A 54718-nucleotide genomic window follows, 5' to 3' on the forward strand; every position below is an offset into this window, starting at 1 on the left:
CAGCGCCAGCGCCGACACCACCAGATCGAGCGATCCCGGTGCGAGGCCAAGCGCCTCGTCACCGGAGACATCGAGGTCGACATGCTGGATTGAAGGAAAGCGCCCCGGCGGCAGCGCCGCGCCGGGCGTCCAGACGTCGGCCACGACTTTGAAGTCGCGCAGCACGGCGTGCAGCCGGTCGTCCATCTCCTCGGCGACGCGATCGAGCAAAAAGCTCTCGGGACCGGACGTGCGGGCGCGGGCCTGCCGTTCGGCGAGCAGGCGGCGGTCGAACAGGATCGGAGCGACGTCGGTCATGGCCGGCAATTGGGGATTGGTGTGGCCATCGGCAATGGCCGCCTCAGTTCAGCTTGCCGGCAGCGGCCGGGCTCTGCTGCGAGGCCTCGAACATCTTCAGCACGGCGTCGAGCGCGTTCCGCAAGTGGAGCGCGCCGGCCTGGCTGCAACGTAGCCGCGCGGTGGTGACGAATTTCACCTCGACGCTGCCGTCCGGCAGTGGGTTCAGGGTCCGCGCGGCCAGTTCGATCTCGACATTGTTGGCCATCACGCCGTGCGCCGGCGCGATGTCGAAATACACATGTGGCGCATCCGTCCTGTCGAGGTAGTTGATCGTGTCGCTGGTCTTGTCGTCTGGTTTGGACATTGCGCTCTCCCAAGTGGCGTGGCTGGGCCTTCCTTGTGCGCCATTCGGCGGCCGGACACTACCCGGTTCTTATCCTTGACGCCGGCACGCGCGGCGCTAGCCTCTCGCCATGCGGGCGGATGCGATCCAGGCCTCGGACGGCGGAGCGGACAGCGGCGGCGTTGTCCGGGCGCTCGGCGCGGTGCGCCGGGTGTGGTCCCGCGCCACCCGACTGGCGCTCGACGTCGCGCTACCGACGCTGTGCGTGGCCTGCCGCGAGCCGGTGGCGGGCGAGGGGCTTTGCGCGCAATGCTGGTCGCAGCTGTCGTTCATCGCGCCGCCGTATTGCGACAAGCTCGGCATTCCGTTCGTCTACGACCCCGGCCCCGGCATCCTGTCGATGCAGGCAATCGCCGATCCGCCGGCCTATGCGCGGGCCCGCGCCGCGGTGCGCTACGACGACATCGCCAAGACGCTGGTGCATGCGTTGAAATTCCACGACCGCACCGATCTGGCGCCGACCATGGGACGGTGGATGGCGCATGCCGGCGAACCGTTGCTGCGTGACGCCGATCTGCTGGTTCCGGTGCCGCTGCATTGGCGGCGCAGCTTTTCGCGGCGCTACAACCAGTCCGGCGCGCTGGCGCGGGTGATCGGCAAGCAGACGGGCGTGCCGGTGGCGATCGAGGCGCTGCGGCGGGTGCGGCCGACCGCGCACCAGATCGGTCTGACGCGCTCGGAGCGCGCCGCGAATGTGCAAGGCGCCTTCAAGGTTCCGCCGGACCGCAAAGCCGAGGTCCAGGGCCGGCGGGTGGTGCTGGTCGACGATGTGCTGACCTCAGGCGCCACGGTCGATGCCTGCGCCCGGGCGCTGCTCCGTGCCAAAGCCCGGTCGGTCGACGTCTTGGTCTTTGCCCGGGTTGTGGAGATGCTGAAATCTCCCATATAATCCGTACCTTGCTTTGAAAGCCGTCCTTTCCTCACGACCATGGAGCCGCGATGCCCGCTGCGATCGAGATCTTCACGCGCCCCGGCTGCGGTTATTGCAGCGCCGCCAAGTCGTTGCTGAACCGCAAGAAGGCGGCGTTCACGGAGTACGACGTCGCGGTCGATCCGGCGTATCGCAAGCAGATGGACGAGCGCACCCATCCGGGCTCGACCTATCCGCAGATCTTCATTGGCGGCACTCATGTGGGCGGCTGTGACGATCTCTACGCGCTCGACCGCGAGGGCAAGCTCGACGCGCTGCTGGCCGGCGAGACGGCCGCGTCATGACCGAAGCCGCGCCGTTCAATGCCGCGCTGGTGCAGATGCGCACCGGCCTCGAGCCCGGGCCGAGCCTGGAGCAGGGCACGAAGCTGATCCGCGAGGCGGTGGCGGCCGGCGCCGACTACGTGCTCACCCCCGAGGTGAGCAACATGATGCAGCTCAATCGCGAGAAGCTGTTCGAGAATCTCGCAGACGAAGACAGCGACGCCTCGCTGAAGGCGTATCGCGCGCTGGCGCGTGAGCTGAACATCCATCTGCATATCGGTTCGCTGGCGCTGCTCGGCTCGCCGGATCGCGCCGTCAACCGCTCGTTCCTGATTGCGCCGGACGGCAGCATTCTGGCGAGCTACGACAAGATCCACATGTTCGACATCGATCTCGGCAATGGCGAAAGCTATCGCGAGTCGGCGAACTATCAGCCGGGCGAGACCGCGGTGATCTCCGATCTGCCGTGGGGCCGGATCGGGCTGACGATCTGCTACGACGTCCGCTTCCCGGCGCTGTACCGTGCGCTCGCCGAAGCCGGCGCGTCGTTCATCTCGGTGCCGGCGGCGTTCACCAAGCCGACCGGCGAAGCGCATTGGCACGTGTTGCTGCGCGCCCGCGCGATCGAGAACGGCTGCTACGTGTTCGCCGCCGCGCAGGGCGGGTTGCACGAGAACAAGCGCGAGACTTTTGGTCATTCGTTGATCATCGATCCCTGGGGCAAGGTGCTGGCCGAAGGCGGCATCGACCCGGGCTTCATCATGGCGCGGATCGATCCGGCCGAGGTGACCAAGGCGCGCGGCAAGATCCCGTCGTTGCAGCATGGCCGCCGCTTCACGCTGGCCGATCCCAAGGCCGGCCCGGACTATCTGCATCTGGTCCGGAGCCAGCCATGATCCGCTACAGTCTGCGCTGCGACAGCGGGCACGAGTTCGAGAGCTGGTTTCAGAGCTCCTCGGCCTATGACTCGCAGGTCCGGCGCAAACTGGTGAACTGCCCGGCCTGCGACTCGACCAAGGTCGAGAAGGCCATCATGGCGCCGCGCATCGTCGGCAAGAAGGGCCGTGGCCGCGCGCCGGAGCCGGTCGAGGCGTCTGCGCCGAGCGCTGCGCCCGAGGCGGCGCAGAGCGGCGAGGCTTCGCCGACCCCGCTGCTGCTGGCGCAGGAGCGCGAGCTGCGCGCCAAGCTCAAGGAGCTGCGCGACCACATCGTCAAGACCGCCGACAATGTCGGCGACAGCTTCCCCGAGGAAGCCCGCAAGATGCACTACGGCGACATCGAGCACCGCCCGATCTACGGCGAAGCCTCGCCGACCGAAGCCAAGGCGCTGATCGACGAAGGCATCGAGGTCGCACCGCTGCCCGTGTTGCCGGACGATAGGAATTGACGAGTTTGTCATTCCGGGGCGCGCGAAGCGCGAGCCCGGAATCCATACCCCCTTCGCTCTCGATATCGACGAAGTGATCGCCGCCTTGGTCCTCACCGCTGACGCTGCGGAATATGGATTCGGGGCTCGCGAGCTGGCGCTCGCGCCCCGGAATGACGAACTCTTTGTATCATCGCGTGGCTTAGCGACGAAGGTGGTGTGATGTCCATAGCCGTCTGGCCCTGGCCATTCTGGGCGCTGCTCTCCGCCGTGTTCGCGGCGCTCACCGCGATCTTCGCCAAGGTCGGCGTCGCCGATATCAACTCTGATCTCGCCACCTTCATTCGCACCATCGTGGTGCTGATGTCACTTGCCGTGATCCTGTTCGCGACCGGACAGTTCGCTGCGGCCGGCCCGATCGCGCCTAAGACTTGGCTGTTTCTGGTGCTGTCCGGGCTGTGCACCGGGGCGTCGTGGCTGTGCTACTTCCGGGCGCTGAAGCTTGGGCCGGCGACTTTAGTGGCGCCGATCGACAAGCTCAGCGTGGTGCTGGTGGCGCTGTTTGCGGTCGCGTTTCTTGGCGAGCGGCCGAGCGGGCTGCACTGGCTCGGCATCGCACTGATCGCCGCCGGCGCCGTGATCATCGTGGTGAAGTGATCAGGCGGCGACCAGCAGCGCCACGCCGAGCACGATCAGCGCGGTGCCGCCGAGTTCGCGGGCCGACAGCGGCTGCTTGAACGAGTAGTAAGCCACTGCCTGCGCGAACAGCACCTCGACCAGCGCCAGCGTCCGCACGTTGGCGGCGGCGGTCAGCGCGAAGGCCAGGAACCAGAACTGCGACGCGAACGCGCCGACGAAGCCGGCCAGCATCGATGGCTTCCAAAGCCGCAGGATGTCGCGCAGCACCTGCGGCGCCCGCGCCAGCAGATAGATCGTCAGCACCAGCGTCTGCACCCCGAGCCCGAACACCAGCGTGAAGCTCGCCGCGGTGACGAAGCTGACCCCCGGCACCACGATGATGGCGCCGCGAAACCCGACCGCCGACAGCGCGAAGGCCGCGGCGGCGGCGAGACCGAGCAGCGTCGGCCGCAGGCTGGCGAGGTTGCGGGCATTGCCGGGCCGCAGCGCGGTGATCACCACGCCGACGGTGGCGATCAGGATCGCCACGACCTTCCAGAGATCGAGATGATCGCCGAGGAACACGAAGCCGAAGATCGCGGTCTGGATTGCCTCTGTCTTGAGATACGCGGTGGTGACCACGAAGGAGCGTTCGTTCATCGCCGCCAGCATCAGCCCGGTGGCGAGGATCTGCGACAGCGCGCCGAGCAGCAGCCACGGCCAGAACGCTGCGCCCGGCCATGGGATGGGATCGCCGGTCGCGGCGATCACCAGCACGAAGAACAGGATCGAGAACGGAAAGCCGAACAGGAAGCGGATATTGGTGGCGCCCCAGGTGCCGAGCGGCCCGGTCAGCGAGCGCTGCATCGCATTGCGCGCGACTTGGCCGAGCGCGGCGACGATCGTGAACGGAATCCAAAGCGAGGCGAGGGTGAGCATGCGGTGATCGGGGCTGGAGGGCGCGGCACCGTGGCGACGTCGCCCGCCGCGGTCAACTGGAGCGGGCTCATGCCAGCGTTGCGCGCCCCGGTCGCGCTGGTGCTCGCGGATTTTACCGCTACACTTCGCTCGCCTCGAACGGAGCGACACCGCCATGCTGCGCTGCCTTGCCGTCCTTGCTGCTTTGGTCACGCTGTTTGCCGCGCCGGCGCAGGCCGCGGACGGGTTCCGCGGCAGCGAGTGTCTGGCGATGGCGCAGGGGCCGCGCGTGATGCCGGTCAGCCTGCGACGCACGGCGGCGGCCGAGCAGGTGCTGATCACCTATCGGGGCCATGCCACCTACACGATCGAAAGCCCCGCTGGCGTGATGGTGGCGACCGATTACAGCGGCACCTACGACACCGGGCGCACGCCGGACGTCGTCACCATGAACCGTGCGCACTCGACCCACTATACGCTCGCGCCCGATCCGAAGATCACCCATGTGCTACACGGCTGGGGCGAGGGTGGTCAGCCGGCGAAGATCTACGAGCGGGTCGGCGATGTGCTGATCCGCAACGTCACCACCGACATCCGCCGCTATATGTTCGACGATGGCTCGGGCGGCATGATCAAGGACGGCAATTCGATCTTCATCTTCGAGGTCGCCGGCCTGTGCATCGCCCATCTCGGCCATCTGCACACCACGCTCGACGAGAGCCACTTCGCCGCGATCGGCCGCATCGACATCCTGATGGTGCCGATCGACGGCAGCTACACGATGTCGCTCGCCGGAATCTCGGATATCACCAAGCGGCTGCGCGCCTCGGTGGTGCTGCCGATGCACCGCTTCATGACCCCGCTCGACGACTTCATGCGCCGCATCGGGCAGAACTTCGCGATCGACCAGCGCAGCGACAGTGCGCTCCGCATTTCGCGCGACACGCTGCCGAGTACGCCGACGGTGATTATTTTGCGGGGCGTATAGTTTCGCGCGTCAATGCGAGGAGCACCCGGATCGGCGCTTCGCGCCGTCCGAGCGCAGGCTCCGCGACGAAGCAATCCACCCCAGTGCACAAAGCTGGATTGCTTCGCTTCGCTCGCAATGACGGGGAGAGGGCGCTTGCCGAGTCCCGACGGTCGGTTTTTCGAAGAAGGATGGATTGCCGGGTCAAGCCCGGCAATGACGGCGGGAGATGCGGTCAGGCATTGCTCCAAAATCTTCGGACGCAGATTTGACGCAGGACGTCGCCTCAAAATGACCCGTCATGCGCGGGCTTGACCCGCGCATCCATCCTTTTCGCAATCACGCAATCCGTCGCCGCAGGATGGACGACTACGGAGCGGTCTCGGCCACCACCATGTAGTTGACGTCCATGTCGGGCGAGAGCTTCCAGCGGTCGGCGAGCGGGTTGTAGGTCATGCCGGATTGCTCGGTGACGACCAGCTTCATGCCGTTGAGATGTTGCTCGAGTTCGGCGGGGGTGACGAACTTGTCCCACTGATGCGTGCCGCGCGGCAGCCAGCGCATCACATATTCGGCGCCGACGATCGCCAGCGCGAAGCTCTTCCAGTTGCGGTTGAGGGTGGCGACCACCATGATCCCGGTCGGCTTCATCAGCGCGGCGCAGCGCGACAGGAAGGCGCCGACGTCGGTGACGTGCTCGATCACCTCCATCGCCAGCACGATGTCGAAACGCTCGCGCGGGTCGATCTCCTCGACCATGATGTTGCGGTAGTCGATCGCCAGATGCGACTTGTCGGCGTGCAGCTTGGCGGCCGCGATGTTGGTGGCCGAAGGGTCGATGCCGATCACCTGGGCGCCGAGCCGGGTAAACGGCTCGCACAACAGGCCGGCGCCGCAGCCGATATCCAGCATCCGCAGCCCGGACAGGCAGCTCAGGCTCTTGGCGTTGCGTTCGAATTTCCGGCAAGCGGCGTCGCGGATGAAGCTGATGCGCAGCGGATTGATCCGGTGCAGCGGCGCCATCTTGCCGGTCGGGTCCCACCATTCGGCCGACAGTTTGGAGAATTTGGCGATCTCGGCGGGGTCGACGGTCGACGCCGGCGCGCCGGAGGTCTCGTTTTGCAATGCCATGGCGGTTCGCCGTGCTCCCAGATTCGTGTTCGCGCCGTCGCGGGCACCTCAAGCTGGCCCCTGGTTCCGTCACGGGGCCGTTCGGTTGTTGCCCGAAACCGCGCCGCTGTGTATACGCGCCACGCGGCTGCCGACTGGCGGATTCCGCGCCATCCATACTCGTTGTCTGCAGGGATTGCACTATTCGTCATGGGCCGGCTGGTGATGAAATTCGGCGGCACGTCCGTCGCCAATATCGAGCGCATCCAGAACGTCGCGCGCCATGTCAAACGCGAGGTCGACGCCGGCCATGAGGTCGCCGTGGTGGTGTCGGCGATGGCCGGCAAGACCAACGAGCTGGTCGCCTGGTGCACCGAAGCCTCGCCGATGCACGACGCCCGCGAATACGACGCGGTGGTGGCGTCCGGCGAGCAGGTGACGTCGGGCCTGCTGGCGATCGCCTTGCAGGCGCTGGGTATCCAGGCACGGTCCTGGCAGGGCTGGCAGCTGCCGATCCGCACCAGCGACGCCCATGCGTCGGCCCGCATCGTCGATATCGACGGCAGCGAGATCATCAAACGGTTCGGCGACCGCAAGGAAGTGGCGGTGGTGGCCGGCTTCCAGGGCATCAATCCTGAAACCGGCCGCATCACCACGCTCGGCCGCGGCGGCTCCGACACCTCGGCGGTGGCGATCGCGGCGGCGCTGAAGGCGGACCGCTGCGATATCTACACCGACGTCGACGGCGTCTACACCACCGATCCGCGGGTGGTGCCGAAGGCCAAGCGGCTCGACAAGGTGGCGTTCGAGGAAATGCTGGAGCTGGCCTCGCAGGGCGCCAAGGTGCTGCAGGTCCGCTCGGTCGAGCTCGGCATGGTCTACAACGTGCCGATCTTCGTGCGGTCCTCGTTCGACAAACCCGAAGACATCGATCCGCACGGCACGCCGCCGGGCACGCTGATCTGCAGCGAGGAGAAAATCATGGAGAACCACGTCGTCACCGGCATCGCCTTCTCGAAGGACGAGGCCCAGATCTCGGTCCGCCGGATCGAGGACAAGCCGGGGGTGGCGGCGTCGATCTTCGGACCGCTGGCGGACGCCAACATCAATGTCGACATGATCGTCCAGAACGTCTCGGAAGACGGCAAGACCACCGACCTGACCTTCACGGTCCCGGCGGCGGATTTCGCCCGCGCCAAGCAGACCATCACGTCGGCGCAGGACAAGATCGGCTACGCCCGATTCGACAGCGAGACCGATGTCGCCAAGGTCTCGGTGATCGGCTCGGGGATGCGTAGCCATGCGGGCGTCGCAGCCCAGGCTTTCGCTGCTCTCGCCGCCCGCAACATCAACATTCGGGCGATCACGACCTCGGAAATCAAGTTCTCCGTGCTGATCGACGCGGCCTATACGGAGCTCGCGGTGCGGACGTTGCATACGTTGTATGGATTGGATCAAGTTTAGAACAATTTTGTAGTGATTTAAGACGGCGCGCGGCGCAACGCGCGGCCGCCGATGGCAGGCGTTTTGCTTGGCAAATCAAGCCTCAATTCGCTATACGGCCTGAGGGCGTGCGGCGTCGGCGAGGCGGCTGAAGAGCCGGTTTGTGTTGCGTTGCGAAGGTCGGATCGGGCGGCGTGAAGTGGCCTGCTCCGGCTCGCGTCGAGACCGGCGGACTCGCTGCCGGTCACGTTTGCGGCGAAAGGGATTGTCGCCGGCGCCGTTATCGGCGGCGGTGGGTCATTTCAGGGGAGATGTCGGCACATGCGGAGCACGTCGGGCGGCCCCCGCGTCTTGCTGAGACGGCTCCGTGAAACCATGGCGGAGCAAGTCTCCGCGCAGGAACGGCTGGACAAGATCGTCGTGCTGATCGCCGCCAACATGGTGGCGGAGGTGTGCTCGACCTACGTGCTGCGCGTCGACAACACGCTCGAACTCTACGCCACCGAAGGTCTCAACCGCGAAGCTGTGCACCAAACCGTGCTCAGCGCTCATGAAGGCCTCGTCGGTCTCGTCGCCTCCGAAGCGACCCCGCTGAATCTCTCCGACGCGCAAAGCCATCCGGCGTTCTCGTTCCGCCCGGAGACCGGCGAAGAAATCTATCACTCGTTCCTCGGCGTGCCGATCCTGCGCGCCGGTAATACGCTCGGCGTGCTGGTGGTGCAGAACCGCGCCAAGCGCACCTACGTCGAGGAAGAAGTCGAGGCGCTGCAGACCACCGCGATGGTGCTCGCCGAGATGATCGCCTCGGGCGAACTCTCGGCGCTGGCGCAGCCCGGCGCCGAGCCCGCGGCGCGGCATTCGATCCACAAGACCGGCGCGGTGCTGTCCGACGGCATCGCGCTCGGCCACGTCGTGCTGCACGAGCCGCGCGTGGTGATCACCAACTACATCGCCGAGGATCTGCCGAAGGAAATCAAGCGGCTCGATACGGCGCTCGCCAATCTGCGCTCCGACCTCGATCGCATGCTCGAGCGCGGCGACGTCGCGGACGGCGGCGAGCATCGCGACGTGCTCGAAGCCTATCGGATGTTCGCCAACGACCACGGCTGGTCGCACAAGCTGCACGAGGCGGTCGCGACCGGCCTCACCGCCGAAGCCGCCGTCGAGCGCGTGCAGTCCGATACGCGCGCCCGGATGCTGCGTTCGACCGATCCGTATTTGCGCGAGCGGCTGCATGACCTGGAAGACCTCGGCCACCGGCTGATGCGCCAGCTGGTCGGCCAGAACCACGCGCCGTCGCGCGAGCAGCTGCCCGAGAACGCCATCCTGATCGCGCGCTCGATGGGCCCGGCGGCGCTGCTCGACTACGATCGCAAGCGGCTGCGCGGCCTGGTGCTCGAAGAAGGCACCGCCAATTCGCACGTTGCCATCGTGGCGCGGGCGCTCGGCATCGCCGCGGTCGGCGAAGTGCCGAACGCGCCGGGCATCGCCGATCCGGGCGACGCGATCATCGTTGACGCCACCTCCGGCTCGATCTACGTGCGGCCGTCGTCCGAGATCGAGGCGGCCTACGCCGAGCGGGTGCGCTTCCGCGCGCGGCGGCAGGCGCAATATTCGGCGCTGCGCGACCGGCCATGCGTCACCAAGGACGGCCAGCCGGTCGACCTGATGATCAACGCCGGCCTGGCGATCGACCTGCCGCATATTGAGGACACCGGCTCGTCGGGCATCGGCCTGTTTCGCACCGAACTGCAGTTCATGATCGGCCAGAGCCTGCCGCGGTCGAGCGATCAGCTCGCGCTGTACCGCGCCGTGCTCGACGCTGCCGGCAGCAAGCCGGTGACGTTCCGCACCCTCGACATCGGCGGCGACAAGGCGCTGCCGTATATGGAAACCGTGGTCGAGGAGAATCCGGCGCTCGGCTGGCGGGCGATCCGACTCGGACTCGATCGCCCCGGCCTGCTGCGCAGCCAGATCCGCGCGCTGCTGCGCGCCGGCGGTGGGCGCTATTTGCGCATCATGTTCCCGATGGTGTCCGAAGTCGCGGAGTTCGACGCCGCCAAGTCGATTGTCGAGCGCGAGCTGACCTATCTGCGCCAGCACGGCCACACGCTGCCGGAGCGGGTCGATGTCGGCACCATGGTCGAGGTGCCGGCGCTGCTGTATCAGCTCGACGAACTGCTCAAGAAGGTCGACTTCGTCTCGGTCGGCTCCAACGACCTGTTCCAGTTCCTGTTCGCGGTCGATCGCGGCAATTCCAAAGTGTCGGATCGATTCGACACGCTGTCGGCGCCGATCCTGCGGGCGCTGCGCGACATCGTCCGTAAGGCCAAGGCGGCGAAGCGTTCGGTGTCACTGTGCGGCGAGATGGCGTCGCAGCCGATCGCCGCCTTGGCGCTGATCGCGATCGGTTATCGCTCGCTGTCGGTGTCGGCGCTGTCGCATGGACCGGTCAAGGCGATGATCCTCGAACTCGACGCCGCCAAGGCCGAGGCGGCGATTTCGCCGCTGCTCGATCAGCCGGCAGGCAGTGTCTCGATCCGCGAGAAGCTCGCGGAATTTGCCGAGGCGCACCGGCTCCCCTTGTAGCGATGCTGTCGTGACGACGCCGTCGTCCACCGCTTCGCCGTATCCGCTCTCCGAGACCAACCCATGTCCAACCTGCCCGAAGCCAAGCTCGACGTTCTCCTCGCGCACCACGCCTCGCTCGAAGCCCAACTGGTCAGCGGCGACGTCGGCGCGGCCGACTACGTGCGTATCACCCGCGAGTTGTCCGAACTCAATCCGCTGATCGAGGCCGTGAAGGCCTATCGCGAGGTGCGCGACGAACTCGGCGAGATGGACGAATTGCTCGAAGATCCGGACACCGAGCCGGACATGCGGGCGATGGCCGAGGCCGAGCGCGACGCGCTCGACGCGCACCGCGATGAATTGATCCAGCAGATCCGCGTCGCATTGCTGCCCAAGGATGCGATGGACGATCGCAACGTCATGCTGGAAATCCGCGCCGGCACCGGCGGCGACGAGGCGTCGCTGTTCGCCGGCGACCTGTTCCGGATGTACGAGAAATTCGCGGCGCTGCAGGGCTGGAGCGTCGAGGTGATTTCGGCCAGCGAAGGCACCGTCGGCGGCTTCAAGGAAATCATCGCCGAGGTGAAGGGCCGCGGCGCCTTCGCCAAGCTCAAATTCGAATCCGGCGTGCACCGCGTCCAGCGCGTGCCGGATACCGAGACGCAGGGCCGTATCCACACTTCGGCGGCGACGGTGGCGGTGCTGCCCGAGGTCGAGGAAGTCGACGTCGACATCAAGCCGGACGATCTGAAGATCGAAACGATGCGGGCGCAGGGCGCCGGCGGTCAGCACGTCAACAAGACCGAGTCGGCAATCCGCATCACCCACCTGCCGACCGGCATCGTGGTGATGATGCAGGACAGCCGGTCGCAGCATAAGAACCGCGCGTCGGCGATGAATATCCTGCGCTCGCGGATCTACGACGCCGAGCGCCAGCGCGTCGACGCGGCGCGTTCGGCCGAGCGCAAGGAGAAGGTCGGCTCGGGCGATCGCTCCGAACGGATCCGCACCTACAACTTCCCGCAGGGCCGCGTCACCGATCACCGCATCAATCTGACACTGTACAAGCTGCCGCAAGTGATCGCCGGCGAAGCGCTCGGCGAACTGATCGATGCGCTCACCACCGAACATCAGGCGGCGCAGCTCGCGGCGCAAAGCGACGCGGCGTGAGCAGCGAGGCCGATGCGTCGCGTGATGCGGCCACGGTGACAAAAGCACTGAGCGGTCTGACGCTTGCGGTCGCGCGCCGCGCGGTCGGCAAGCTGTTCAGGGACGCCGGCCTCGATTCGCCCGATCTCGACGCGCGGCTGCTGGTCGGGGAGGCGACGGGGCTCGATCTCACCGGTCTCGTCAGACAGGGCGAACGTGTCGCCACGCCGGAGGAGGCGGAGCGTCTCGCGAGGTTTGCTGTCCGGCGGCTTGCCGGCGAACCGGTGGCGCGCATTCTCGGTCAGCGCGAATTCTGGGGGGTGCCGCTGCGGCTCGGCGCCGACACGCTGGTGCCGCGGCCCGACACGGAAACGGTCGTCGAAGTCGCGTTGGAATTTCTGCGCGCCGAAGCTCGTCCGCATCCGCGTATTCTCGACATCGGCACCGGCTCCGGCGCGATCCTGCTGGCGCTGCTCAGCGAGTGCCGCGACGCGACCGGTATCGCGACCGATATCAGCCTCGGGACCTTACGCATCGCTCGTACCAATGCGGCGGCGCTCGGCCTGTCGGATCGCGCCCACTTTGTCGCCTGCGACTACGCGTCTGCGCTCAGCGGATCGTTCGACCTGATCGTCTCCAACCCGCCCTACATTCCGGCCGGCGACATCGCGGCGCTCGACACCGAGGTCCGCGACCACGATCCGCGCCGCGCGCTCGACGGCGGTGCCGACGGTCTTGATGCCTATCGCCGGATTGCCCCCGAATCGGTTCGGCTGTTGCGGGCCGGCGGCGCGCTGGTGGTGGAGATCGGGCAGGGCCAGGACGACGATGTCGCCGCCCTGATGCGAGCTGCCGGACTGACGGTTTCGGAGCCGCCGCGCGTGGATCTGGGAGGCATTTTGCGAGTTGTCTCGGGGCGCAAATCGACCGCTTAACGTCGGAATAGATTGCAAAAAACGCTTGGAAAATCGGCCGAGAGCGACTACGTTCCGGCCAGGATATCGGTCCAGCCAGACTGGTCCCGCGGGTCTGCGGTCATAGACCAGAAAAGAACAGAGTTCTTATCGAGGACCCCGGTGCCGAGGGGTTCCAAACCAGCGGATCGATTGAGCGCGGGGGCTTTGGATGAGCCGCGCTGCTCGCGACTGCGGAGCGAATGAAAGCCTGATTTTACGCTTGAAGAACTCACGCAAGCGAAGCTGAGCCTGCTATGGCGGGCTCGTGGTTGGGTCCGGCCGGCGCGGCACGGCGCGCTCCGGAGTTGGGGAACGCGTCTTTGTTGAACGCGACACGCGGTGCCGACGATACCGAGCGGGACATTCTGGCGGACGGACCGCCTGCGCCCTGCGGCGGCCGTGGGACGTCCATGCGCCCTGGCGACTGGCCGCGCGACGATGATCAGACTCCAGGGTGAACCGAACTCGGGCTCCACGGCGATCAGAGCCCCTTAGATACTCAGCACAATCGGGACATATCGGACTCGGTAAAAAGGTAAGACATGAGAAACGGGCAGAACAACAAGCGGCTGCGCAATCGGAATAACGGCGGCGGCAATAACAACAACAACAACCGGCGCGGCCAGAATCCGATGACCCGGGTGTTCGAATCCAACGGCCCCGATATCAAGATCCGCGGCACTGCCTCTCACGTCGCCGAGAAATACGTCCAGCTTGCCCGGGATGCGCGCTCGTCCGGTGATCCGGTTGCAGCGGAGAATTATTATCAGCACGCCGAGCATTATTTCCGCCTGATCGCCGCCGCGCAGGAGCAGTTCCGGCAGAACCAGCCGCAGCAGCAACAGCCGCGAATCGACAACGACATGTCGGATGGCGACGACGACGAGGGCGATTACTCGAATTTCGGCGCCGAGCCCGGTCTCGTTCCGGTGCAGCCTCAGCCGCAATACCAGCCGCGCGAGCAGCCGCAGTTCCAGCCTCGCGAGCAGCCGCAGCCGCGTGAGCATCGTCCGCAGCCGCAGTTCACGCCGCGTGCCGAGCAGCCCCAGCCGCAGCCGAGCGTCGATGCCGGCGTAGACCGCCTGCCGTCGTTCATCACTGGCCCGCAGCCGCAGGTCCCACCGGCGGCGTTCGAAGGCACGGGCGGCGGCGAACGCTTCCCGCCGCGTCGCCGCCGTCGTCCGCACACGCCGCGTGGCGAAGCCGCGGCCGCAGCAGCGCCTGCGCCGGCCGAGGATGCTTCGCGCGGCGAGTAAGCCGTCGCGTGCGTCCCGTCGGATATGGAGATCAAGGGTCGCGCTTCGGCGCGGCCCTTGTCGTTTCAGCGCGGTCGCAGCGGCAGGTCGGGGTCGTCCGCCTGCATCGGCGACGGCACCAATGATGGTTCGAGCGACGGGATCAGCCGGACGCGTTCGCGCTTGGCCGGGATCGGCCGGACGACCTGCTTGGTGGCTTCCACTACATGCACGCCGGCCAGAGGCAGTGACGTCGCGCCGCCGATTCGCTCCCAGGCCGGGGCCGAGCGCATCAGCCAGCCTTGCTCCAGCGGCGGCACGAACAGCGCTTCGCTCCAGCCGACCGGGGTGAACCAGGTTCGGCGTAGCAATTCGGAGATCTGCGAACGCGAATACGGCCGGCCATGGCCGAACGGTGTGGCGTCGGTCCGCGCCCAGACACCGCGGCGATTCGGCACCACAGCCAGCAGCCGCCCCGACGGCGCCAGCACGCGCCAGACTTCTCGCAGCAGCGCCTCGGGATCGTCGGACATCTCCAGCGCATGCACCAGCAGGATGCGGTCAACGGCGGCATCGGGCAGCGGCAGCGCGCGTTCCTCGACCAGCGTCGACAGCGTCGCGCGCGCCGTCGGCCATTTCAACACGCCCTGGGCAGCCGGCATGAAGGCGATGCAGCGCTCGCAATTGTCACGAAACAGCCCGAGATACGGGGTCGGATAGCCGAGCCCGAGCACGCGCTGGCCCTTGGCGTCTCGCCATCGTTTCTGGATACCGCGATTGATGAGGCGCCGCGCGACCACGCCGAGCCGGCTGGAGTAGAATTCACGCAGGTTGACCACATCCATCGTCATAAGCAGCTTTTACCATGCCGACGTCGCGTCCGGCAAAGCGGCCTTGTGCAGCGGAGGCCTGCGGGCCTTCCCGCGTTTCATCCGTCATGCCGTCCGTGATAGACTATCGTCGTGTCGACCGGCGACCGCCGCGTGGGTGGCGTCCGGTCCAATCCCGGGAGAATTCATGGCCGCCGACATCCGCATCGTTCCCTGCCTGTCCGACAATTTCGGCTATCTGGTCCACGACCCGGCGACCGGCGCCACGGCGTCGATCGATGCGCCGGAAGCCGCGCCGCTGATCGCGGCGCTGGACAAGGAAGGCTGGAAGCTGACGGATATTCTCGTCACGCATCACCACGGTGACCACGTCGGCGGCATTGCCGAGTTGAAGGCCAAGTATCAGTGCCGCGTGGTCGCGCCGCACGACGCCAATGCCAAGATCGCCGACGTCGACCTGCGGGTCGAGGAAGGCGACGTCGTCAAGGTCGGCGGTCTGTCGGCGCGCGTGCTGGAGACGCCCGGCCATACCCTCGATCACATCTCCTACGTGTTCGACGACGACCGCGCGCTGTTCGCCGCCGATACGCTGTTCTCGATCGGCTGCGGGCGGGTGTTCGAGGGCACCTATCCGATGATGTGGGAGTCGCTGCTCAAGCTGCGCGAGCTGCCCGACGACTTCAAGCTGTATTGCGGCCACGAATACACCGCCTCGAACGTGAAGTTCGCCCTCACCATCGAGCCCGACAACGCCGCGCTGCAGGCGCGCGCCAAGCAGGTCGAGCAGCAGCGCGCCGCCGGTCAGCCGACCATTCCGGTGACGCTCGGCGAAGAGAAGCAGGCCAATGTGTTCCTGCGCGCCGACGTGCCGTCGGTGGCCGCCGCGGTCGGCCTGGCGGGCGAGAGCGCCGCCGATGTGTTCGGCGAGATCCGTGAGCGCAAGAACAACTCGTGATCGAACCGACGCTGACCGCCGCGGAAGTGATTGCGCGGCTCGATCTCAAGCCGCATCCTGAAGGCGGTCATTATCGCGAAACTTTCCGCGACCCGCGCTGCGACCCGACCGGCCGCAGCTTCTCGACCGCGATCTACTTTCTGCTGGCGCGCGGCGAACGCTCGCACTGGCACCGCATCGACGCGGTCGAGATCTGGCACTACTACGCAGGCGCGCCGCTGACGCTGGAAATCGCCGACGATGACGGCGCTCGCACGCTGACGCTCGGGCCAGACGTGGCGGCGGGCCAGTTGCCGCAAGCAATCGTCCCGCCGCACGCCTGGCAGGCGGCGTCGGCGGCCGGTGACTGGACGCTGGTGGGCTGCACGGTGGCGCCGGGCTTCGATTTCGCCAATTTCGAAATGGCACCGCCGGGCTGGGAGCCGCGGCGGACATAGGCCCGTAGAATGGGTTAGCGCGAAGCGCGCAACCCATCGCTGCGAGCGCGTGCGCGAAGTGATGGGTTACGGCGCAATGCGCCCAATCCATCCTACGAGTTCCGTGTTTGCGGGCACTGCCTTGACACACTCACTCCCGTCATGCGCGGGCTTGACCCGCGCATCCATCGCGCGCGCCAGCGCGCTATGACAGCTTTTTTCCGAAGAGGATGGATTGCCGGGTCAAGCCCGGCAATGACGATGGAGGCGGTGAGGGCGAGCGGCCCGAGCGAACGGGTCCGCAGCTGATTACGTCGCCTTGTCGGCCAGAAACGCCTCGACCTCCGCGCGGCTCGGGCACGCGAACGCCCCGCCAGGCCTTGTGCATTTCAGCGCTGCGGCGGCGGAGGCGAAGCGAAGGGCGTTGGGGATGTCCTGGCCTTCGCTGAATGCCACTGCGAAGCCGCCGTGGAAGATGTCGCCGGCGCCGAGGGTGTCGACGACGTGCACCGGGAACGCGGGCGTCTCCTGGAATTGCTGCTGATCGTCGAGCCACAGCGTGCCCTTCGGCCCTCGCGTCACCGCAACGAAAGCGTGGGTCAGCGCCGCGACCTTCTTCAGCGCCGCTTCGTCGTCTTCGACGCCGGCGGTGGCGTGCAGCGCTTCGGCCGAGAAGATCAGATGCGACGAAGCGGTGAGCAGGCCCTGGTTGAGCGACATCGCGCTGTCGATATCGACCACCACCGGAATGCCGCGCTTGCGCGCCTCGGCGCACAGCGGCGTCGCGAAGCCGGCGCAGCGGCTCTCGATCATGATGGCGTCGCAGTCGGCCAAGAGCTCGTCGGCACTTGGTAGCTGGACGTCCCACAGCTTCGGATCGCGGAAGGTGACGATGGTGCGCTCGCCGGTCGGATCGACCAACACGGCGGAGATCGGCGTCACCAGACCGGGCATGTGGATCAGCCCCGAGGTCGCGATGCCTTCCTCGGCGAGCTTGTCGAAGATGAAGCGCGACGCTGCTTCGTCGGCGTCGCCCATCGGCCCGCACATCGTCGCCGTGCCGCCGAGCCGGGCGATGCCGATGCCCGCGTTGAGCGCGTTGCCGCCGCAGATTTCCTGATAGGCGCTGGCCGGCACCTTGTAGCCGCGGCCCGGCACGGCCTCGACCCGGAAGGTGAGGTCGCGCACCGGAATGCCGATGCACAGTACGCGCGGATTGGGCTTGGCGGTATGGGTCATGAGTGTCCTTCCAGCCAGCGGCCGACGAGGTGATGCGCGATCGCGAATGGATGCGGTCCGGCCAGTCCGTCCGGATGCTCGCGCTTCATCATCAGCGTCGCTTCTTCGCGCGAGAACCAGCGGGCGTCTTCGAGCTCGGTGAGATCCACGGTGATGTCCTCACTGGTCGCGGTCGCGGTACAACCGATCATCAGCGAGGATGGGTAAGGCCAGGGCTGCGTCATGTAGTAGCGCACGTCGGTGCAGCGGATACCCGACTCTTCGAGGATCTCGCGGCGCACCGCGTCCTCGATCGTCTCGGCCGCCTCGACGAAGCCGGCGAGGCACGAATACATCCCGGGCGGGAATTGCTTCTGGCGGCCGAGCAGGCATTTGTCGCCCGCCGTCACCAGCATGATCACCACCGGGTCGGTGCGCGGGAAATGCTCGGCCTTGCAGCTCGGGCAATCGCGCTTCCAGCCGCCCTGCGACATCGATGTGCGGGTGCCGCAATTGGCGCAGAAGCCGTGGCGCTGATGCCAGTTGACCAGCGACTTTGCCACCGCGATCGCAGCAAGCTGATCCGGCGGCAGCACGCCCTGCATCGCCATGCCGCGCAACTCGGCGAGACCGGCGTCGGGCCGGCCGATCAGCTTCTCGGCCGCCGGCGCGCCGATGCCCATGCCAAACACCGCAGCGCCATCGCGCAGGCCGAGGAAGATCGTGCCCGCATTGGCGCCGAGCGAAATCGCTTCCTTGATGGTCAGCAGCGCGCGGGTGCCGCCGTCCTCGTGCTTCACCAGCAGCGAATCGCGATGCACCACATAGGCGCGGGTGTCGCTCTTGTCTTCCATCGCCATCAGCTTGGCGTCGTTCATGCGCAGATGCGCGGCGCGGTCGAGGCCATTGCTGACGAAGGCCGGCTGGCCCAGCGGAAACGCACTGCTCATCGGATCACCCCAGCCAAATCTTGCGCCGGAGCGCGCTGATGAATTGTTGCACTTCTTCCGGATCGTGCGGCAGCGGCGGCATCACGCCCCACACCGGGCGCGGCCATGCGGCATCGCTGGAGCGTCGCGCAATGATGTGGACATGCAGCTGCGGCACCATGTTGCCGAGCGCCGCGATGTTCAGCTTGTCGCATTTGGTGATCTCCTTCAGCGCGCGACTGACCCGGGAGATCTCGGTCATCAGCTGCGCCTGCTCGACCTCGTCGAGATCGATGATCTCGGTCGCGCCGGCCCGGCGCGGCACCAGCAGCAGCCAGGGGTAATGCGCGTCCTTGATCACAAGGACGCGGCTGAGCGGCAAATCGCCGATGTTGATGGTGTCTTTTTCGAGCTGCGAGCTCAGCGACCAGTCGGAGGACATTGAGGTTCCATCGGCCCGTTGTGGGCGGGCTCTTGCGTGCGGTGGGGCGCGTCCGGACGCATCCATATCAAGCCGGCCGCGGCGGCGGAAGCGGCGGGACGCGCCGGGGACGTCGCCTGGCGCATGTCGGCTGCGCGCCGATCCGGGCATTTCTGCCTCGGTTTAGCCGAAGGTCCAAAGCCCGGCGGGGCCGCTTGCATTCGGCCGGGTTTGGCTCCAAATAGGGACCGGGAGATTGGCGGTGGACGAGCCACTCGCCAACCGGGTCAGGTCCGGAAGGAAGCAGCCCTAACGAGGTCCGGATCGGGTCGCTCGTCAGTCTCCTACCTGTTTTTCGGCCGCGCGCCGGCCGTTCGAAGGTGGTGGTTCCCGGCGTTCGCCGGGCCTGCGTGGGGTGATCCGGTCAGCCGCATGAACCTGCCCCGCCGTCACCCCGCTGCATTCCGCAATCCGGCCCCGACACGCACAGCATTGCGGACTGACCGATGAGCGATTCTGGCGTTCCCGCCGACAATCCGACGTCTCTGCCCGCAACCGAAGCGGCCGCTCCGGCCGGCGCCTATCGGGTGCTGGCGCGCAAATATCGTCCCAATAGCTTCGAGGATCTGATCGGCCAGGAGGCGGTGGTCCGCACGGTATCGAATGCGTTCGACACCGGCCGGATTCCGCAGGCCTGGATCCTCACCGGCGTCCGCGGGGTCGGCAAGACCACGACGGCGCGCATCCTGGCGCGCGCGCTGAATTACGAGATGCCGGACGGCTCGGTGAAGGGGCCGAGCATCCACATGCCGGTGCACGGCGTGCACTGCAAGGCGATCATGGAAAGCCGGCACATGGACGTGCTGGAGATGGACGCCGCCTCGCACACCGGCGTCGACGATGTCCGCCAGATCAACGACAGCGTGCGCTATGCGCCGGCCAGCGCGCGCTACAAGGTCTACATCATCGACGAAGTCCACATGCTGTCGACGGCGGCGTTCAACGCTTTCCTGAAGACGCTGGAGGAGCCGCCGGAGCACGCCAAATTCGTGTTCGCCACCACCGAGATCCGCAAGGTGCCGGTGACGGTGCTGTCGCGCTGCCAGCGCTTCGACCTGCGCCGCGTCGAGGCCGATGTGCTGATGACGCATCTCGGCAATATCGCCCGGAAGGAAGGCGTCGAGGTCGAGCCGGAAGCGCTCGGCATCATCGCCCGTGCGGCCGAAGGTTCGGTGCGCGATTCGCTGTCGCTGTTCGATCAGGCGATTGCGCATGCGGCTGGCCTGGTTCGCGCCGATGCGGTGCGGCAGATGCTCGGGCTTGCCGACCGGACGCGCGTGATCGAATTGTTCGACGCGCTGGCGCGCGGGGACATCGCTGCCGCGTTCGCTGAATTCCGCGACCAGTACGACACCGGCGCTGATCCGGTGGTGGTGCTCAGCGATCTCGCCGAATTCGTTAATTTCGTCACCCGCGTGAAGATCGTGCCGGCGACCGCCGACAACGTCGCGTTCGGCGAGACCGAGCGGCTGCGCGGCCGTGAGTTCGCCACCAAGCTGTCGATGCGGGTGCTGTCGCGGATGTGGCAGATGCTGCTGAAAGGCATTGCCGAGGTGCAGGGCGCGACACGCCCGGCCGCGGCCGCCGAGATGGTGCTGGTGCGGATCGCCTATGCGGCCGATTTGCCGACGCCCGACGAGGCGATCCGGATGATCGAGCAGGGCGGCGGCGGGGCGCTGCCCTCTGGCGGCAGTGCGCCGCGTGGCGCGCCCCCTTCTGCGCCGTCCGCGATGGCGTCGGCGCAGTCGAATTACTCCGCGCCGGTGGCGATGACCTCGCGCGGTTCAACGATGAGCCAGCCGTCGATGGCTCGCCCGCAGCCGAGCGCGGCCGCGGCGCCGCAGCCCGATCCCGGCGTTCTCAAGATCACCACCTTTCCGCAATTGGTCGCACTCGCGTCAGAGAAACGCGACGTCATGACCCGCATGGCGCTCGAAGCCGACGTGCGGCTGGTGCGAATCGAGGACGGCAAGCTTGAAATCGCGCTGGAGCGCACCGCCTCGCGCGCTCTGGTCAGCGACCTCGGCCGCAAGCTGGAGCAGTGGACCGGTCGGCGCTGGACCGTGGTGATCTCCAACGAAGAGGGCCAGCCGACGCTGCGCTCTCAAAACGAAGCGATCAAGAACGAGCGCGAGCGCGCTGCCGAGAACGATCCGAGGGTGCAGGAAGTGCTGGCCCGCTTCCCCGGCGCCAAGGTGCTGGAGGTGCGGCGGCTCGCCGCCGAGCCGGCCGAGACCGATGCTGCTATCGAAGGCGCGGTCGAGCCGGCCGAGGAAGACGACGACTTTTAAGTATTCAAATCTGAGAGGAACCGATCATGGCTGATTTTCTCGGCATGATGAAGCAGGCCGCGCAGCTGCAGTCGAAGATGAAGGCGATGCAGGACGAACTCGACCAGATCGAGGTCGAGGGGCTGTCCGGCGGCGGACTCGTCAAGGTGCGGATGACCGCCAAGATGGAAGTGCGCGGGATCTCGATCGATCCGTCGCTGGTGAAGCCGGACGAAGTCGGCGTGCTGGAAGATCTGGTGATCGCGGCGCTCGGCGACGCGCATCGCAAGGCCGAAGCCGCCATGCAGGAGAAGATGAAGGCGCTGACCGGCGGGCTCGGCCTGCCGCCCGGGCTCGGTCTGGGCTAGTCTTCCCAAAATACCGATTCGCAATCTCACGTCGCCGACCGGCAGCCGCCGCCGCGCCTGCCGCCGCTTTGATTCACCGACACGAATGGTGCCGTCCCGATGGCGATTGCGGTCGCAGGCCCCGAAATCGAACGTCTGATCCAGTTGCTGGCGCGGCTGCCGGGCCTCGGACCGCGCTCGGCGCGGCGCGCCGCGCTGCATCTGATCAAGAAGCGCGATGCGCTGATGGGGCCGCTCGCCGCGGCCCTGCAGGTCGCGATCGACAAGATCCAGGTCTGCAAGACCTGCGGCAACATCGACACGCAGAATCCCTGCACGGTCTGCACCGATCCGCGGCGCGATCCGTCGATCATCGTAGTGGTGGCCGATGTCGCCGATCTTTGGGCGCTCGAACGCGCTTCTGCCACGAACGGCCGCTACCACGTGCTCGGCGCCACGCTGTCTCCCCTCGACGGCGTCGGTCCCGACGATCTGACCATCGATGCGCTGGTGGCGCGTGCCCATGATCCCGCGGTCAGCGAGATCATCCTGGCGCTCAACGCCACCGTCGACGGCCAGACCACAGCACATTACGTCACCGACCTCCTGCAGGACGCCAACGTGAAAGTGACGCGGCTCGCCCATGGCGTGCCGGTCGGCGGCGAACTCGACTATCTCGACGAAGGCACGCTGTCGGCCGCGATGCGGCAGCGGACCTTGTTCTGAACGAACCGGAAGTGGACCCGATGATCGACCGACTGCTCAAGCCCTCGCTGATTCTCGCCGCGCTCGCCTGTCTTTCGACCTCGCCTGCGGCGGCGCAGGGCACGGACAGTCAGGCGGCGTTGCCGAAGCCGACCGCCATGAAGGTGGGCGGCTTGCTGACCGGCGAACTCACCGCGATGCGGTCGAAAGCGAAAGCCAAGAAGGGCCCGGTGTATCAGCTCGTCAGCGAACCGCGCCGGCTGCCGCCGCCGGCCGGTCTGTGCAACCTCGAGAATGGCCCCGAGACATTCCAGATCGTCCCCGCCGGCGACGCCCAGGCGGCGCAGCTCAAATCCCACCTCGGCAAGCAGGTCTCGCTGAAAGTCGACGCCGTCGCCTGCGCCGAAGAAGCGGGGCAATACAGCGAAGCGGTCGTCACCAAGTGGAGCTTGGTGAAGTAAGCGGCAGGTCTTCATCGGTATCCGTCATTGCGAGGAGCGTAGCGACGAAGCAATCCAGCTCCATGCACGGCGCTGGATTGCTTCGCTGCGCTCGCAATGACGTGCGGAGATGTCTTCGCTAAACCCTCACCGGACCAAGCGCCGCGAAATGGCCGCGGCGTTGCAGCCAGGCGAGTAGCACCAGGCTCGGCGCCGCGACTGCGACGCTGATCATGAAGAACAGCGGCCAGCCCGTCGCCTGCGCCACATAGCCAGCGCCGGCTGACAAGTAGGTCCGCCCTACCGCTGAGAGCGCCGTCAGCAGCGCGTATTGGGTCGCGGTGTGCAGCGGGTTCTGGCACAGCGCCGACAGGTACGCGACGAAGATCACCGTGCCGATCGCGCCGGTGAAATTCTCCACCGAGATCGCCAGCGCCAGCGCCCATTGGTTGACGCCGACCGTCGACAGCCAGGCGAACGCCAGGTTCGACACCGCCTGCAGCACCGCGCCGATCCACAGACTCGTCACCAGCGAATAGCGCCGCGCCAGATAGCCGCCGGCGAAGCCGCCGATCAGCGTCGCGGCGAGGCCGACGCCTTTGACGATCGCCGCGTAGTCGTTGCGGGTGAAGCCGAGGTCGATCACGAACGGCGCCGTCATCGTGCCCGAGAACGCGTCGGTGAACTTGAACAGCACCACGAAGGCCAGTGCCGCCAGTGCATCCTTGCGGCCGAGAAATTCCGAGAACGCCCCGACCGCGGCGCGCATCACCCGGGTGAAGGCGCTGTCGGCGCTGGTCGCCGCCTCGGCGCGAACCGAGGCCTCCGGTTCGGTGGCGAGCAGCGCCGTCACGGTGCCGATCAGCACCATCGCCGCCATGGTGACGTAGCCCCACATCCAGGCGGTGGCGCGCGTCACGCCCGTGCCCTCGTAGGCGCTGACCAGGAACAGCACGCCGGCGGTCGAGATCAGCATGCCGATCCGATACGCCGCCACATAGGACGCCATGCCGGCGGCCTGCTCGTTTTCCGGCAGGCTCTCGACGCGAAAGGCGTCCACCACGATGTCCTGCGTGGCCGAGGCGGCGGCGACCAGCAGCGCGCCGAGCGCAACGAACACCGGCGCGCGCGCCGGATCGGTCAGCGCCAGCAGCAGGATCGCGGCGATCAGCAAGAGCTGCGTCGCCACCAGCCAGCCGCGGCGGCGACCGAACAGCCGCGACAGCACCGGCACGTGCAGCGCGTCGACCAGCGGCGCCCAGATGAATTTCAGCGTGTAAGGCGTGCCGACCAGCGCGAACAACCCGATGGTGCCGAGATCGACGCCGGATTCGCGCATCCACACCAGCAGCGTCGAGCCGGACAGCGCCAGCGGCAGCCCCGACGAGAAGCCGAGAAACAGCACGATCAGCACGCGCGGCTGCAGATACACGGCAAACGCCTCGCGCCAACTCGGCTTAGGCGCTTCGCCGGATGCGACTGAAGGGGCGGGCGGGTTCTCTGCAGAGGTCATGCCAAAGGCCTAGCAGATTCGAGGGCCGCCGGGCATTCCGCCCCCGCGTTGGGGGTCGGCTGCAGCTGCAGCTGCAGCTGCGGTTGCGGCATGGCGTGGCCTCGGCGGTGGGGTCGGCGTCGCCATCTGCGTCCACGCCTGCATCGGCGGTTCGCCAGCATGTTGCTCGAGGCCGTCACCGCACCATCACCCGTCATCGCCCGCGAAAGCGGGCGACCCAGTAACCCGTGCTTCTATTAGGGCGCGGAGCGGATCCCCGAGGCGGCTTCGTCGCTGAGCAAGCAACGCTCTGGGATACTGGGTCACCCGCATTCGCGGGTGATGACGGTGGCAGTTGGGGAGCGGCCTCAACTCGACGCGACCTCGTCGATCTTGAAGGCGCGGGAGCCGAACAGTTCGGTGCGTTCGGGGGCGAGTGGCGCCTCGCGGCTCGCTGTCGAGGCGGGCGCTGCCGGCGACGCCATCGGCGCAGCGGCCTCGGGTGCCGCAAAGTCCAGTTCTTCGATCCGTGCGGCGCGGCGTTCGATCTTGTCGGCGGAGACCAGGATCTGCCGGACATCCTCGCTCGCCTGGCCGAAATGCGTCTGCAGCTTGAGGACGCGCTCGCGCAGCCGGGCGAGATCGTCGCCGAGGCTGAGCACTTCGGTGCGGATCTGATCGGCGGCGTCGCGCATCCGCGCGTCTTTCAGGATCTGCTGCATCACCTGGATCGCCAGCATCAACAGCGACGGCGACACCAGCACCACGCGGGCCCGATAGGCCTTCTGGATGACGTCGTCGAAGCCGTCGTGAATCTCCGCATAGACCGACTCCGACGGCACGAACATCAGCGCCGTGTCCTGGGTTTCGCCGGGGATCAGATACTTGCCGGCGATATCGTCGACATGGCGCATCACGTCGGTGCGCAGCTGCTGCGCGGCGGCTTTCTTCTCCTGGTCGCTGCGGGCCTCGCGCAGCGCCGTCACCGCTTCGAGCGGAAATTTGGCGTCGATGCACAGCGGTCGCTGATCCGGCAGCAGCACCACGCAGTCCGGCCGCTTGCCGGTCGACAGCGTGTACTGAAATGCGTAGCCGCCTTTCGGCAGGCCGTCCTGCACGATCGACTCCATCCGTGCCTGGCCGAACGCGCCGCGCGCCTGCTTGTTGGCCAGCACGTCGCGCAGCGTCGTCACCTGGTCGGTGAGTTCGGTCAGATTGTCGTGGGCGCGGTCGATGATGCCGAGCCGCTCGTGCAGCGCCTGCAGGCTCTGCATGGTGTAGCGCGTGGATTGGGTCAGCGAATGGCCGAAGCGGTGGGTGACGCTGTCGAGCCGCTCGCTCATCGCTTTGGCCATTTCGGCTTGGCGCCCCGCCAGCGCCCGGCCCATCGCATCGACCCGGCCATTGGCTTCGCTCTGATAGCGGATCAGGTCGGACAGCCGCTGCTCCAATTCGGCGGCGCGGCGGGCCTGCGCCAGCGTGGCGGCATTGCCGCCCTGCAGGCCGCGCGCGATCACGGCGGCGATCGCCAGCAGCACCAGCAGCGCCATCGCCGCCATGCCGACCAGCGCGGCGCCAACGCTGACGGGCGTGTCGCCCACTACAAACAGCACGTCGTTCATGCACAGACCCTAGCAGACGGAATCGCCTGTGCGAACGAAGAGAGAACATTAAACTGAATAGAGTTTTAAGCGTCGCCACGCCGAAAGTGGCAGGCCCTCCGGTCGGCCCCGGATTGACCGGGCCGCCGCCGCGCCTTAAATCGCCGCCATGGCCCTGCGCGAAATCATCATTCTGCCCGACAAACGGCTGCGTGAAATCTCCAAGCCCGTCGCTGAGGTGACGAGCGAGATCCGCAAGCTCGCCGACGATATGTTCGAGAGCATGTACGACGCCCCCGGCATCGGGCTCGCGGCGATCCAGATCGCCGAGCCGGTGCGGCTGATCACGATGGATCTGGTCCGCAAGGAGGGCAACGGCGCCAGCGAGCCGAAGGCCTTCATCAATCCCGAGATCATCGGCGCCTCGCAGGAGCTGAACGTCTACGAGGAAGGCTGCCTGTCGATTCCCGAATACTACGCCGAGGTCGAACGTCCCAAGACGGTGCGCATCCGCTACATGGACCTCGACGGCAATGTGAAGGAAGAGGACGCCGACGGCCTGTTCGCGACCTGCATCCAGCACGAGATCGATCACCTCAACGGCGTGCTGTTCGTCGACCACCTGTCCAAGCTGAAAAAGGCGATGGTGGTTCGCAAGTTCGAGAAGGCTGCCAAGCGCGGTATCAAATACGTCTGAGCGCTCGCGCAGCTGACCGGCCGGCGCGTTACGGCGCGCGGCCCTCCGTTGGCCAGACCGGTCCGGGACACTCACGCCATGCCGCTTCGCCTCGTTTTCATGGGTACGCCCGAGTTCGCGGTGCCGACGCTGATGGCGCTGGCGGCGCATGGCCACGACATCGCGGCGGTGTATACGCGCGAGCCGAAGCCGGCCGGGCGCGGCATGAAGCTGCAGGAAAGTCCCGTCGCGCTCGCCGCGCACCGGCTGCAGGCGCCGGTGCTGACGCCGAAGACGCTGCGGACCGACGAAGCGCTCGCCAATTTCCGCGCCCATGAGGCCGACGCGGCCGTGGTCGTGGCCTATGGCATGATCCTGCCGCAGGCGATTCTCGATGCGCCTCCACTCGGCTGCTACAATCTGCACGGCTCGCTGCTGCCGCGCTGGCGCGGCGCCGCGCCGCTCAACCGCGCCATCATGGCGGGCGACGCCGAGACCGGCGTGATGGTGATGAAGATGGACGCCGGCCTCGACACCGGCGACGTCGCGATGGCCGAGCGCATTGCCATCACCGACGCAATGACCGTCACGGACGTCCACGACGCGCTGGCGCAACTCGGCGCCGACCTGATGGTGCGGGCGATGGCGGCGCTGGAGCGTGGTCAGCTGCAACTCACCAAACAGCCTGACGAGGGCGTCACTTACGCCGCAAAGATCGACAAGGCCGAAGCGAAGATCAATTTCGGCCAGCCGGCCCGCGCGGTGCTGCGCCACATTCACGGCCTGTCGCCGTTTCCCGGCGCCTGGTGCGAACTGCCGATCGAGGGCGAAGCGGTGCGGATCAAGGTGCTGCGCTGCGCGCTCGCTGAAGGACGCGGCGCGCCGGGCGAGGTGCTGGACGATCAGCTCACCATCGCCTGCGAGAGCGGCGCGATCCGCATCACGCAGCTGCAGCGCGCCGGCAAGCAGCCGATGAGCGCCGAAGAGTTTTTGCGAGGCACGCCGATCGCAAAGGGCGTCCGGGTGGTTAGCTGAGCATATTGCACAGCGTCATGCGCGGGCTTGACCCGCGCATCCATCCTCGAAACAAATCTTTCCTGAACGATGGATTGCCGGGTCAAGCCCGGCAATGACGCCGAATAGGTTGCATGCCCCGCTACAAACTCACCATCGAATATGACGGCGCGCCGTACTGCGGCTGGCAGTTGCAGCCGGCGCTGCCGTCGGTGCAGGGCGCACTGGAGGCGGCGGCGCTGGCGACCTGCGGCGAGGCGGTGCGGGTGCACGGCGCCGGCCGCACCGATGCGGGTGTGCATGCGCTGGGGCAGGTGGCGCATCTCGATATCGAGAAGCCGTTTCGTGCCGACAAACTGCGCGACGCGCTGAACGCGCATCTGCGGCCGAATCCGATTGCGGTGCTGGCGGCCGAGATCGTGCCGGAGACGTTCGAGGCTAGGTTCTCGGCGATCCGGCGACACTATCGCTACCGCATTGCCAACCGCCGCTCCAATCTGGCGCTCGATCTCGGCAAGGTCTGGCGAGTGCCGAAGCCGCTCGACAGCGACGCGATGCACCGCGCCGCGCAGGTGCTGATCGGCAAGCACGACTTCACGACGTTTCGCGACACCGAGTGTCAGGCCGCCTCGCCGGACAAGACGCTCGACGTGCTCGACGTCGTCCGCAACGGCGACGCCGTCGATATCATCACCAACGCGCGGTCTTATCTGCACAGCCAGGTCCGCTCGATGGTCGGCTCGCTGGTGTGGGTCGGCGAAGGCCGCTGGACCGCGGACGATCTTGCGGCTGCACTCGCGGCGAAGCGACGCTCCGCCTGCGGCCCGGTCGCGCCGCCGGAGGGGTTGTATCTGGTGCAGGTGGATTACTGAGGCGCGCGAGTACCACGCGTCCTCACCTCTCCCCGCGTGCGGGGAGAGGTCGACCGGCGAAGCCGGGCGGGTGAGGGGGCGTCGCCGCGAAGCCGAGCTTCAGTGCCTGGGGCGCCCCTCACCCCACCCCTCTCCCCGCAAGGGCGGGGCGAGGGAGTTCGCTGTGCGCGTAGTGGCACTGCGGCCCACACTTGGAGAGTCAGGCGAAATATCGCTCCAGCACGCCGCGATAGATTGCGGTCAGCTGCTCGAGATCGCCGACCGGCGTGCGTTCGTCGATCTGGTGCATGGTCTGGCCGACCAGGCCGAACTCCACCACCGGGCAATATTTGGCGACGAAGCGGGCATCCGAGGTGCCGCCGCCGGTGTTGAGCTCGGGCGTGCGGCCGGTGACCTCGGCGATCGCGCTGCTGACGACATCCGTGAACGCGCCGGGCTTGGTGACGAACACATCCGCATTCGACGGCAGCCACTCGATCCGCGCGCGGATGCGGTTGCCGCACGCCGCCGCCAGCCGCTGCTCGACCAGCGCCTTCAGCGAATCTTGCGTGTGGTGATCGTTGAAGCGGATGTTGAACTTGGCGCGGGCCTGCGCCGGGATCACGTTGGTGGCCGGATTGCCGACGTCGACCGAGGTGAATTCGAGATTGGACGGCTGAAACTGCGGCGATCCATTGTCGAGCGGCTCGCCGTTCAGTGAGGTGATCAGCCTCGCGATATCCGGCACCGGATTGGCGGCGCGGTGCGGATAGGCGACGTGGCCCTGCGTGCCGTCGACGATCAGCACGCCGGACTGTGATCCGCGGCGGCCGATCTTAATCGTATCGCCGATCGCCTCGACATTGCTGGGTTCGCCGACGATGCAGTGATCGAAGGTCTCGCCGCGCTCGGCCGCCCATTGCAGTAGCTTGACGGTGCCGTTGACGGCGACGTCTTCCTCGTCGCCGGTGATCAGGAACGAGATCGAACCTTTCGGCTTGCCGCCATTTGCCGCCAGATAGTCCAGCGTCGCCGCCACCGCACAGGCGATGCCGCCTTTCATGTCGACCGCGCCGCGTCCGTAGAGCAGACCCTCCGCGACGTCGCCCGAGAATGCGCCGTGTGTCCATGCGCCGGCTTCGCCCGGTGGCACCACGTCGGTGTGGCCGGCGAAGCAGAGATGCGGCGCGCTGGTGCCGATCCGCGCATAGAGATTGTCAATGTCGGCAGTGCCGGGCTCGGAGAAGGTGACGCGATGCACGGCGAAGCCGGCGTCGCTGAGCAGCTTCTCCAGCACGCCGAGCGCGCCGGCATCGGCCGGCGTCACCGACGGACAGCGTAGCAGGTCCTGCGCGATCGACAGAGCAGTCGGAAGAGTCATCAGATGACGGCGCCCTGCGGTTCCAGCGGATCCGGCCCGTATTGGTTCGGGCCGCGCGTGCCGCGCAGGCAGCCGAGCTCGACAAAGCCCCAGATCGCGATGCCGAGGCCGATCAGCGACAGCGCCAGATTGGCGCTGCTGTCGCCCATCGTCGTGCCCGAACCGCCGCCGAGGCCCGGCCCGAACCAGAACAGCACAATCCACCAACCGCTCTTGTCGCGGTCGTGCAGACGTTTGATGCCGGTGGCGAGAAACGCCCAGGTCCCGGCGATACTGAGCGCGATCGCGACCGCCCAGATCAGCAGCGCGCCGCCGGCGAAGCGGAACAGATTGTCCGGATCGAGGCCGCCGAGCCAGATCAGTGCGATGCTGCCGAACACGACCCAGACCGCGACGTTGAGCAGACCGACCAGCCAGTACTTGGCGCGGTTGATCCGGCCCTGAAAACTGAACAGCAGTGTGGTCCAATCCATCGTCGCCTCCCCAAGGTGGTGCGCCGGCGATCAGTCTCGCAGCAATTCGTTAATCGAGGTCTTCGAGCGGGTGCGCTCGTCGACGCGCTTGACGATCACCGCGCAGGCGGTGGCCGGGCCGGGATTGCCGTTCTTGAGCGGCTTGGCCGGCATCGTGCCGGGCACAACCACGGCGTATTCGGGCACTTCGCCGACGAAGGTCTCGCCGGTCTCGCGGTCGACGATCTTGGTCGAGGCGCCGAGGAACACGCCCATCGACAGCACCGCGCCTTTGCGGACGATCACGCCCTCGGCGACTTCCGAGCGCGCGCCGATGAAGCAGTCGTCCTCGATGATCACCGGGCCGGCCTGCAGCGGCTCCAGCACGCCGCCGATGCCGACGCCGCCCGAGATATGCACGCGCTTGCCGATCTGCGCGCAGGAGCCGACCGTCGACCAGGTGTCGACCATGGTGGCTTCGTCGACATAGGCGCCGAGATTGACGAAGGACGGCATCAGCACGACGTTCTTGGCGATGAACGCCGAGCGGCGCACGATCGCGCCCGGCACCGAGCGGAAGCCGGCCTCGCGGAAGCGATTCTCGCCCCAGCCCTCGAACTTCGACGGCACCTTGTCCCACCAGCTCGCGCCGCCGGGACCGCCGGAGATCGGGCTCATATCGTTGAGCCGGAACGACAGCAGCACCGCCTTCTTCAGCCACTGATTGACCTTCCAGGTGCCCGACGCATCGCGCTCGGCAACCCGCGCCTCGCCCTTGTCGAGCAGCTCCAGCGCCCGCTCGACCGCATCCCGCACCTCGCCCTTGGTCGAAGCCGTGACCGTGTCACGCGCGTCGAAGGCGGCGGTAATGGTGGATTCGAGAGCGGAGAGCGACATCGGGAGGTCCTTGGGCGGGATTCGGGGAGATTTGCCCGGTGTTGTCCGGATTCGGTGCGCGGGAGTCAAGGCGCTCCCGCACCCCTCTAGGTCATCGCCCGGCTCGTCCGGGCGACCCAGTGTGCCAAAGCCTCAAATGTGAATCGCTACCGCCCTGGAATACTGGGTCGCCCGCTTTCGCGGGCGATGACGGCAAAGGGTGGGGCGACGTCGTTGCTCACGGGCCAGCGGCCGCGTCAATTAGTTGCAAGGCGCTGCCCCACACTCTGACGTCATCGCCCGGCTTGACCGGGCGACCCAGTATCCCAGAGCATCTGCGATGGGAGAGGGCGATGCGGCAGTTCTATGTCTACATCCTCGCCAGCCGGATCGGCGGGACGCTGTACATCGGCGTCACCAATGATCTCGTTCGTCGTGTTGCCGAGCACAAGTCGAAGCAGGTCCCAGGCTTTACGAAGCGGCACGACGTGGGCCGCTTGGTGTATTTCGAAATCTTTGAGGATGTCGAAGCCGCCATCCACCGCGAGAAGCGGCTCAAGAAATGGCCGCGGGAGTGGAAGGTTCAGTTGATCGAAAAGTACAATCCGGATTGGATTGATCTCTTCTTGGAGATTGCCGGTGTGCAATAAGCCAATGCACTGGGATACTGGGTCGCCCGGTCAAGCCGGGCGATGACTTTGATTCTGTGGTTACGTCCCGGCTCACCGCAAGCTTAACCCTGCCAAGAATCCCGTCAGATCATCCGTCACATGGTCCACATGGGCGGCGTCGCGGCCCTCCAGTTCCCAGTCTTCGCGGACGACCTGCTGGCTGCCGTCGGGGACGACCAGGACGGTCGTCATGCCGAGCTGATGCGGGACCGCGAGATTGCGGGCGAGGTCTTCGAACATTGCGGCTTTGGCCGGATCGACGCCGTGCAAAGTGAGGAAGCGGTGATAGGTCTGCGCCGCGGGCTTCGGCTCGAGTTCGGCGGCGACGATGTCGAACACCGCTTCGAAGTGATGGCCGATGCCGAGGCGCTCCAGCACCTTGCCGGCGTGGGCGACCGAGCCGTTGGTCAGGATCAGCTTGCGGCCGGGCAGCCGCGCAATCGCTTCGCCCATCGCCGGATTGGGCTCCAGCGGCGAGTGATCGATGGCGTGCACATAGGCCAGGTAATCGTCGGCGCTGACGCCGTGCTCGGTCATCATGCCGCGCATCGTCGTGCCGTAGCGCTTGTAGTAGTCCTTCTGGATGCGGAACGCCTCGTCGGGCGTCACCTTCAGCCAGTCGGCGACGAAGTCGCGGATCCGCACGTCGACCTGCTGCCAAAGATTGACGTGATGCGGGTACAGCGTGTTGTCGAGGTCGAACACCCAGGTCTCGACGTGATCGAAGCCGCGTGAACCGAGTTGCATCATGGCGTGGTGAACCTGAGTGTCTGGCCGCCGCGGGACATGTCGACCGGCGCGAAGCCGACGGCACTCAGCCCGCGCGCCGAGCAGTCGCCCTGCTCGCTGATTTCGAATTTGCTGTCGCGGGTGCACAGCAGCGTCGCGCCGCCCCAGTTCAGCGCCTTGCCCTTGATCAGGATCGGGCGGGCATTGTCGTCGACCGCTTCGGCGAAACTGAACACGCGCTTCGGCTGCGCGGAGAGGTCGGGGCGCAGGCATTTGCCGGGCTCGACCCGGTACCAGCCACGGCTGGTGATGGTCTTGCCGTCGTCCTCGGCGACTGCCGCCATCAGCCGGCTCTTGGTGTCGTTGCACCAGGTCAGCCCGGTGGCGGACGGCGACTCCACCGCCTTGATCAGCGTGTCGAAGAAATCCGGTGCATTGGCGGCGTCGGATTTGAGGCCGCTCTTGCGCAAAAAGGTCGAAAGGGCCGCCTGCGTCTTCGGGCCGTCGACGCCGTCGATCGGCGTGGTGTCGTAGCCGGCGATGCCGAGCAGGCGCTGAATGCCGGCGAGCCGCGCCTGCTCGTCGTCATATTCGCTGTCCTCGGCCAGATACGCGACGAGGTCGCCGTCGTCGTTCGGCTTCGGTCTGATCTCGGTGAAGGCGGCGAGCGTCTGGCTGCCGCGGCACTGCCGCGCGGCGGCGATGACGAAATTGTCGGAGGCGATGCACAGCCGGTCGGTGCCGTTCTGCGGAATCGGCGAGGCTCCATACAGCGCCAGCGCGCGGGCGTTCAGCATGATGCGGTCGGCGGTGAGTGCGCCCTGCAGCACGACGCGGCATTGCGCCGGATCGATCCTGAACCAGCCGCGCGTCGCCGTGCTGGCCTTGTCGTCGATCCCGATCGCCGCCTCGATCACGTAGCTCATGCGATTGCACAGCTTGAGATCGGCGCGGGCGGCGGTGGCGAGGGTGAGTAGTGGGAGTAGAGTTGCGACGAAAAGCCAGGCGTGCCCCGGATGCAGCGCAGCGCGCCGCCCTTCGCGGCGTGGTGCGCTGCTGATCCGGGGCTCCGGTTTGTGGGGCTGGGCCGAACCGGGGTCCCGGGTCTGCGGGGCAGCACTTCGTGCTGCGCCGCGCCCGGGACACGAACTGGTGGCCGTTGTGCCCGCCATCACTTGTGGATCAGCGTGCCGGTGCCCTGGTTGGTGAACAGTTCGAGCAGCACGGCGTGCGGAACCTTGCCGTCGAGGATGACGACGCCTTCGACGCCCTGTTCGAGCGCGTAGATGCAGGTCTCGACCTTGGGGATCATGCCGCCCGAGATGGTGCCGTCGGCAATCAGCTTGCGGGCGTCCTTGATCGACAGTTCGGGGATCAGCTTCTTGTTTTGGTCGAGCACGCCCGGCACGTCGGTCAGCAACAGCAGCCGCTTGGCCCGCAGCGCGCCGGCGACGGCGCCTGCGAAGGTGTCGGCGTTGACGTTGAAGGTCTGGCCGTCGCCGGAGCTCGCCAGCGGCGCCAGCACCGGGATCAGCTCGTGGCCGATCAGCTGGTTGAGCAGCGTCAGGTCGACCTTTTCGGGTTCGCCGACGAAGCCGAGGTCGATCACTTCCTCGATGCGCGAATCCGGATCGACCATGGTGCGGGTCGCCTTGGTGGCGGTGACCATGTTGCCGTCCTTGCCGCACAGGCCGACCGCCTTGCCGCCGGCCTCGTTGATGTAGCCGACCAGCTGCTTGTTGATCGAACCGGCCAGCACCATCTCGACGATCTCGATGGTGGCGCCGTCGGTGATGCGCAGGCCGGCGGCGAATTCGGACTTGATGCCGAGTCGCTTCAGCATGGTGGCGATCTGCGGTCCGCCGCCGTGCACCACCACCGGGTTCACCGCGGTCTGTTCGAGCAGCACGATATCGCGCGCGAACGCCCTCGCGGTATCCTCGGCGCCCATGGCATGGCCGCCGTACTTGATGACGATGGTTTCCTCGTCGTAGCGCTGCATATGCGGCAGCGCTTCGGACAAGATCCGGGCCTGTTCGAGCGGGCTGATGACGGCGTCGGTCATTGAGCGGGACTCTCGCGATGGTTCTGGGCGGGCTGATTCTGAGACTGGGAGGCGCGACGCACCGCTAGCATTTCGGCGCGGCCGATCCTAGAGCGGACCTATGCGCGCCGCGCTGCCGCCTCAGCGGCGCGGCGCCAGTGCCCCGGCGAGTCCCAGCAGCAGCCAGCTTGCGATCAGCAGCGTGCCGCCGGTCGGAGCGGCCATCGGGAACAGGCCATGGCCGGCGAACTGGCGGAGCGTCAGGTCGCCGGCGAACAGCGCGGTGCCTACAACCAGGCCGAACGTCGCGGCGAGGCCGGCAATGCGGTGGACCAGCCCGCGTTCGGCCAGCAAAGTCGCCGCCAGCACGGCGCTGGCATGAAACAGCAGCATCGACGAGGCCGGGCCGAGCCGGCCGGCATCCGGCACATGTGCGGCGGCGGCCGCCAGCGCCACGCCGGCGGCGCCGAACAGGCCGGCGATCACGATCAGCACGCGGGTCAGCCCGGTCATCAGCGGCGCTCGTCGAGCAGGCGGATCATCGCGGCACGCAGCTCCGGCATGCCGGCACCGGTGCGCGACGAGGTCGCGAGCACTTCGGGGAAGGCGGCCGGATGCTTGGCCAGCGCCGCCTGGGTGTCGGCGACGCGCTGGGCGAGTTCGGCGGCCTTGATCTGGTCGGCCTTGGTCAGCACGATCTGGTAGCTCACCGCGGATTTATCCAGCGTCTTCAGGATGTCGAGATCGACGTCCTTGAGGCCGTGGCGGCCGTCGATCAGCACATAGACCCGGGCCAGCGTGGCGCGGCCCTGCAGGAATTTGTGAATCAGCGTGGTCCACGACGCCACCTTGGCCTTGGAAGCGGCCGCATAGCCGTAGCCCGGCATGTCGACGAGGCGCAGCCCGGCATTGGGTGGGCCTTCGAAGAAGATCAGCTCCTGGGTCCGCCCCGGCGTGTGCGAGGTGCGGGCCAGCGCGTTGCGGCCGGTGAGGGCGTTGATCAGGCTCGACTTGCCGACATTGGAGCGGCCCGCGAAGGCGACCTCGACGCTGTCCATCGGGGGCAGGGTTTCGATCGACGGCGACGCCCAGATGAAGTGCCAGTCGCCCGCAAACATCTTGCGGCCGCGTTCGATCAGGTCGGGATCGAGGGTGTCGGTCATGCGGCTTCGCTCTGATTCGGTCGGATGATGCTACGCCCAAAAACGTGGATGGCCGGGACGAGCCCGGCCATGACGTGGTGTTGCTGAGCTGTCGGACACGCGGCGACCTAAGCGGTCTTCTTCTTCTTGCTGAACGACGATTTCAGGTTGTCGAACAGCTCCACCTTGACGCCGTTGCGCCGCATGATGAAGGCCTGCTGGGCCACCGAGAGCGTGTTGTTCCAGGCCCAGTAGATCACCAGACCGGCCGGGAAGTGCGCCAGCATGAAGGTGAAGATCACCGGCATCCAGGCGAAGATCATCTGCTGGGTCGGATCCGGCGGCTGCGGATTGAGCTTCATCTGGAACCACATGGTGAAGCCCATCACCAGCGGCCAAGCGCCGAGCACCAGATAGTGGCCGAGCACCGGGATCGAGGTCGGATCGAACGGGATCAGGCCGAAGAGATTGAACAGGTTGGTCGGGTCCGCCGCCGACAGGTCCTGGATCCATCCGAAGAACGGCGCGTGCCGCATCTCGATGGTGACGAACAGCACCTTGTACAGCGAGAAGAACACCGGGATCTGCAGCAGCACGGGAAGACAGCCGGCGACCGGATTGATCTTCTCCTTGCGGTAGATCTCCATCATCTCCTGCTGCTGCTTCATCTTGTCGTCCGGATGACGCTCCTTCAGCGCAGCGAGCTGCGGCTGGATCGCCTTCATCTTCGCCATCGAGGCGTAGGACTTGTTGGCGAGCGGCAGGAAGATCAGCTTGACCAGCACCGTCACCAGCAGAATGGCGACGCCGAAATTTCCGACCAGATGGAAGAAGAAGTCGAGCGCCAGGAACATCGGCTTGGTGATGAAGTAGAACCAGCCCCAGTCGATCAGCAGGTCGAAATGATTGAGCCCGAGCTGCTGGTTGTAGCCGCCGAGCCCGGCCAGTGGGAAATTGAGGCCGACGACGCGGGCTTCCTTGGCGCCGGCGAACAGCCGCGCGGTGGCAGTCGCGGTGCCGCCGATCGGAACCGTCTTGGCGTCTTCAAGGTAGTCGGTCTGGTAGGTGCGGGTGGCGCCGACCTGGTTCGACGAGAAGCGGGCCTGCAGCTGCGCGTTGGTTTCCGGGAGCAGCGCGGAGGCCCAGTACTTGTCGGTGATGCCGAGCCAGCCATTGGTGACGTTCTTGAAGTCCACCACCTTGGCTTCGTCTATCTTGGCGTAGGTCTTTTCCTGGAGGCCCTGGTCGCCGAGATAGCCGATCAGGCCTTCGTGCAGGATGTAGTAGCCCTCGACATGCGGCGTGCCGTGGCGCGAGATCAGCGCGAACGGATACAGCGTCACCGCGGCGCCGCCGGTGTTGGTGACGTCGTCCTTCACGGTGAACAGATAGCGGTCGTCCACCGCGATCTGGCGGCGGAACGTCAGGCCCTCGCCATTGTCCCACTTCAGCGTCACCGGGCTCGACGGCGTCAGCGCGCCGGAGCCTTCCTGCTCCCAGACCGTGGTCTGGTTGGGCAGCTTCACGTTCGAACCGGCGGCGCCGACCCAGCCGAACTCGGCGTAATAGGGATTGGCGCTGCCCGACGGCGAGAACAGATGGATCGGGGGCGACTTCGGATCGACGGTTTCGCGGAACTGGTTCAGCGAGAGATCGTCGATGCGGGCGCCCTTCAGCGACAGCGAGCCGGACAGGCGCGGCGTTTCGACCTTGATGCGCGGTGCCGCCGCGATGGCGGCGTCACGGCTCAGCGCCGGGGCATTGGCGGCCGGCGCATTGGTGGCGCCCGGCGCGGTGGGGGCTCCCGGCACAGCCGGCGCTTCTGGCGCGCCCGGCGTGGTCGCGGCGGGCGGCGTCTGCGTTTGCGCCTGCTGCTGCTTGGCGGCGGCTTCCTGCTGCTGCTGCGCCTGCTGGGCGGCGCGCTGCTTTTCCATCTGCGGGATGTTGAAGAAGTACTGCCAGCCGAGCAACACGAGGCCCGACAGGATGACGGCGAGGATGGTGTTGCGATTGTCGCTCATCGGCTCAGGTCTCGCTTCAATCCGGTTTCAACGACCGCCGCGCAATGCGGTCGAGCGCGGAGCGGAGATCGCCGAGCATGACAGCAAAGTCGCGGCTCAGCGCCGCGCGGCGGCCGACCAGCACATAATCGCTGTTCGGCATCATGGAGCTGCGGTCCGTGCGCTTCACCACTTCGCGCAATCTGCGTCGAATGCGGTTACGCTCGGTCGCGGTGCCAATCTTTTTGGTCACCGTATAGCCGACGCGGATCGGACCATCGTCGTCGCGGCGTCGGCTTTGCAAGACGAAGGCGGGCCCGCTGATCCGCGGCCCGTTGGCAACGGCGATAAAGTCCGCCCGTTGCCGTAACCGGTCCACGATCTGATCTCGGGAGGACCCGCTCAGGCGCTCAGACGCTTGCGTCCGCGAGCGCGGCGCGCGGCCAGCACTTTGCGGCCACCGGTGGTGGCGAGACGGGCGCGAAAGCCGTGGCGGCGCTTGCGCACCAGTTTGCTGGGTTGATAAGTCCGCTTCACGGCAAGTTCTCCGCTGGCCCGGTAAGTGCTTCAGAAGGTTGAGATAAGCCCGACAATGGGGCTCACGGATGAGCCGACCGCAGCCCATAATGAACCGCCCCGGGCGAGCCGGGCCATCGCGGACAGTTGGCGCGGCTTATACGGGAGCGACCTGTTCTCGTCAATTGCGCCGGATCGCGCTTTTGCCGCATCTGGAGCAGCGGGGGCGGACCGGGCGTTTTGAAACGCCGCGCTGCCCAAGGCGTAGATGATCGAACGGTAATTTGACCTGACGCGCACGCAGGCGCATCTTGACTTATATCATTTGTGCGCGATCGGCACGACGATGGAGGCGGCGGCAGCAGTGCAGCCAGCGGACCAAAAGCCTGAGACGCATGCCTGGCGGCGTGGCCTGGAGCCGAAGATCGGCTTGTCGGGAAAATTGCTGCTGCTCACGATTCCGCTGATCCTGATCGCCGAAATCCTGATCTATGTGCCGTCGATCGCCAATTTTCGCCTGAACCGGCTCAACGACCGCCTGGCCGCCGCCAATACCGCGGCGCTGGTGCTGGACGCCTCGCCGTCCGGCATGGTGCCGGATACGCTGGCCCGCCAGGTGCTGGACAGCATCGACGCCCGCGCGGTGGCGATCAAGATGGGCCAGCAGCGCCGGCTGCTCGCCAGTTCCAACCTGCCCACCACGGTCGACCATGTGGTCGACATGCGCAACGTCACGCCGTGGGGCGCGATCATCGACGCCTTCGTGGTGATGCTGGAGAGCGGCAACCAGACCATCCGGGTGATGGGCCCGGCCGAGGGCAATGCCCAGTTCATCGAGGTGGTGATCGACGAGGCTCCGCTGCGGGTGGCGATGTACCGGTTCTCCAGCAATCTGCTGCTGGTGTCGCTGACCATCACCAGCCTGACCACCGCGCTGATCTATCTGGCGCTGCATTTCCTGTTCGTCCGGCCGATGCGGCGGCTGACCGCCAACATGGTCAACTTCCGCCGCGATCCGGAAAGCCCGGCTTCGATCGTGATTCCCGGCCCGCGCGGCGACGAGATCGGCCTCGCCGAGCGCGAACTGTCCGACATGCAGCGCGATCTGGTGTCGATGCTGCATCAGAAGAGCCGCCTCGCCGCGCTCGGGCTCGCGGTCTCCAAGATCAACCACGATCTGCGCAACCTGCTGGCGTCGTCGCAGCTGCTGTCCGACCAGCTGTCCAGCGTGCCCGACCCGCGGGTGCAGCGCTTTGCGCCGAAGCTGGTGCGCTCGCTCGAGCGCGCGATCGCGTTCTGCCAGTCGACCCTGTCCTACGGTCGCGCCCAGGAGGCCGCGCCGGACCGCCGCATGATCCTGATCGAGCCGGTGGTGAGCGAGGTCCGCGAAACCGCCGGCCTCGCCGCCGATGGCGGCGTCAGTTCGATCACCTGGGTGACGGCGATCGAGCGCGGGCTGACGATGGACGCCGATCCCGACCAGCTGTTCCGGGTGCTGCTCAATCTGGTGCGCAACGCCGCGCAAGCGCTGGAGAGCCAGCCGCGCAGCGACGCGGCGTTGCAGCAGATCCGGATCACCGGCCGCCGCGAGGGATCGGTAACCATCCTGGAAGTCTCCGACACCGGCCCCGGCGTGCCGCAGAAGGCGCGCGACCATCTGTTCGAGGCGTTCCACGGCTCGGTGCGGGCCGGCGGCTCCGGCCTTGGCCTCGCCATCGCGGCCGAACTGGTCCGCGCTCATGGCGGTGAGATCAATCTGGTCGAGGGCACGCTCGGCGCCACCTTCCGGATCTCGATCCCGGACCGCCCTGTCGATTTGCACAGCCTGCGCCACGAACGCGCCCGCGCCTGATCGGCGCGCCCGCTTGCCTGCTTCGCGCCGTCCTGGGGCCCCGCCCGCCGTGCCACCTCTGGCCGGCGCTCTCCGGCGAGATGAAAAATGGGTGACAAAAAGAGCCATCCCGGCGCTTGCCAAGCCGGAGCGGAGCCGCTAGCTATGGCGGCCTTCGCAGCGGACACCGCTGCGGATCGCCGGCGGCTCCGGGTTCACCCTGCGAGACCGCGGCAAACGCGCCCGTAGCTCAGCTGGATAGAGCACCAGACTACGAATCTGGGGGTCAGAGGTTCGAATCCTTTCGGGCGCGCCATTTTGCCACGATTCAGAACAAAACGCGCGAACGCGAGGGCTCGGGCTTGCCGGCACCGTTCGCTTACAGGCTAGCGTTCCTTTTGGAAGTATCTCGGCGAAGCCGCTCTCACGGTTTTCGCCCGAAGTGCTGACAAGAGATCACGCACCGATCCGACGAAGCCGGCATGGCTGGTGTCGTGCAACGGGGCGTAGCTGTCGGCTCGAGCGAGCGGCGGTGCCAGAACGCGTACAGCGCGGGAGGAACAGCAGCGTCAATGCCGTCGCCACCAGCAGCCCTCCCATGATCGCGACCGCCATCGGTCCCCAGAAGCTCGATCGGCTCAGCGGAATCATCGCCAGGACGGCGGTGAGCGCGGTCAACACCACCGGACGGGCGCGGCGGACCGTGGCGTCGATGATCGCCTCGCCGCGCGGGTGGCCTGCAGCGACGTCCTGCTCGATCTGATCGACCAGGATCACCGCGTTGCGGATGATCATGCCGGCGAGCGCGATCAGGCCGAGCAGAGCGACGAAGCCGAACGGCTTTCCCGACACCAGCAGACCGGCGGCGGCGCCAATCAGCCCGAGCGGCGCCATCAGCAGAACGATCAGAAGCCGGGAGAAGCTCTGCAACTCGATCATCAGCACCACCAGCATGACGATCAGCATCGCCGGCATCACCGCGACCAGCGCGCCGTTGGCCTTGCCGGAATCCTCGATCCGCGCCGCCGAGTTCGATTCGGCTGTCCTTGGTGACGACGACGAGTTCGCCATAGGCCTCGTTGGGCAGTTCGGGATTGACGTTCAGGAGGAAGCGCGGCGGCCCCTTGCCGACATAGGTGCTTCAGGTCACGACGTCGTCGTCGCCTTTCACCAGCGCCTCGGCCTGCTGCGCGATCGCAAGGGTGGTCTCGATCGCGCTGCCGCCCGGCAGACGCAGCTCGACGAACAGTTCAGTGCGGTCCGAGGTCGGGAAGAATTGCTGCTGGATCTGGCCGAATCCGGCCAGTGACACTGCGAAGGCCGTGATCGTCACGCCGATCACCGTGAGCCGATGACGGACGCACCAACTCACTAACTTGCGAAACCAGCGATACACCGGCTTGTCGTAGATCGACGGCGCTGAACCGCCGTGGGGAGGGCGCGCCGGCAGCAATTGGAAGCCGAGATAGGGCGTCAGCAACACGGCGACCAGCCACGACGCCAGAAGCGCGATGCCGACCACCCAGAAGATGCTGCCGGCGTATTCGCCGGTGCCGCTGGACGCCATGCCGACCGGAAGGAAAGCGGACGAGGCCGTGCTGCGGCCTAGTGGCCCGTGGGAGCCTCCGTCAGAAAGGCCACGAGCATATCGGCCAGCATCCCGGGCTGTTCCTGCTGGAGCCAATGGCCGGCGCCGGCTACAAAATGGGGCGTTATCGGCTCTCGCGCGAGACGCGCACTCATCGCATCGATCGCGCCGACCGCCTGGAAGGCGGCCCAGTCTCCTTCACCCGCGACGAACAGCGTTGGACATTCGACCTGACGGCCGGCGAACAGCGCAAGACCGCGGGCCATGTCTCCTCGCATCGCGCTTCGATACCATTGCATGCCGCCCTGAAAGCCGGTCCGCGCAAATTCGCCCGCGACGACTGCCAGGTCCGCCTCGCTCAGCCACATGCATTGCTCGATCTGTTCTTTAGACGGCATGCTGGCGGCGGCGATCTCGGCCATGGTCTGGTCCGCGGGCATGACGTAGTAATAGGGCAGGCGGGCGAGTTGTTCGGCACTCGCGCCTTCGAGTGGGCGAGGACGATTGTTCGGCCAGTCGGCGCTCTTCTGGTGATAATAGCCGCGCAGCATGTCCGACACGCCTTGCGGGCAGTTCCACATATCGCCGTTTGCCTCGGGTCCTGCGTAGTAGAGTAGATAGTGTCGCCTCGGCGTAGGAAGCGCCAGGAGCGCGGCATGGATCGGATCGTCCGCCGGCGCTGCGCCGAGGCGCGCGCCGAGTGCGGGCGCTCCCGCAAAGGGGGTGCCGAGCAGAACCAGCCGCCGGAAAAGATCGGGCCGCACCAACGCGCAGGTGCCCGCGACGAGTGAGCCGAAGTCATGGCCGATGACAGCGTCCACTTGGTTCAGACCGAGCGCTCCCAGCAGCGCGACCATGTCGCCGGCCAGGTTGAGAACCGAATAGGGCTCGACGGCGTCGCTATAGGACACCGGCTCTGGTGTCGTCCGCCCATAGCCGCGCTGGTCGGGCGCGATCACATGATAGCCGTGATCCGCGAGCAGCGGCATGATCTGCCGCCAGCAGAAGGCAAGCTCCGGGAAACCGTGGAGGAGCAGGATGGCGCCCGCAGACCCCGGCGCTTCCCCAGCCTCCAGGATGTGCATCTGGAGACCATTCACGTTCTCCACGATCCGGGATCGTATGCCGGCTGGCAGTACGGCCTCACTCAGCGGATCGATCGAATGCGTCGCCATGGCTCTCCGTCCTGATCTTCCGTCCCGATATCAGCACCAGCGTTGGCTTCAGTCGAGAAACAGGCGAGGCCGATCTTGCTGACCGATCACCATGGCAATGCCGACCGCAGCGGCTGCCTCGGCTATCGACGCGTCCGCTCCGTCGCTCTGAATATCCGGGCGGTCGGCGAACCTCTGTAACGTTTGTTACAAAGTTTGCAGCAGCCACGGTGCTACGAGCGGCATCGGGCAAGACATTGGTCGCGGCCGTCGCGCCGCAATGATCGGGCAGGAACAGCCGGCCAAGACGGCACCGGACTTCAAAGGAGCGATTATGGATCTGGATCATCTTTGCTGCGGATCGATTTCACAAATTGCCCCACTGATTGAAGACAAATCCGTGTCGCCCGTCGAGCTGACCTCCGCGATACTCGCGCGTATCGAACGGATCGATCCTGAGCTTCATGCCTACGTGCATGTCGATCCCGAGCAGGCGCTCCGCGCGGCGAAATCAGCTCAGGCTGAAATTCTGTCAGGCAACTATCGGGGCCCGCTTCATGGCGTCCCGCTCGGCATCAAGGACATTTTCGACACGGTGACGATGGTCACCGAGTCCGGCTCGGCGCAGTTGCGCGGGCGCATGCCCAAGTCCAATGCTCACGTCGTCGAGCGCCTCGATGCCGCAGGCGCGATCATGCTCGGCAAGCAGGCGACGGCTGAATTCGCGTTTATCGGCTATCCGCCCGATGTCGCGCCGGCGCCTGTCAATCCCTGGTCGTCGGACAGAACGCCGGGCATGTCATCGGGAGGATCAGCGGTGGCCGTTGCGGCTTCGCTTTGCTTCGGCGCCTTTGGATCCGATACGGGCGGTTCGATCCGGTTTCCGAGTGCCGTGAACGGTATCGTCGGCCTCAAGCCGACATTCGGCCGGATCAGTCGGCGCGGTGTGCATCCGTTCGCCGCCACCCTCGATCATGTCGGCCCGCTCGCCCGGTCGGTAACAGATGTGGGCCTGCTCTACCGGGCGGTTGCCGGCCACGACGATGGTGATCCCTTCAGCGCCGCCGCTGAGGTGAGCGATCCGCTCGTGACGCTCTCCGAGGACGTCCGCGGCCTGCGCGTGGGCATCGATGTCCGCTATTTCGAAACCTATGCCGAACCGGAAGTCATCGAGGCAACGCTTGCGGCCGTCGCCAGGCTCGAAGCGAACGGCATGGCCGTGATCCCCGTCGATCTCTCAAAGATAGCAGAGGTCTGTCACCATTGGCTGGCTGTGGCAGGCTCTGAAGCCTTGCAGGCCTATGGGCGGGAGAGGTTTCGCCAAAACGGCGCTGTGTTCGGCAGGAATATGCGCGAACTCCTGACCGTCGGCGACCAGACGACTGCGGACGATCTGCTTCGGGCCGCAGCGGCGCGCCGGCGTACGAACACTTTGTTGGACATCGCGTTCCGGCAGGCCGATTATCTCCTGCTCCCAGGCATCGGCTCGCGCGTGCCGTCGCTTGCCATGATGGCGGCGGAGCCGGAAGTCCCCCCCGAAGCAGTCGCTGCCGCTATCGCCTTTTCCGCACCATTCAACTTCAGCGGTCATCCGACCCTGTCTCTTCCCAACGGAGTCGACGCGGAAGGGTTGCCGTTCGGCGTGCAGCTCGTCGCCCGGCCGTTCGACGAGGCCGGGTTGCTCAAGGTTGGCTATGCGACAGAACAGAGCGCGCCCAGCCTGACGCGCCCGCACGACTCCCGCGTCTGATACGCTGGCGTCGGGATTGGCTTCCGACGCTTGTTGCCATCACGCGACAAGGCTCGAACGCTGTTGCGCGGCGTCGCTTTGGCAATATAGATCGCAGCGCAGAGGGAAGCCCGACGGTCAGAGGAATTCCGCCTTGGCCTTGAGCCGATCGAGATGAAGGAGCTCGATCGATCCATAGTGCAGGGCGATCAAGCCTTCGGCGGCGAGGCTCTTCACGACACGATGGATCGATTGCCGCGAGACGCTCACGAAGGTGGCCAGTTCCGAGTGCGTCACCGTGACCATGAGCCGTCCTTGTGGATCGCGGCGGGCTAGTTCGAGAAGGCGAAGGACGATCTGGCTCGGGAGATCCCCAAGTTTGGCAGTCGCGACCTGGTTGCTCAACGTCCGCAACCGGCGTGCAAACAGTTGGAGCAGGGCGTTATCGAATTCCCGATGCTTCGTTCTCAGCTCATTGAAGGCAGCCGGGCCGACCACCTGGAGCTGAACATCGTCGAGTGCCTCGGCGGTTTGTGGGAGCGGATGGTCGAAGATCAGACTGCTTGCAGCGAGGCATTCGCCGGGTCCGAGCAGGCCGTAAATCATCTGATGACCATCGATACGCATCAGGGACAGACGAACCGTTCCTTCGAGCACGCGATACATCGCGCGCTCTGAATCGCCATGCTGAAAGATGAATCCGCCCGCGTCGACATGCCGGCGTACCGCCGCGGTGGCGACCGCTTCCCGAACCTCCGGCGACAGCCACTGAAAGATGTCCGTTTCGATACCAGGAGCCGGCGTACGTTCAATTGAGGTCGCGCGCCGATTGAGGCTCGCTCGCGGCGCAGAAGCCGAACGCCGGATCATCGTCGCCGCTGCATCTGATTTGGGGCGCACGTCGTCGACGCGTAGTTCTGAGTCATCAGGTGTAAACCGCAATCCAGGCTCTGAACGCTATCGACAGGATAACCTGCCGTCACGGAAATTCCAGTTATTGTAACAAGCTTGACAGTAGCATCCACCCGGGAAGCGTAAGCCAGCAGGGCGGTCACCCAATCTCCCCGCCCTCACGCCGATCGACGACAATCCCGGGAATCGACATGACAAAGAATTTCGAAAGCCCTTCGGACGCAGCCGTATTGGAAGCCAAGCATGTCTCTGAAAGGCCGTCGATCCTGCTGCTCAACGCCGCTGACGACGTCTTGATCGCGCTACGCCCGATTGCCAGGGGTGAGCTTTTGCGCGACGGCATCATCGCGCAGGACGATATCCCCGCGGGTCACAAGATCGCACGGCGCGCGCTGGCGAAGGGCGCGGAGATCAGACGATATAGTTCTTTGATTGGGGCAGCTTCAGCCGACATCGCGGCAGGCGCGCATATCCATCTCCACAATCTCGAGATGCTCGATTTCGCGCGCGATTACGCGTTCTGCTCGGAGGTGCGTCCGGCGCCGGTCGCTGCCGAAGCGCGCACTTTCGAGGGCATCGTCCGTGACGACGGGCGCATTGCGACGCGCAACTATATCGGCGTGATCTCGAGCGTGAACTGTTCTGCAACGGTCGCCCGCATGGTCGCCGATCATTTCCGTGGGCGCCTGGACGATTACCCAAATGTCGACGGCGTCGTTCCGTTGACGCACAAGCGCGGGTGTGGTCTCGACGCCAAGGTCGAAGGCGTCGAGGCGCTCCGCCGCTGTATTGCGGGCTATGCTGCGCATCCGAACTTCGCGAAGGTGATCATCATCGGCCTTGGCTGCGAAGTCGGTGATCTGACCGGCGTGCTCGGTGGCGCTTCGGGAGATGCGCTGGTCATTCAGCAGTCGGGGGGAACAGCGGCGACCGTTCGCGCAGGCATCGAACGTGTCGAGGCCTCTCTCGAACAGGCGAACAATGTCCGCCGCGTGCCGGTGCCGGTCAGCGAGCTGAAAGTGGCCCTGCAATGTGGCGGCTCGGACGGCTATTCCGGCGTCAGTGTCAATGCTGCGCTTGGTGTGGCAGTAGATCTCCTCGTTGCTCAGGGCGGCACCGCCATCCTGTCGGAAACGACGGAATGCTACGGCGCCGAGCACGTGCTGACCCGTCGCGCGATTAGTCGAGAAGTAGGTGAGAAGCTCGTCGCTCGGGTGAAATGGTGGGAGGAGTTTGCCTCCCGCAACGGGATGGTCATCAACAACAATCCTTCGCCGGGCAACAAGGCGGGAGGACTTACGACGATCATCGAGAAGTCGCTGGGTTCGATCGCCAAGGGCGGCACCAGCAATCTCATGGCGGTCTATGGCTATGCCGAGCGGGTGACAGAACGTGGGCTCGTTTTTATGGACGCGCCCGCATTCGATCCGGTCGGCGCGACGGCTCAGGTCGCCGGCGGGGCGACCGTCATGTGTTTCACCACCGGGCGAGGGTCCGCCTTCGGCTGCAAGCCGACCCCCTCTTTGAAGCTGGCCAGCAATTCCGAACTCGTCCGGCGGATGCCGGATGACATGGACATCAATTGCGGAACGGTCCTCGACGGAGAGGAAACGGTTGAAGCGGCTGGTGCTCGAATCTTCGAGGAAATCCTCCAGACGGCTTCCGGAAAACGAACTTGCAGCGAGCGCCTCGATTACGGCAACGAGGAATTTGCGCCTTGGGACATGGGAGTGATGCTGTAAGCCCGGCGTCGGCACGCGGGGCTTGATATTTCCGGCTGTTCGCGCTCGCCAAAGGCCATGTGAACGCCGTGAAGCGGCGGCTCCTGCATGGGGCAGATGCGTCCTTGGTCGATGTTGCGGGCGCTTGCCGGCTGGCGGCCGGCGGCGTCAAATGACGGTGTCGGATTCCGCTTCGTGGGCGCCGCATGTCAGGCTCTCTGCCGAACGTTCCTGCCAGTGAAGATCCCGATCGCTGGTATTGCACCAACATGGTTGGCGTGCCGGTCGGGCTGGTCGGCTCCACCGCGTTCAACCGCTGTCTGCGGCGGATCTCGATCCACGGCACGCGCGAAACGCATCCCGGATTGTTCCGGCTGCTCGCGGATTGCGACACGCAGGCTGCAGCAGCCGACGTGTTCGAGCATTACATGCAGATCGAGTTCGGACTCGGTCAGGCGCGCGACGGCGCGCCGCAGCGGCGCGCGACCAGCTATCTCGAGCTGCTGCGCGGTTGGGGCGTGGATGCCAATTGTCCGAAGGCAGCCGTGCTCAAGGGCTGGGTGGAGAGCCGGTTCGGCCTGGTGCCGATCTTTCATCGGCAGCGGCTCGGCCGGTTTCCGTCGCCGGGCTGGTCGGCTTATCTGCAGGACAAGACCGACAGCCGCTTTCACACCAACTGCATCTATCAGCAGTTCGATCTGCTGTACGAATATTGCCAATGGAGCATCCGGCACTTCAAGGCGCCGGGGCCGCGCTTCGTCCGGTTGTGGCGCGGCACCAACGCGATCGAGGAGCAACTCGTCGAGGGCGATGCGCGGCAGCCGGTGTGCACGGTGCGGCTGAACAATCTGGTGTCGTTCAGCGACTCCAGGGAGCGTGCCGACGAGTTCGGCGACTGGGTGCTGGAAACCGAAGTGCCGACCGTGAAGCTGCTGTTCTTTCCCGGCCTGCTGAGCGGCCACGTGCTGGGTTATGAAGGCGAGTATCTGGTGATCGGCGGTCGCTACAAGGTCCGTGCGCATCACGGCTGGTTTTGAGGACACACCGCTCCCCAGGTCATTCCGGGGCGCCCGCGTAGCGGGTGACCCCGGAATGACCTGCTCGGGGCAAAGGAGCGCGCTACGTGGTGCTCAGCCCGTCTCTCCCGGCTCCTCCGGCCGCGGATCGCCGAAGCCGTAGGCCTTGCCTTTGATGCTGTCGATGTCGATGCGGATCACTTTGGTGATGCCGAGTTTCTTGGGCGGATAGTCGAATGTGCGCTCGGTGAACCGGCTGACGATCAGGTCGAGCGCCTTCACCTTCTCGGCCCGATCCTCGACGAAGCTGGCGCGGCCGAAGCCGATTACGGTGCGATGCCGCGCCTCGAAATCGCAGGCGGCGTCGGCGGTGACCACGCCGTGTTCGGCCGTCACCTCGAAGCAGACGCGGTTGTTCTGCTTCAGGATCTCGATCTTGGTGCCGGCGCTGGCGGAGTGGAAGTACAGCGCCGTGCCGTCGAAGCCGTAGAACACCGGCACGAGAAACGGCACGTTGTCGCGCGCCAGCGCCAGATGCATCACCTTGTCGCCGGCGAGGATCGCGTCGATTTCGGCGCGATCGGTGATCTCGCGGCTGCGCCGCCGCATCGGCCGGTCGAGGATCGCGCTGGCAGGGTCGGTCATCGGAATCTCTCCTGGGATGGCGGCGGCGCCGTGCCGTCCGCGTGAGGAATCAGCAGGCGCAGCTGAGTTTGGAAGCGAGCGCCTTGACGTCGGTGTGCGCCATCGGCACCGGATAGCTCGGCGGCACGGACGCGATCCGTCCGAGCGCGTCGATGTGATCGCCGGGCAGGCCGCGGGCGTGTGCGCCGGCGATGATGAAGTCGAGATAGTCGCGGCTCGGCGGCCGCGGCGGACCCATCTCGGTCTTGCGATGAAACAGCGCGTCGTAGGCGGTGCCGTCGGCGCCGATCACTTCAGCCGGATAGTGGAAGTAGGAGCCGCCGCCGTCGAGCTTGACGCCCTGCCAGGCATCGAAGCGGTCGAGTTCGGTGGCCGACAGCTCGTAGAGCACGCCCCACACCTCCGCGCCGGGCTGATCGAGCAGAGTCTCCAGCCCGCTGTCCCAGATCGCGGAGTAACCGTAGAAGCCCAGCGCGTAATCGGCGAGGCGCGCGGTCGCGACCGGCTTCGGCTTGCACAGCCGCACCATGATGTGCTCCGGATTGAGCGTCGCCCCATAGGCGAACAGCAGCGTGGTCGGCCGGCGGGCCGGCTTCGGACGCGCGAGGGTCGTGAGCGGCGTGGTAAGCGTACGGGTCATGTCGCCTCTGCCTGTTGTTTCGGGGTGATGATCGCGGCGACGCCGAGCCCGGGCAGCTCCATGATCTCGGCGTCCATGGCGAGCGCGCGCATCGCGCGCGAGAACCAGCGCGGGATGTGGTCGCAGACGAGATCGAGCTGCCGGAACGGCGTGCCGGCCAGGAACGGGATCAGGATGTCCCAGGAATTCAGCCAGGGATCGTCCTGCAGCAGCCGCACCAGATCGAGCCGGAAGTGGCCGCTGTGCTCGTCGCCGACCAGCACCGGCCTGATGTCGTCGAGATCGCTGCCGTCCAGATGATGGCGCCGGCGCCGCGTTCGGCGCCGCTCGGCGCGAGCATCCTTGGCGGCCTGCTGCGCGCGCTCGTTTTCCTTGCGGGCGATGGTCTCGAGCTGTGTGAACAACGGACCGTGCGACTGCCAGGTCTGAATGCCCATCTCCTGCAGCAGCGAGTTGACCACGCCGCGCACGCTTCTGGAGAGAAACAGCCGGCAGTCTTCCAGCTCGGGGACCATCGCGGCAAGCGAGGCGTGGATCTCGGCAAGCCCATCGTCCGGGCGCAGGCCGAAGCGGATGGTCTTGCGAACCTTCCAGACCTCGCCGCTCAGCTCGAACAGCAGGATCGCGCCCTTGTCCGAAACTCTGGCGATCTCGCCCTCGGCGTCGACGTAAGCAGCGATCTTCATCGATGGTCCCGCGGCTCGGTTGGAGGAGGAGAGTCCGGCGGCGGACATGGCAAACCGCCGCCGGACCAGATCTTGAGCGTGGTCACCACACGTTCAGGATCCATTCGCGGTTCTTCTTGACCTCCATGTCGTTGAACAACGTGTTGGCCATCTGTTCGGCGAGCCAGGTCGCGCCGGCGTAGCCGACGACGGGGTAGCGATACAGGCCGGCGCGGTCGTAGGTCGGGAAGCCGACCCGCAGCATCGGGATGTTGTAGTCGATCGCGACGAACCTTCCCTTGGAGTGGCCGAGGATCAGATCGAGTTCGAGCCCGTTCTTGATGCGATCCTCGAGTTCGAACAAATCGGCGTTGGTGATGATCTCCATCGGATAGTCGACGTTGTCCTTCAGCGCCGCGATCCGCGGGTCGGTGGCGTAGCCGGCGTGCTCGTCGCCGAGCAGCAGCAGCACCGGCTTCATTTCCAGATCGAGGCAATATTCGGCGAGGCCGAGCACCAGATCCGGATTGCCGTAGATCGCCACCTTCTTGTCGGCCAGGAACATGTGGGCGAGGTCGGTGATGGCGTCGAGCGCGATGCCGCGTTCCTTGACCAGCGATTCCGGGATCGGCTTGCCGGTCATCTCCTTGACGTTGCGCAGGAAGGTGTCGGTGTTGCGGATCCCGATCGGAGTCGGCCCGATCACCGCCGGCACGTCCCAGCGGGTCTGCAGCCAGGTGGCGGCGAGGCCACCTTCGTAGCGGTTGAGCGCGATGGTGCCTTGCGCGTCGGCGGTCGCGGTCAGCTCCGCGATCGTGGTCGAACCGTGCGACACCGCGCTCTTGTCCGGCATCAGCGGACTGTCGAAGCTCTCGATCTCGAACAGCACGTTGGCCTCGACCTGCATCTCGGCCAATAGGTGCTTGAGCTCTTTGACGTCGCCCGGATTGACCCAGCCGGTGATCAGATTGATTTTCAGGCTCGGCTTGTCCTTCTTGGAGAAGTGCTTGACGAAGTCGCGCACCGCGACGTCGTAGCCCGTCACCATGCTGCCGACGAAGCTTGGGCAGTGGATCGGGATCAGATGGACCTCGCGGTCCGGATACTTCACGTCGAGCAGTTCTTCCTGCAGCTTGGTGACGACGCCGTCGACGTCGTCGCCGATCACTTCGGTCGAGCAGGTGGTGATGATCGGCACCACCTTGACGTGCGGATAGCGCATCAGCAGCACGTCGACCGCTTCCTCGACGCGGTCGAGCGCGCCGAATACCGCGCCGTCCTCGTGCACCGACGAGGAGGCGATTTCGAAGCTCTCCTTCAGGTGCTGGGAGATCAGCAAGCGGACGAACATCACGCAGCCCTGGCCGCCGTGGACGATGCCGATGCAGTCCTTGATGCCGATCGAGGCGTATTGGGCGCCGGCCGGCTGACAGGTGAAGATCGGATTGATGGTGCCGATCCGGTCCTTCGGCTTGAATTGACAGTTCATGGCGGGGTCCAATCAGTAGTGCTTGTCGGTGAGCTCTTCGTTGAGCGAGCCGGTGACGGTGAGATAGTCGACGCGGGCGTGCAGCTCTCGCATCAGCGCCAGGATGTCGTCCTTGGACATCGCGGCGAACCACGGGCAGGTCGCCTGATAGGCGCGCTGCAGCGTCACCGAATCGACCCAGTAGCAGCGGTCTTCCGGCGTCTGCGGCGTGAACGGCTCGCCGGCGAGCAGCTTCGCGGCGATGCCGAGGATGCCCTCGTTCTGCCGCTTGCGGTCCCACGCCCGCGAGTGGAACTGCCAGAGACAGTTCTTCATGATCCAGTCGACCATCTGGTCGACACGGCTCTTGGTGACGTCGTCCAGCGCCTCATAGGCGGCGAGCGAGGCAGCCGCTGCGGCCGCGTCGGCGGGGAACGGATGTTCCGAGGCGACTTTGTAGGTGATCTTGGTCATGGGGCTCTCGTCTCACTCGGCCGCTTCGGCTTTGACGATCGGGGTGAAGTAGGGCGCGTTCTTCTTGCGAAGGTCGGAGATGATGTCGTCCTTGCCGGTGTAGCGCCGCAGCAACTCCGACTTGGCGATGTCCTCCGGCAGCTTCGCGTCCGACAGCATCCGCTGCGTGACGAAGCCGCGATCGGCTGGGATCTCGTCCTTGCTGATGTCGAGCCCGGAGAGCTGGTGCATCGGCGAGTAGATGCCGTTGTAGATGTCGCGGGCGAACCGCACCCAGCCTTCAAAGCCTTTGTAGGGGCCGTTGTGATAGGCGTGGGCGTTGAGGTAGGGGACGCGGACCTTCTTGGCGACTTCGCCGGGACGCTTGCCGGTGAAGATGATGTCCGGCTGCAGCTTCTCCAGCGCCTCGAGGCCTTCGAGCTCGTTGGGATCGTCGATCGCCAGCGCATCCTCGCCGCAGCGCGCGATGCCCTTCTCCATGTCGCCCTGGTGGCCAAACTTGGTGTAGACCGAGACGACCTTGACGCCCATCTCCTCTTCGATGGCGTGCGCCCAGTGCCACAGCTTGGAGCCGCCCGGCCACAGGCAGACCTTCTTGCCCTTCAGCCGCTCCTTGTACCAGTCGAGCTCCGGCTTCCAGCGCGCGGTCTCCTCGGCGATGATCGCCTCGGCGCGGTCTTCGATTCCGAAGAACATGCCGATCTTGCGCAGCGACTGCGACAGCGGTTCGAAGCCGAAGCCGTCGATGTCGAGCCGCGGAATGCCGTAGCGGACGCGCAGCTCATTGCAGATGTATTCGGCCGAGCGGGCGCATTCGAGCACGTTGAGGTGGGCACGGTGCATCGCCCGTAGGCCGTCATAGGTGCCGTTGCCGGTGAACGTCGACAGCACCTGGATGCCCATCCGGGTGAAATAGTCGAGCATCACCTCCTGGTCGCCCTGGATGTTGTATTCGCCGACATAGTTGATGACGTAGTCGGAGGTGATCTTCGGCTCGACGGTGCCGACCTTGTCGTTGATCCAGGCGATGTTGATCTTGTGGTGGCCGCCGGACTGGCTGGGACCGCCGAAGCCCGGCGAGTTGCAGGTGAAGATGTCGACGTCCGGCATCTCCTCCATCACCTCGGCGGCGACCGCGTTGATGTCGTCGCCGATCAGCGCTGTGGCGCAGGTCTGGTAGATCGTCATCCGCTTGATGTCGGGGCAGGCCTTGAACGCCTCGATGATGTTCTGCTTCAGCAGGCCTTCGGCACCGAACACGATGTGCTTTTCGCGGACATCGGTGGCGAAGGTGTATTTGAGCTGGAAGTTGTTGTTGTCGGAGATGTAGCGCTTGGTCTGCCAGGTGTCGTAGGTGCAGCCGACGGGGCCGTGACTCATGTGAATCACGTCCTTCATCGGCGTGCCGATCACATGCTTGGCGCCGCAATAGGCGCAGCCGCGCTCGGAGATCGATCCCGGGATGGTGTTGAGATAGCCGAGCGGAAGCGCGGTCGCGAGATTGTCGCCGGTGCCCTTGGTGACGGCGTGCTTCTTACGTTCGGGGAGACATTTCGAACAGTCGAACTCGTGATATGGCATCGTATTGTCCTCGTGCGGGAAGTACGCCGTCAGGCGCGGGTGCGCAGGTCAGTCCATCAGACCGTATTTCACGACCATCTTTTCGAGTTCATCCATCGTCAGCGGCTTCGGAATCACGAAGTCCTTGTTGTCGATGATGGCGGCGCCGAGCTGCTTGTATTCGAGCGCCTGATCGGCGGCCGGGTCGAACTCGGTGACGGTCTTCTTGTTGAACTCGGCCTTCTGCACGATGTTGTCGCGCGGCACGAAGTGGATCATCTTGGTGCCGATCGCCGCGGTGAATTCCTCGAGGAATTCGCGCTCGCCGTCGACCTTACGGCTGTTGCAGATGATGCCGCCGAGCCGCACGCCGCTCTGCTTGGCGTATTTGACGAGGCCCTTGCAGATGTTGTTGGCGGCGTAGATCGCCATCATCTCGCCCGAGGCGACGACATAGACTTCCTGCGCCTTGCCGTCGCGGATCGGCATCGCGAAGCCGCCGCAGACCACGTCGCCGAGCACGTCGAAGAAGATGAAGTCGAGATCGTCTGTGTAGGCCTTGTTGGCCTCCATCAGGTCGATCGCGGTGATGACGCCGCGGCCGGCGCAGCCGACGCCCGGCTCCGGACCGCCGGATTCGACGCAGCGGATGTCCTTGAAGCCGCTCTTCACCACGTTCTCGAGCGTCACCTTCTCGGCGCCGAGCGTGCGCAGCGTGTCCATCACGGTGTCCTGCGGCTTGCCGCCGAGGATCAGGCGGGTGGAGTCCGCCTTGGGGTCGCAGCCGTGAATGAAGATGTTCTTGTCGTGATAGAAGGCGAGCGCCGCCGCCGTGTTCTGCGTGGTCGTCGACTTGCCGATGCCACCCTTGCCGTAGATCGCCACCTTGCGGGTCATGGTCCGAAGCTCCTGCGATGAATTGACCGGGACGATGAGTGATCCATCGCCTCGGCATCAGGAACAGCAACGACCGTGCCAGAGGCCGCTCCGCGTCGGCCTGGTTTCGGAACTAACAATTCGGTTCGGAATCACTTCGTCGGTGCAGTGCGAGCGGCATGGAGTCGGCGGCT

At 66.0% G+C, this 54718-nt stretch carries 55 protein-coding genes, 1 tRNA gene, 1 other RNA gene and 1 pseudogene (1 of these 58 only partly in view); 27 read left to right on the plus strand and 31 right to left on the minus strand.

Annotation, left to right across the window (positions count from 1 at the left end; all coding sequences use genetic code 11):
• Both IP86_RS22680 and IP86_RS22685 read right to left on the minus strand, forming a co-directional pair.
• A protein-coding gene (locus tag IP86_RS22680; RefSeq protein ID WP_054164697.1) for a methyltransferase domain-containing protein crosses the window boundary here: on the minus strand, positions 1-297 show its start. The gene continues 537 nt to the left of window position 1, outside the view; 297 of the gene's 834 nt are visible here — the first part of the coding sequence; the start codon lies at positions 295-297; the stop codon falls past the left edge of the window.
• 43 nt (positions 298-340) lie between these two features.
• Positions 341-643: a hypothetical protein gene (locus IP86_RS22685; protein ID WP_054164698.1), complete on the minus strand. Its 303-nt coding sequence runs from the start codon at positions 641-643 to the stop codon at positions 341-343.
• A 109-nt stretch (positions 644-752) separates the two neighbouring features.
• On the opposite strand from IP86_RS22685, the gene IP86_RS22690 reads away from it, so the two are divergent.
• The 5 genes from IP86_RS22690 (at position 753) to IP86_RS22710 (ending at position 3899) form a co-directional block, all read left to right on the plus strand.
• Positions 753-1571 (plus strand): ComF family protein, encoded by an 819-nt coding sequence (locus tag IP86_RS22690; protein ID WP_054164699.1) that lies wholly within the window; start codon positions 753-755, stop codon positions 1569-1571.
• A 50-nt stretch (positions 1572-1621) separates the two neighbouring features.
• Positions 1622-1897, plus strand: coding sequence for a glutaredoxin 3 (gene grxC, locus IP86_RS22695; RefSeq protein WP_054164700.1), 276 nt, complete (start codon positions 1622-1624; stop codon positions 1895-1897).
• A complete protein-coding gene (locus IP86_RS22700; protein ID WP_054164701.1) occupies positions 1894-2772 on the plus strand; it encodes a carbon-nitrogen hydrolase family protein in 879 nt (292 codons plus the stop codon). Before grxC ends, IP86_RS22700 begins: the two co-directional genes overlap by 4 nt.
• Positions 2769-3263, plus strand: coding sequence for a DUF1178 family protein (locus tag IP86_RS22705; protein WP_054164702.1), 495 nt, complete (start codon positions 2769-2771; stop codon positions 3261-3263). The genes IP86_RS22700 and IP86_RS22705 overlap by 4 nt, the downstream gene beginning before the upstream one ends.
• A 201-nt stretch (positions 3264-3464) precedes the next feature.
• Positions 3465-3899: an EamA family transporter gene (locus IP86_RS22710; RefSeq protein ID WP_054164703.1), complete on the plus strand. Its 435-nt coding sequence runs from the start codon at positions 3465-3467 to the stop codon at positions 3897-3899.
• Here IP86_RS22710 and IP86_RS22715 read toward each other — a convergent pair whose 3' ends face one another.
• On the minus strand, positions 3900-4799 hold the full coding sequence (locus tag IP86_RS22715; RefSeq protein ID WP_054164704.1) for an EamA family transporter: 900 nt from the start codon (positions 4797-4799) through the stop codon (positions 3900-3902). It lies immediately after the preceding gene.
• A 154-nt stretch (positions 4800-4953) separates the two neighbouring features.
• Here IP86_RS22715 and IP86_RS22720 point away from each other — a divergent pair, with 154 nt between their 5' ends.
• Positions 4954-5766, plus strand: coding sequence for an MBL fold metallo-hydrolase (locus IP86_RS22720; protein ID WP_054164705.1), 813 nt, complete (start codon positions 4954-4956; stop codon positions 5764-5766).
• Between the two features lie 348 nt (positions 5767-6114).
• On the opposite strand, the gene ubiG is transcribed toward IP86_RS22720, so the two are convergent.
• The gene (ubiG, locus tag IP86_RS22725) at positions 6115-6876 is read right to left on the minus strand and encodes a bifunctional 2-polyprenyl-6-hydroxyphenol methylase/3-demethylubiquinol 3-O-methyltransferase UbiG (protein WP_054164706.1); all 762 of its coding nucleotides are present in this window, start codon (positions 6874-6876) and stop codon (positions 6115-6117) included.
• Between the two features lie 189 nt (positions 6877-7065).
• Here ubiG and IP86_RS22730 point away from each other — a divergent pair, with 189 nt between their 5' ends.
• The 5 genes from IP86_RS22730 to IP86_RS22750 all read left to right on the plus strand — a co-directional run bounded on the left by IP86_RS22730 (position 7066) and on the right by IP86_RS22750 (position 14230).
• The gene (locus IP86_RS22730; RefSeq protein ID WP_054164707.1) at positions 7066-8319 is read left to right on the plus strand and encodes an aspartate kinase; all 1254 of its coding nucleotides are present in this window, start codon (positions 7066-7068) and stop codon (positions 8317-8319) included.
• A gap of 300 nt (positions 8320-8619) precedes the next feature.
• Positions 8620-10887 (plus strand): phosphoenolpyruvate--protein phosphotransferase, encoded by a 2268-nt coding sequence (gene ptsP / locus IP86_RS22735; RefSeq protein ID WP_054164708.1) that lies wholly within the window; start codon positions 8620-8622, stop codon positions 10885-10887.
• Between the two features lie 63 nt (positions 10888-10950).
• Entirely contained in the window at positions 10951-12039 is a 1089-nt protein-coding gene (gene prfA / locus IP86_RS22740) for a peptide chain release factor 1 (RefSeq protein ID WP_054164709.1), read from the plus strand.
• Positions 12040-12074: 35 nt separating this feature from the next.
• Positions 12075-12953 (plus strand): peptide chain release factor N(5)-glutamine methyltransferase, encoded by an 879-nt coding sequence (prmC, locus tag IP86_RS22745; RefSeq protein ID WP_054164753.1) that lies wholly within the window; start codon positions 12075-12077, stop codon positions 12951-12953.
• Between the two features lie 563 nt (positions 12954-13516).
• A complete protein-coding gene (locus tag IP86_RS22750) occupies positions 13517-14230 on the plus strand; it encodes a DUF4167 domain-containing protein (protein WP_054164710.1) in 714 nt (237 codons plus the stop codon).
• A gap of 65 nt (positions 14231-14295) precedes the next feature.
• On the opposite strand, the gene IP86_RS22755 is transcribed toward IP86_RS22750, so the two are convergent.
• Positions 14296-15060 (minus strand): class I SAM-dependent methyltransferase, encoded by a 765-nt coding sequence (locus IP86_RS22755; RefSeq protein WP_054164711.1) that lies wholly within the window; start codon positions 15058-15060, stop codon positions 14296-14298.
• 166 nt (positions 15061-15226) lie between these two features.
• Here IP86_RS22755 and gloB point away from each other — a divergent pair, with 166 nt between their 5' ends.
• Positions 15227-15994, plus strand: a complete 768-nt coding sequence (gene gloB, locus IP86_RS22760) for a hydroxyacylglutathione hydrolase (RefSeq protein ID WP_054164712.1) — start codon at positions 15227-15229, stop codon at positions 15992-15994.
• Positions 15991-16431, plus strand: a complete 441-nt coding sequence (locus tag IP86_RS22765; RefSeq protein WP_156332595.1) for a cupin domain-containing protein — start codon at positions 15991-15993, stop codon at positions 16429-16431. The genes gloB and IP86_RS22765 overlap by 4 nt, the downstream gene beginning before the upstream one ends.
• Positions 16432-16719: 288 nt before the next feature.
• Here IP86_RS22765 and IP86_RS22770 read toward each other — a convergent pair whose 3' ends face one another.
• The 3 genes from IP86_RS22770 to IP86_RS22780 are packed head-to-tail and all read right to left on the minus strand — an operon-like array spanning position 16720 to position 18999.
• On the minus strand, positions 16720-17649 hold the full coding sequence (locus tag IP86_RS22770) for a sugar kinase (protein ID WP_054164713.1): 930 nt from the start codon (positions 17647-17649) through the stop codon (positions 16720-16722).
• Complete coding sequence (gene nudC, locus IP86_RS22775; RefSeq protein ID WP_054164714.1) at positions 17646-18578, minus strand: NAD(+) diphosphatase; 933 nt, start codon at positions 18576-18578, stop codon at positions 17646-17648. Before nudC ends, IP86_RS22770 begins: the two co-directional genes overlap by 4 nt.
• A gap of 4 nt (positions 18579-18582) precedes the next feature.
• Positions 18583-18999: an HIT domain-containing protein gene (locus tag IP86_RS22780; protein WP_054164715.1), complete on the minus strand. Its 417-nt coding sequence runs from the start codon at positions 18997-18999 to the stop codon at positions 18583-18585.
• A 230-nt stretch (positions 19000-19229) separates the two neighbouring features.
• Here IP86_RS22780 and ffs point away from each other — a divergent pair.
• From ffs to IP86_RS22800, 5 genes are all read left to right on the plus strand, one after another.
• Positions 19230-19326: signal recognition particle sRNA small type (gene ffs / locus IP86_RS28315), an RNA gene on the plus strand.
• 158 nt (positions 19327-19484) lie between these two features.
• Positions 19485-21329, plus strand: a complete 1845-nt coding sequence (locus IP86_RS22785) for a DNA polymerase III subunit gamma/tau (protein WP_054164716.1) — start codon at positions 19485-19487, stop codon at positions 21327-21329.
• A 26-nt stretch (positions 21330-21355) separates the two neighbouring features.
• The gene (locus IP86_RS22790) at positions 21356-21676 is read left to right on the plus strand and encodes a YbaB/EbfC family nucleoid-associated protein (RefSeq protein WP_054164717.1); all 321 of its coding nucleotides are present in this window, start codon (positions 21356-21358) and stop codon (positions 21674-21676) included.
• A gap of 99 nt (positions 21677-21775) precedes the next feature.
• Positions 21776-22381 (plus strand): recombination mediator RecR, encoded by a 606-nt coding sequence (gene recR / locus IP86_RS22795; RefSeq protein ID WP_054164718.1) that lies wholly within the window; start codon positions 21776-21778, stop codon positions 22379-22381.
• Between the two features lie 20 nt (positions 22382-22401).
• Complete coding sequence (locus IP86_RS22800; protein WP_156332596.1) at positions 22402-22821, plus strand: hypothetical protein; 420 nt, start codon at positions 22402-22404, stop codon at positions 22819-22821.
• Between the two features lie 118 nt (positions 22822-22939).
• Here IP86_RS22800 and IP86_RS22805 read toward each other — a convergent pair whose 3' ends face one another.
• On the minus strand, positions 22940-24313 hold the full coding sequence (locus IP86_RS22805) for an AmpG family muropeptide MFS transporter (RefSeq protein WP_054164719.1): 1374 nt from the start codon (positions 24311-24313) through the stop codon (positions 22940-22942).
• Positions 24314-24660: 347 nt separating this feature from the next.
• Positions 24661-25914, minus strand: a complete 1254-nt coding sequence (locus tag IP86_RS22810) for a DNA recombination protein RmuC (RefSeq protein ID WP_054164720.1) — start codon at positions 25912-25914, stop codon at positions 24661-24663.
• Between the two features lie 148 nt (positions 25915-26062).
• Between IP86_RS22810 and def the strand changes: the two genes are divergently transcribed.
• The 3 genes from def (at position 26063) to truA (ending at position 28455) form a co-directional block, all read left to right on the plus strand.
• Positions 26063-26590, plus strand: a complete 528-nt coding sequence (gene def, locus IP86_RS22815) for a peptide deformylase (RefSeq protein ID WP_054164721.1) — start codon at positions 26063-26065, stop codon at positions 26588-26590.
• Positions 26591-26668: 78 nt separating this feature from the next.
• Positions 26669-27604: a methionyl-tRNA formyltransferase gene (fmt, locus tag IP86_RS22820; protein WP_054164722.1), complete on the plus strand. Its 936-nt coding sequence runs from the start codon at positions 26669-26671 to the stop codon at positions 27602-27604.
• Positions 27605-27717: 113 nt separating this feature from the next.
• Entirely contained in the window at positions 27718-28455 is a 738-nt protein-coding gene (gene truA, locus IP86_RS22825) for a tRNA pseudouridine(38-40) synthase TruA (protein WP_054164723.1), read from the plus strand.
• A 199-nt stretch (positions 28456-28654) separates the two neighbouring features.
• Here the strand turns inward: truA and dapE are convergent, their stop codons facing one another.
• From dapE to dapD, 3 genes are read right to left on the minus strand one after another with little or no spacing between them, the layout of a single operon-like run.
• Positions 28655-29815, minus strand: a complete 1161-nt coding sequence (gene dapE, locus IP86_RS22830; protein WP_054164724.1) for a succinyl-diaminopimelate desuccinylase — start codon at positions 29813-29815, stop codon at positions 28655-28657.
• Positions 29815-30288 carry a DUF805 domain-containing protein gene (locus tag IP86_RS22835; RefSeq protein WP_054164725.1) on the minus strand — a complete coding sequence of 158 codons (474 nt, stop codon included), beginning with the start codon at positions 30286-30288 and terminating at the stop codon, positions 29815-29817. The genes dapE and IP86_RS22835 overlap by 1 nt, the downstream gene beginning before the upstream one ends.
• 30 nt (positions 30289-30318) lie before the next feature.
• Positions 30319-31164, minus strand: a complete 846-nt coding sequence (gene dapD / locus IP86_RS22840) for a 2,3,4,5-tetrahydropyridine-2,6-dicarboxylate N-succinyltransferase (protein ID WP_054164726.1) — start codon at positions 31162-31164, stop codon at positions 30319-30321.
• A gap of 332 nt (positions 31165-31496) precedes the next feature.
• Between dapD and IP86_RS22845 the strand changes: the two genes are divergently transcribed.
• Positions 31497-31793: a GIY-YIG nuclease family protein gene (locus IP86_RS22845; protein WP_054164727.1), complete on the plus strand. Its 297-nt coding sequence runs from the start codon at positions 31497-31499 to the stop codon at positions 31791-31793.
• 72 nt (positions 31794-31865) lie between these two features.
• Here the strand turns inward: IP86_RS22845 and IP86_RS22850 are convergent, their stop codons facing one another.
• The 8 genes from IP86_RS22850 to rpmH all read right to left on the minus strand — a co-directional run bounded on the left by IP86_RS22850 (position 31866) and on the right by rpmH (position 38266).
• Entirely contained in the window at positions 31866-32564 is a 699-nt protein-coding gene (locus IP86_RS22850) for a pyrimidine 5'-nucleotidase (protein WP_082364211.1), read from the minus strand.
• Positions 32561-33715 carry a DUF1036 domain-containing protein gene (locus IP86_RS22855; protein ID WP_082364213.1) on the minus strand — a complete coding sequence of 385 codons (1155 nt, stop codon included), beginning with the start codon at positions 33713-33715 and terminating at the stop codon, positions 32561-32563. Before IP86_RS22855 ends, IP86_RS22850 begins: the two co-directional genes overlap by 4 nt.
• Entirely contained in the window at positions 33715-34608 is an 894-nt protein-coding gene (gene argB / locus IP86_RS22860; RefSeq protein ID WP_054164728.1) for an acetylglutamate kinase, read from the minus strand. The genes IP86_RS22855 and argB overlap by 1 nt, the downstream gene beginning before the upstream one ends.
• Before the next feature lie 120 nt (positions 34609-34728).
• A complete protein-coding gene (locus tag IP86_RS22865; RefSeq protein ID WP_054164729.1) occupies positions 34729-35100 on the minus strand; it encodes a DUF423 domain-containing protein in 372 nt (123 codons plus the stop codon).
• Complete coding sequence (gene yihA / locus IP86_RS22870) at positions 35100-35750, minus strand: ribosome biogenesis GTP-binding protein YihA/YsxC (RefSeq protein WP_054164730.1); 651 nt, start codon at positions 35748-35750, stop codon at positions 35100-35102. Before yihA ends, IP86_RS22865 begins: the two co-directional genes overlap by 1 nt.
• A 107-nt stretch (positions 35751-35857) precedes the next feature.
• Positions 35858-37750, minus strand: a complete 1893-nt coding sequence (gene yidC / locus IP86_RS22875; protein WP_054164731.1) for a membrane protein insertase YidC — start codon at positions 37748-37750, stop codon at positions 35858-35860.
• Positions 37751-37766: 16 nt separating this feature from the next.
• A complete protein-coding gene (rnpA, locus tag IP86_RS22880; protein ID WP_054164732.1) occupies positions 37767-38108 on the minus strand; it encodes a ribonuclease P protein component in 342 nt (113 codons plus the stop codon).
• Positions 38109-38131: 23 nt separating this feature from the next.
• Positions 38132-38266 carry a 50S ribosomal protein L34 gene (gene rpmH, locus IP86_RS22885; protein ID WP_006609582.1) on the minus strand — a complete coding sequence of 45 codons (135 nt, stop codon included), beginning with the start codon at positions 38264-38266 and terminating at the stop codon, positions 38132-38134.
• 343 nt (positions 38267-38609) lie between these two features.
• Here rpmH and IP86_RS22890 point away from each other — a divergent pair, with 343 nt between their 5' ends.
• Both IP86_RS22890 and IP86_RS22895 read left to right on the plus strand, forming a co-directional pair.
• Positions 38610-40097: an ATP-binding protein gene (locus tag IP86_RS22890; RefSeq protein WP_054164758.1), complete on the plus strand. Its 1488-nt coding sequence runs from the start codon at positions 38610-38612 to the stop codon at positions 40095-40097.
• 218 nt (positions 40098-40315) lie between these two features.
• Positions 40316-40392: transfer RNA gene (locus IP86_RS22895), tRNA-Arg, on the plus strand.
• A gap of 108 nt (positions 40393-40500) precedes the next feature.
• Here IP86_RS22895 and IP86_RS28320 read toward each other — a convergent pair.
• Together IP86_RS28320 and IP86_RS22910 are read right to left on the minus strand one after the other, a co-directional pair.
• Positions 40501-41682 (minus strand): annotated as a pseudogene (locus IP86_RS28320) (efflux RND transporter permease subunit); the annotation flags it as partial.
• Complete coding sequence (locus IP86_RS22910) at positions 41682-42839, minus strand: alpha/beta fold hydrolase (protein ID WP_054164735.1); 1158 nt, start codon at positions 42837-42839, stop codon at positions 41682-41684. The pseudogene IP86_RS28320 and the gene IP86_RS22910, both read right to left, overlap by 1 nt.
• A gap of 313 nt (positions 42840-43152) precedes the next feature.
• On the opposite strand from IP86_RS22910, the gene IP86_RS22915 reads away from it, so the two are divergent.
• The gene (locus IP86_RS22915) at positions 43153-44568 is read left to right on the plus strand and encodes an amidase (protein ID WP_197279960.1); all 1416 of its coding nucleotides are present in this window, start codon (positions 43153-43155) and stop codon (positions 44566-44568) included.
• Between the two features lie 117 nt (positions 44569-44685).
• Here the strand turns inward: IP86_RS22915 and IP86_RS22920 are convergent, their stop codons facing one another.
• On the minus strand, positions 44686-45417 hold the full coding sequence (locus IP86_RS22920; RefSeq protein WP_054164737.1) for a Crp/Fnr family transcriptional regulator: 732 nt from the start codon (positions 45415-45417) through the stop codon (positions 44686-44688).
• Positions 45418-45650: 233 nt separating this feature from the next.
• Between IP86_RS22920 and IP86_RS22925 the strand changes: the two genes are divergently transcribed.
• Entirely contained in the window at positions 45651-47201 is a 1551-nt protein-coding gene (locus IP86_RS22925) for a UxaA family hydrolase (protein WP_054164738.1), read from the plus strand.
• Positions 47202-47386: 185 nt separating this feature from the next.
• Entirely contained in the window at positions 47387-48217 is an 831-nt protein-coding gene (locus IP86_RS22930) for an NAD(+)--dinitrogen-reductase ADP-D-ribosyltransferase (protein ID WP_054164739.1), read from the plus strand.
• A gap of 93 nt (positions 48218-48310) precedes the next feature.
• Here the strand turns inward: IP86_RS22930 and IP86_RS22935 are convergent, their stop codons facing one another.
• The 7 genes from IP86_RS22935 to nifH all read right to left on the minus strand — a co-directional run bounded on the left by IP86_RS22935 (position 48311) and on the right by nifH (position 54545).
• The gene (locus IP86_RS22935) at positions 48311-48841 is read right to left on the minus strand and encodes a pyridoxamine 5'-phosphate oxidase family protein (protein ID WP_054164740.1); all 531 of its coding nucleotides are present in this window, start codon (positions 48839-48841) and stop codon (positions 48311-48313) included.
• 49 nt (positions 48842-48890) lie between these two features.
• The gene (locus tag IP86_RS22940) at positions 48891-49481 is read right to left on the minus strand and encodes a gamma-glutamylcyclotransferase family protein (RefSeq protein WP_054164741.1); all 591 of its coding nucleotides are present in this window, start codon (positions 49479-49481) and stop codon (positions 48891-48893) included.
• Positions 49478-50167, minus strand: coding sequence for a Fe-only nitrogenase accessory protein AnfO (gene anfO, locus IP86_RS22945; protein WP_054164742.1), 690 nt, complete (start codon positions 50165-50167; stop codon positions 49478-49480). The genes IP86_RS22940 and anfO overlap by 4 nt, the downstream gene beginning before the upstream one ends.
• Before the next feature lie 82 nt (positions 50168-50249).
• On the minus strand, positions 50250-51635 hold the full coding sequence (gene anfK / locus IP86_RS22950) for a Fe-only nitrogenase subunit beta (protein ID WP_054164743.1): 1386 nt from the start codon (positions 51633-51635) through the stop codon (positions 50250-50252).
• Positions 51636-51647: 12 nt separating this feature from the next.
• On the minus strand, positions 51648-52088 hold the full coding sequence (gene anfG, locus IP86_RS22955) for a Fe-only nitrogenase subunit delta (RefSeq protein WP_054164744.1): 441 nt from the start codon (positions 52086-52088) through the stop codon (positions 51648-51650).
• Positions 52089-52100: 12 nt separating this feature from the next.
• The gene (gene anfD / locus IP86_RS22960) at positions 52101-53669 is read right to left on the minus strand and encodes a nitrogenase iron-iron protein, alpha chain (RefSeq protein WP_054164745.1); all 1569 of its coding nucleotides are present in this window, start codon (positions 53667-53669) and stop codon (positions 52101-52103) included.
• A gap of 48 nt (positions 53670-53717) precedes the next feature.
• A complete protein-coding gene (nifH, locus tag IP86_RS22965; protein ID WP_054164746.1) occupies positions 53718-54545 on the minus strand; it encodes a nitrogenase iron protein in 828 nt (275 codons plus the stop codon).
• Positions 54546-54718 lie beyond the last annotated feature (173 nt).

The organism is Rhodopseudomonas sp. AAP120 (assembly GCF_001295845.1).
Lineage (GTDB): Bacteria > Pseudomonadota > Alphaproteobacteria > Rhizobiales > Xanthobacteraceae > Rhodopseudomonas.

What these genes read in the sequence shown, in the direction of transcription:
- IP86_RS22685 (WP_054164698.1), bottom strand. Translation starts at nt 643, where the DNA reads ATGTCCAAACCAGACGACAAGACCAGCGACACGATCAACTACCTCGAC.
- IP86_RS22690 (WP_054164699.1), top strand. Translation starts at nt 753, where the DNA reads ATGCGGGCGGATGCGATCCAGGCCTCGGACGGCGGAGCGGACAGCGGC.
- grxC (WP_054164700.1), top strand. Translation starts at nt 1,622, where the DNA reads ATGCCCGCTGCGATCGAGATCTTCACGCGCCCCGGCTGCGGTTATTGC.
- IP86_RS22700 (WP_054164701.1), top strand. Translation starts at nt 1,894, where the DNA reads ATGACCGAAGCCGCGCCGTTCAATGCCGCGCTGGTGCAGATGCGCACC.
- IP86_RS22705 (WP_054164702.1), top strand. Translation starts at nt 2,769, where the DNA reads ATGATCCGCTACAGTCTGCGCTGCGACAGCGGGCACGAGTTCGAGAGC.
- IP86_RS22710 (WP_054164703.1), top strand. Translation starts at nt 3,465, where the DNA reads ATGTCCATAGCCGTCTGGCCCTGGCCATTCTGGGCGCTGCTCTCCGCC.
- IP86_RS22715 (WP_054164704.1), bottom strand. Translation starts at nt 4,799, where the DNA reads ATGCTCACCCTCGCCTCGCTTTGGATTCCGTTCACGATCGTCGCCGCG.
- IP86_RS22720 (WP_054164705.1), top strand. Translation starts at nt 4,954, where the DNA reads ATGCTGCGCTGCCTTGCCGTCCTTGCTGCTTTGGTCACGCTGTTTGCC.
- ubiG (WP_054164706.1), bottom strand. Translation starts at nt 6,876, where the DNA reads ATGGCATTGCAAAACGAGACCTCCGGCGCGCCGGCGTCGACCGTCGAC.
- IP86_RS22730 (WP_054164707.1), top strand. Translation starts at nt 7,066, where the DNA reads ATGGGCCGGCTGGTGATGAAATTCGGCGGCACGTCCGTCGCCAATATC.
- ptsP (WP_054164708.1), top strand. Translation starts at nt 8,620, where the DNA reads ATGCGGAGCACGTCGGGCGGCCCCCGCGTCTTGCTGAGACGGCTCCGT.
- prfA (WP_054164709.1), top strand. Translation starts at nt 10,951, where the DNA reads ATGTCCAACCTGCCCGAAGCCAAGCTCGACGTTCTCCTCGCGCACCAC.
- IP86_RS22750 (WP_054164710.1), top strand. Translation starts at nt 13,517, where the DNA reads ATGAGAAACGGGCAGAACAACAAGCGGCTGCGCAATCGGAATAACGGC.
- IP86_RS22755 (WP_054164711.1), bottom strand. Translation starts at nt 15,060, where the DNA reads ATGACGATGGATGTGGTCAACCTGCGTGAATTCTACTCCAGCCGGCTC.
- gloB (WP_054164712.1), top strand. Translation starts at nt 15,227, where the DNA reads ATGGCCGCCGACATCCGCATCGTTCCCTGCCTGTCCGACAATTTCGGC.
- IP86_RS22770 (WP_054164713.1), bottom strand. Translation starts at nt 17,649, where the DNA reads ATGACCCATACCGCCAAGCCCAATCCGCGCGTACTGTGCATCGGCATT.
- nudC (WP_054164714.1), bottom strand. Translation starts at nt 18,578, where the DNA reads ATGAGCAGTGCGTTTCCGCTGGGCCAGCCGGCCTTCGTCAGCAATGGC.
- IP86_RS22780 (WP_054164715.1), bottom strand. Translation starts at nt 18,999, where the DNA reads ATGTCCTCCGACTGGTCGCTGAGCTCGCAGCTCGAAAAAGACACCATC.
- IP86_RS22785 (WP_054164716.1), top strand. Translation starts at nt 19,485, where the DNA reads ATGAGCGATTCTGGCGTTCCCGCCGACAATCCGACGTCTCTGCCCGCA.
- IP86_RS22790 (WP_054164717.1), top strand. Translation starts at nt 21,356, where the DNA reads ATGGCTGATTTTCTCGGCATGATGAAGCAGGCCGCGCAGCTGCAGTCG.
- recR (WP_054164718.1), top strand. Translation starts at nt 21,776, where the DNA reads ATGGCGATTGCGGTCGCAGGCCCCGAAATCGAACGTCTGATCCAGTTG.
- IP86_RS22800 (WP_156332596.1), top strand. Translation starts at nt 22,402, where the DNA reads ATGATCGACCGACTGCTCAAGCCCTCGCTGATTCTCGCCGCGCTCGCC.
- IP86_RS22805 (WP_054164719.1), bottom strand. Translation starts at nt 24,313, where the DNA reads ATGACCTCTGCAGAGAACCCGCCCGCCCCTTCAGTCGCATCCGGCGAA.
- IP86_RS22810 (WP_054164720.1), bottom strand. Translation starts at nt 25,914, where the DNA reads ATGAACGACGTGCTGTTTGTAGTGGGCGACACGCCCGTCAGCGTTGGC.
- def (WP_054164721.1), top strand. Translation starts at nt 26,063, where the DNA reads ATGGCCCTGCGCGAAATCATCATTCTGCCCGACAAACGGCTGCGTGAA.
- fmt (WP_054164722.1), top strand. Translation starts at nt 26,669, where the DNA reads ATGCCGCTTCGCCTCGTTTTCATGGGTACGCCCGAGTTCGCGGTGCCG.
- truA (WP_054164723.1), top strand. Translation starts at nt 27,718, where the DNA reads ATGCCCCGCTACAAACTCACCATCGAATATGACGGCGCGCCGTACTGC.
- dapE (WP_054164724.1), bottom strand. Translation starts at nt 29,815, where the DNA reads ATGACTCTTCCGACTGCTCTGTCGATCGCGCAGGACCTGCTACGCTGT.
- IP86_RS22835 (WP_054164725.1), bottom strand. Translation starts at nt 30,288, where the DNA reads ATGGATTGGACCACACTGCTGTTCAGTTTTCAGGGCCGGATCAACCGC.
- dapD (WP_054164726.1), bottom strand. Translation starts at nt 31,164, where the DNA reads ATGTCGCTCTCCGCTCTCGAATCCACCATTACCGCCGCCTTCGACGCG.
- IP86_RS22845 (WP_054164727.1), top strand. Translation starts at nt 31,497, where the DNA reads ATGCGGCAGTTCTATGTCTACATCCTCGCCAGCCGGATCGGCGGGACG.
- IP86_RS22850 (WP_082364211.1), bottom strand. Translation starts at nt 32,564, where the DNA reads ATGATGCAACTCGGTTCACGCGGCTTCGATCACGTCGAGACCTGGGTG.
- IP86_RS22855 (WP_082364213.1), bottom strand. Translation starts at nt 33,715, where the DNA reads ATGGCGGGCACAACGGCCACCAGTTCGTGTCCCGGGCGCGGCGCAGCA.
- argB (WP_054164728.1), bottom strand. Translation starts at nt 34,608, where the DNA reads ATGACCGACGCCGTCATCAGCCCGCTCGAACAGGCCCGGATCTTGTCC.
- IP86_RS22865 (WP_054164729.1), bottom strand. Translation starts at nt 35,100, where the DNA reads ATGACCGGGCTGACCCGCGTGCTGATCGTGATCGCCGGCCTGTTCGGC.
- yihA (WP_054164730.1), bottom strand. Translation starts at nt 35,750, where the DNA reads ATGACCGACACCCTCGATCCCGACCTGATCGAACGCGGCCGCAAGATG.
- yidC (WP_054164731.1), bottom strand. Translation starts at nt 37,750, where the DNA reads ATGAGCGACAATCGCAACACCATCCTCGCCGTCATCCTGTCGGGCCTC.
- IP86_RS22910 (WP_054164735.1), bottom strand. Translation starts at nt 42,839, where the DNA reads ATGGCGACGCATTCGATCGATCCGCTGAGTGAGGCCGTACTGCCAGCC.
- IP86_RS22915 (WP_197279960.1), top strand. Translation starts at nt 43,153, where the DNA reads ATGGATCTGGATCATCTTTGCTGCGGATCGATTTCACAAATTGCCCCA.
- IP86_RS22920 (WP_054164737.1), bottom strand. Translation starts at nt 45,417, where the DNA reads ATGATCCGGCGTTCGGCTTCTGCGCCGCGAGCGAGCCTCAATCGGCGC.
- IP86_RS22925 (WP_054164738.1), top strand. Translation starts at nt 45,651, where the DNA reads ATGACAAAGAATTTCGAAAGCCCTTCGGACGCAGCCGTATTGGAAGCC.
- IP86_RS22930 (WP_054164739.1), top strand. Translation starts at nt 47,387, where the DNA reads ATGTCAGGCTCTCTGCCGAACGTTCCTGCCAGTGAAGATCCCGATCGC.
- IP86_RS22935 (WP_054164740.1), bottom strand. Translation starts at nt 48,841, where the DNA reads ATGACCGACCCTGCCAGCGCGATCCTCGACCGGCCGATGCGGCGGCGC.
- IP86_RS22940 (WP_054164741.1), bottom strand. Translation starts at nt 49,481, where the DNA reads ATGACCCGTACGCTTACCACGCCGCTCACGACCCTCGCGCGTCCGAAG.
- anfO (WP_054164742.1), bottom strand. Translation starts at nt 50,167, where the DNA reads ATGAAGATCGCTGCTTACGTCGACGCCGAGGGCGAGATCGCCAGAGTT.
- anfK (WP_054164743.1), bottom strand. Translation starts at nt 51,635, where the DNA reads ATGAACTGTCAATTCAAGCCGAAGGACCGGATCGGCACCATCAATCCG.
- anfG (WP_054164744.1), bottom strand. Translation starts at nt 52,088, where the DNA reads ATGACCAAGATCACCTACAAAGTCGCCTCGGAACATCCGTTCCCCGCC.
- anfD (WP_054164745.1), bottom strand. Translation starts at nt 53,669, where the DNA reads ATGCCATATCACGAGTTCGACTGTTCGAAATGTCTCCCCGAACGTAAG.
- nifH (WP_054164746.1), bottom strand. Translation starts at nt 54,545, where the DNA reads ATGACCCGCAAGGTGGCGATCTACGGCAAGGGTGGCATCGGCAAGTCG.